This is a genomic window from Citrobacter amalonaticus Y19 (genome assembly GCF_000981805.1).
Taxonomy (GTDB): Bacteria; Pseudomonadota; Gammaproteobacteria; order Enterobacterales; family Enterobacteriaceae; genus Citrobacter_A; species Citrobacter_A amalonaticus_C.
The window spans coordinates 225,811-281,543 of record NZ_CP011133.1 but is presented as its reverse complement, the minus strand read 5'-3'; the positions used below and the strand labels follow the sequence as shown (position 1 = coordinate 281,543).

Sequence of the window (55,733 nt, the reverse complement as noted above, 5' to 3'; positions counted from 1 at the left end):
TGCGCACGACAATTGCAAAAACAAAAGCTATTCCAGAACCTCTGAGGCCAACTTATGACTATGGCGGACATCCCGTTTACCGAAGCAGGTGAGACAAAGCAAAAAACTGAATACGGCTTAAAGACTCCTCCGCAATCGATAGAAGCGGAGCAGTCCGTACTGGGCGGGTTAATGCTTGATAACCAGAGATGGGATGATGTGGCAGAAATCATTAGCGAGCAGGATTTTAGTTCTCGCCCGCACCGCTCAATTTTCTCTGCAATGAGATCACTCGTTGCAAATCAGTTCCCGATTGATTTAATAACCCTCGCTGAACACATCGAGAATGAGGGAGAAGGTAAGCTGGATAGTCTTGGCGGTTTCGCCTATCTGGCAGAACTGTCAAAAAATACCCCCAGCGCGGCGAATATAATTGCCTATGCGCAAATCGTCCGGGAACGTGCCGTAATCCGGGAAATGATAAAGGTCGCCAACGAAATAACTGAGGCTGGTTACAACCCGGAAGGTAGAACCAGTGACGAGTTGCTTGATCTCGCAGAAAGCCGGATTTTCCAGATTGCAGAGCAACGGGGTGATAAGAGCAGCGGGCCAGAGAACATCGGCAGTATCCTGGACAGAACCGTAAACAAGATTGAAGCGTTGTTCCAGCGTCCCCATGATGGAGTCACTGGGGTCGATACCGGCTACGTAGACGTGAATAAGAAGACTGCCGGTCTCCAGCCCTCGGATTTAATTATTATCGCTGCCAGACCCTCGATGGGGAAAACCACATTTGCAATGAACATCTGCGAGAATGTGTCGCTGACAAACGATAAGCCTGTCATGATTTTCAGCCTGGAAATGCCTACTGATCAGCTTATGATGCGCTCCCTTGCATCGCTATCCCGTGTTAACCAGACCAGTATCCGTACAGGGCAGCTCGATGACGAGGACTGGGCCCGGTTATCCGGCACAATGAGTCTGCTGCTGGAAAAAAAGAACATTTACATTGATGACAGTTCCGGCCTGACACCGATGGACGTTCGCACCCGGGCGCGGCGATTGTCCCGCGAACATGGTGGACTTAGCCTCATTATGATCGACTACCTTCAGTTGATGCGTGTTCCGTCGCTGTCTGACAACAGAACGCTGGAAATTGCTGAAATCTCCCGCTCTCTGAAAGCGCTGGCGAAAGAGCTGAATGTACCGGTAATCGCTTTATCGCAACTAAACCGCTCGCTTGAACAACGTGCCGATAAACGTCCGGTAAACTCAGACTTGCGAGAGTCAGGTTCCATTGAGCAGGATGCTGATCTGATCATGTTTATTTACCGTGATGAGGTCTATCACGAAAATAGCGATATGAAAGGCATAGCTGAAATTATCATAGGTAAACAGCGCAACGGGCCTATCGGGACAGTACGTCTTACATTTAATGGTCAATGGTCTCGATTTGATAATTATGGTGGCCCTGAGTATCATGATGACGACTAACCATAAAAACAACTGACCTTATCCATATATTTAATTTAAGGTTATCGACTGATTAACTTCGTCAGCTGGTTAACCCGATAGATAATGGTTCTACGGACAGCAACCTTTTATACAGGTGTAAAATGAGAACGCTACTCTCAGCTTTATTATTCGTTGTTTCATGGAATGCGCTGGCTCAGGATGATGGGAATAGTTCTGATAAAAAACAGACGGCAACGGCAACTATTCAAATATCGATCACAATTTTACCCGAACCGGTTAAACCAAAGATCACCAAAGAACAGGTGAGCGACACGCTAACCGTCATTTCTTATGAATGGTAGCGTCCAGACTACCTACGAATAAGCCAGCGTCGGAGAAGAAAAGTATCTTTCTGAACAGCACTTCGTCAGCCGATTGCCTCGTGATTTAATAAGTAAATAAACCGAACAACATCCACGAGGTGTTTTATGACCAATGAAGTTCAGAACAATGCATCCGCACCTGAAGAGTTAATCACGCGTATATCGCAGGTCATTAAACGCGAAGATGGTTCTGAAGTGAAGATTACAGCTCAGGCAGCGTTCGGTGCAGGATTAACTCGCTCTATCGATGTGTATGTTCTTCGTCGGGATAACCCTGATTCAAACTGGCAAGGTTGCAATAACCGACCTAAAGCTGGATGGCGGGATATGTCTGTAGATGAATATATCCGTGAAGGGCGCTCTGAAATGCTCAAGGCAGTTACACCAGGAGAAATACTTAAGCTTACGAATGCCATTGGTAAACCAATGAGCTTTATTGATGAATTATTTCCGTCCTGATTAATAAAAAAGTTATTAAATAATACCGCTGGTCTTATTCGTCAGCTGGTACACGCATGTTTAAATAAATATACAAATCGAATAAATAAACAGGTGAACCATGCAACAGGTAATCGACTTTGGCACATCGGAACCGACCATTTCCCCAATTCTTACCGGAGATAAATGGGACACGGTCTGGCAAACACTGGCTAACGATGAAGACCTGAATTATGTCGATGCCAGCTCTGGTACGAGCATGGCCAACCTGATCACCACCGGCACAAACGCCATTTATAAAGCGCTTACTGACGGCTGGACAATGAGCCTAGCGTATTCTTCAGGAAAGGACTCTGAGTGCGTTCTTCACCTCTTCCTGATGGCGCTGGTAAGGGCTACCCGCAATGGCACAAACATCAGCCAGCATCACTATGTTATCCATACCGACACGGGCATCGAGAATCCTGCCGTCCGCTGGCTGGCAGACACAAAGCTCGCCGAACTTGAGGCTTTCGTTGAAAAGCACCAGTTACCGCTGAGCATTGTAATTGGTAAGCCAGGACTGACATCTGGCTGGACAGGCCGCATCCTTTCAGGGCGAGGATTGCCAACATTTTCAAACAGTTCCGCCAGGCAGTGTTCGATCGATTTGAAGGTCGACCCTGCACGTCGGGCCCGCGCCGAGTACATGCGAGGACTGCCTAAAGCCGTTCGTCAGCGCGTTTGTCTGCTACTGGGTTCCCGTGATGCAGAGAGTACCACCCGTGCCATGAACATCGAAAAAAAAGGCGGGAGCGCTGAAGCCGTTAAACAGACAAAAGAGGGCGGTGAGCTCTATCCGATCCGTCACTGGCATCAGGGGAACGTATGGGAATTCCTGCTATCGTCCGGGGAAGAGGCTCGTTTTTCGCTGCCAAGTTATCTTCCTAACAATAACGAAACTGCTGAGCTCTACAAAGAGGCTACGGGCGAATGTGTCTGGACGGGTTCTGAAAAAGCAAAAAGCGCCTGTGGTTCACGATTTGGCTGTTACCTTTGCCAGGCTGTAGGGCTCGACCGCTCAATGGAAAACCTGCTGAATGCCGACCCCGAGAAATATGGCTATATGGCTATCCTGAACCGGCTTCAGCGTTTCATTGCCAAACGCCGTTATGCCTGGGAAGACCGCCATCCAGTGGGCCGCACGGTATACGAAGGTGGGTATATTAAGATCCAGCCAGATGTATACTCGCCGAAATTTCTGGAACGTCTGTTGCACATCTGCTGTAGCGCCGACTACGTTGAGCAGCAACGCGCTGATGATGTTGCCGAGAAGCTCGCTTACGGCTTGTTGGAAGATAATGCGCATAACCGTCGCATGTCCCGGCCCCAGTTCCGCATTGTCAGCGAAGAAGCCGTTGTGCATGTCGATTTCATGTGGGCTTTCCATCATTTCAATGACAAGCCTTTTAGGGCGCTGGAGATCTACCACCGCGTCTGGGCCCACGGCGAGCTGGATCTGTTGGCTGATGAACCGGCGATGCCTGTAGTCCCTCAATCCCCAATCCCTAAACCTGTCTGGCTGAAGGTGGGGAAATTTGGCGATGACTCACTGTTTGATGGGCTGGCTGATCCTGTTGCGGAAATGACCTATTTCGACGGCGGAGATGACGAACGCGCCGCACGTGTTATCAAGACAAAAGACGGCCTCCGCCGTGTTGTCAGTTTCAGCGAAGAAAATGAAGTTACCGTGGACGAAGAGTCTGCAAGCTTTGTGTTATGGGTGGAATATCCACGCCTTAAATCTGCAATAGAGAGCGGGGAGTACACCGCTGGGAGCGCGGCGCAGTTCTACCTGCGTTTCGGCACGGTATCTCTATGCAAAGGTAAGTCAGCCTTGTATCACAAAATGATGCAGCGTGGTCAAACCTACCATCGACTCGGCCTGACCGGATTCCAGACGATGGAAGGGATCGCAGCCCGAAAAGACCTTCGCATTCTCTCGACCGAGAAATACCAGCATGTTCTGAAAAGAACGCTGGAGGCCCGGATTATTCGTTTTAAATGGTGGGCTAACCTCGCTTTCACAATCCAGTACCACATGACCCGCATGACAGAATTTGGGTTCTGGCTGCACCGCGTCTTACGTCAGGAAAACCATAACGAGCTTATGGACGAGAAATCTCTGTGCAAAAACAGCCTGGAAACTGTCCTGATCAACCAGACCAATGCCTGGTGTCTTGTGATGAGCGATATGGGCAACAAACCTGATACATCAAATGCTCTGCGCCGCTACTGGAGAAAGGAGCGGGCCCGTGCTTTCGCACACTGTGCTTCAGTACCGGAAGTCCTTAAATCGCTGGTGGCTCGTGAGATGTTCAATATTTATCGACGTGCTCTTTATGAACTCAATAGCCATAAAGAGTTGAGCCTTGGCCTGACACACATACAGGAACTGGCAACTCAGAACGCGGACGCGTTAAGGATCCATATCAAAATAATGATGCGGTTAATCAGGCAGTGGCAATTGTCAGGTTTAACAAGCATTGGTCAGAGTGAATTTTGTGAGGCAGCTTAACTGCCTGTAATAAAGGAAAAATAATGAAAATCATGCTTTCACTCGGTTCTGAGGCTATTACGGCAGTAGCATCCATGTTGTTGCTATGCAGCCAGGCTAATGGCAGTAACGGGGACAGGCCTTTACGGCTCAACGAACCTGTTCAGGTTACTATCGAACAGGTGATGTATCGCATTGCAAATGATAACCAGAATAACGCTATGAAAATGCGTGAAAACCCAGTGCTATTTTCGGGTCATGCCGGAATCAGTGTGGAGCTCAGTGATTTTCCGTCTGGGTCAAAATCTGTGCCCGCACCCGGAACTACCGTAATGCTGCGTACCGCTTTGTCTGGTCAGGCAGAGGTCTGTTATCAGCAGCACTGCTACTCAGCCGAAGTGACCGCGTACAACGAATAGAGGTCTAACTATGGCAGACAGAACTGATGGTATGAAAGTAAGAGCACTGATTAAGCAGTTGTCCGGTATGCCGCACGGCGTTAACCCATTAAACGTTCCTCAGCAGCTTAAGAAAACCGTATGCCTGGCAAAGGGTATAGTGGAAACATGGGATAGTTTTCCATCCGATAACAACTTTGCGATTGGACTGGAAAACGCAGCAGCAATATCACACCTGGCGATAAGCCTCCTGCAAGAAAGGGAAGCACTGTATCGGCAGTTGGCATCTCTTGGATTAGAGCCAGAGAAAATGAAGCATCCTGTCGAAACCATCCCGATGGAAACGCTTTTAAAAAGCCTTCCAGTGAGGAAAAAGTAACTTTCTGGCATTTTTTTCGCTGTAAGAAAACACATTTATTGGCGCTCAATATCAGTGATATTCTAAACATGTAAACCAAACTAATTCATTATTCCTTAAATTTAAGCACATTTTGTCTTCTTTTAAATTTCGTCGCAGGTTTAATGCAGTTAATAATGTTACTCACGGATTAATTGTTAAAACAATACAGAGCCTAATCAGGTTATACGGGTTTTGTAATTGCTATCATTAAAGTCACGAGGCAAACCATGAGTGCATACGTCGAACAGGTATTTAATGATGTTGAAAAAATGCGTGGCAAAGTTCTGGCCGACCGGTTCCGTATGGCATTCAAAAAAATCCAGCTGGTGAAGAACGATGACTCAGACGTGGCCTACAACCTGAAGCAACAGGAAAACCTAGCCGCTGTCACTGAACTTCAGAATGCTGGTGGTTTCATTGCCTGGGACATCAAGGTCACTAAGTATAGCAACACATCCACTCAGGTTGAGCTGCGGCATAAAGCAGATGGTGTACTGGTATGGCGCGATTTTACCTTCGTAAGCGATTTTGTATTCGAACTCGCTAAAAACGTTGTCTATTCAAAAGAGACGATCTGAATTCAATTTTTGCATTAATAACCGGTGGGAAAATGGAGCAACTGACACCTGCAAAACTCGACTCGATGATTGCCGAGACAACAACGGAACTGCGGTATGCGCAGAGGGCACTTATCAGCCCAAGCCGAGCTGATGCGATGGAAAGGAAAGCATCCCGATTACTCAGCATATTATTAGAACTGAAGGCACTGAGAAATAAAAGCCCTCAAAATATCATCCTTCCCCAACCTGCGTGTTGCCTTGCAGATCATAATTATCCTGCTTATTCCAGAGCTCAGGTTGTTGCAATACTAGAGTCTCTTGGTCATAAAATTATTGAAGAGAAAAATTAATGCGCCAGACAAAAATCGTAAATATATTCTATGCCAGTGCTGAAGAGCTTAAGTTAGGCATTAACGAGATGGATTCTGAGATTACGACCGCTTTGCAGAACGGCAATATGGAAGCCGTCAAAAAAGCAACGTTACTTAAAAGCACCATGATTAGCCTGCTGGACAACAAACAGAAGGGCGAACTGGTTCAGGAAACGTGTACGTCAGGCAAAAAGGCCGATTCATCGGTAGAAATAACGGACGCAATGGCCTACGCGTTCCACGCGGCATCTGGTGACGGTGCAATTGGTTCCGATGATGTCGAAGAGATAAAGTGTGGTCTGCGGGCAGTTATCAATGGGAGTGGCCTCTCGAATCATCTCGTCAAAATCCCATCTGGTTTACACGATGCAACCGCTCAGCTTGTGGTTAACTTCGCCTCTGAGATGGCGGGTAAGCTGTACCGGGCTCAGGAGAAGTATGGACGTGGGGCTGATTGGGCAAAATCAGACTGGAAGGATGAATGCCTCAAAGAGCTCCACCGACACCTTTCAAAAGGTGACCCACGCGATGTAGCGGCCTACTGCATGTTTTTGTGGTATCACGGTTGGCTGACCCGTAGCGAACTACCTGCAACAGCGGGGATCAGCGAAAGAGTGCTGTTCGATAGCTTTATGAAAGATGATTACTCTCCTGATTCAAGTGGTTCAGTATCAGAGGAGGAAGAAAGGGTCTTTCTTGAGGTGCTCTTTCACATATGGCAAGGCCGAGCCGCAGTTCAGAATGGATTAACCCAGCAGGAAATGGATATCATAATGAAGCATCGGGAACTGCAATATTCAGTCCCTGCTATTAACCGATTAAGTGAAGGTGAGACGAATTTACCCGATAGCAATGCAAGTGGTAATTTAAAAATAAGTCAGCCAACAGGATTACTTTGCGAGAGCTCGTTAGTTCAGATTCGGATTAACATACCGATTACGAGCGGAAATAGCGAAGCAGAAATCGCCTCCAAACTACACTTTTTGTCATCACGTCTGAAAGATTCGAATCTGGCACTTACGAATAATTCAGTTGTTTGGAGTTTTATTAAGGAAATAGGGGATCCTTATACTCTGAGCTATAGCCATTGTCATACCCGCCCCGGGTTCTTTCCTGCCGACTCCGTCAATGACACGGCAGAGCAGGTGATAAATGCCTCAACGACAATCAGATTTAATTCCCATGAATTTGTATTGTTGGTTCAAGCAGAATTATCAGTCTCTTCAGAGGTTCTGGCCGCATTTATCAGCGCTGCTGCAAATTCTGTTTTATCGGGTGAAACGTCTGGCATGAAAGTCAACAAACTCGATGGCTACGCATTTATGATGTTGCCCAGGCATAATCTGTAGTCAACGCCTCAAATTCTAACGGGTATTCAGAAAGGAGAATATTATGATCGCTCTCAAATACCCTCCATACCCATCGCCCTACTGGTTCCGGGGGGAAAAAGATAAAACGGGTGTGGTTACCGAGGTTGGGACGGTTTATGTAGAAGCGACAAAGGATAACCTGCTGCTGGTGGAGGGTAGACTCCCTCCGGTAGGTACAACCTTGTTTCTTACACCTGACCGGTTCGATATTAAAGCTGAAACTGAGAAAGACAGCCGGGCCCGGCGAGAGGAACAGGCCAGACAACGTCTGGCCCGGCAAGTGGAAGAACAAAAGCAAAAGGCCGCACTCGATATGAAACTGATGCGCCAGGCGCAAGAGCGAAATGCTCGCCTGTATCTTCCGGTACGCTGGACAAGTGGGTTCAAATCAGTGATCTCCGGGCTGACGGTGAACAGTAGCGGCAACGGTATAAACCGCCGAACCGTGATTCACGTGCTTTTACTAGAGGACATACGTGATGGGCGCCTGGTCAGAAATGAAGGTGATTTTCTTTGCACCGCCGCTGGTGGAAGTAACGGCAAGCTTTGGGTTAACCCAGCCACCCATAGTGATGGTGAGCACGGGCCTTACGTATGTGAAATAACGTGTAAGCAGTGTATTAAGGCTGCTCTGCGTTGGCAGGATAAGAGTAAGGCCGTCTCACCGGAATGTGTTCCGTAGGTATCAGACGAACCGATTACCACGCTATAGAGAGAGGGGACAGTGAATATGCAAGTTGCCAAAAACAAATACGCCGTTCTGGACAGTGCGATCATGAAAATACTCGGCAAGGAGCCGGTTCCATTTTCACTGATAATGCTTCCAGACGTAGCTGGTGAGTGTTCCCGGCTCGCAGATGAGGAGAAGAATAAGCCGATACCATTCCGCATTCTTGACCGGCGGCTACAGGCGCTAAGAAAGGCTGGTACAATTCAGTACGTGACCGGCAAAGGCTGGGTAAACCCTCTTTCCTGATCACTCGCAATTCGTACTGCATCTTCCTTTTCGTGAAAGGCAACTCTTCGTTGCCTTTCATCCCCCAGAGCTATTCGTCACCAGCCCCCCCAACGATAAAATCAAAGTATCACAAACAATATGTCCCCCATTAAAGCCATTAGAAACACCATGTCCTAGTACAATAGCGGCAACATGGCTAAAGCCGGGGGAAGGAGAACAGAATGACGGGTATCGTGCGCATTGAACAACCGGTAGAGCGAATTGAACGTTTCCATTCTCTTCAAGGCGGTCAGTACTGGCGGGCAATTGAAGCCATTGCTGAAGAAAACATTGCCGTTTCCGAAGTGCTGCTGATTGAATCGCTGCGTTGGGTCGACAACAAGCTGCATACGGTCATTCTGCGCACCCACCCATCAAAACATGGCCAACACATTCGGTTTGAATATACCGATGATTCTGGCCGCATTTGTGTCACTACCCGTAGCTTTACCCAGCACCGATTTTTGTTTGATGACTTCGTCAACAAATTCGCCTTTGCTGCTGACTCGAAAGAAGTCCGGGAAAGTGAAGTTCAGGCCTGCCAGCAGTTGGCTCAGAAGCTGACCGTTGAACTTTCCGAGGCGATGACAAACCCTGAACGAATGAAAGAGATCATTGCGGAACGCCTTGAAAAAGAGCAGGCAGAAAACAGTGAGAACAAACCCAATACGCTACCCGCGACGATTGACCAGTACACAAACCTCGCCACCGGCCCGTTAGAAAATGCGCTGACATCCGGTGTCAGTGAGGAAAGCATTAAGGGAATGATGGAAGCAGCTCGGCATGGACATAAACTGGCCGTCATACAATCTGAATGGCTACAAGGTAAAAATAACGAAATTACCAATGCCGTTCAGGCCGTCGTACCCTATTACCAGGAAATGGCTGCGGCGCAGCTAGCCGCATTCGAAGAGAGCAGAGAGAACGTTGAATCGCTGATGAAAGGGATTGCGTCTCTGGATCTTTTCATCGGCAAAGATGTTGTCGTCAACACGATAATCAAAGGCAATTCAGCTCCGAGCGACATACCACTGACATTTGTCCAGAAAAAGCTACTGATGGATGAAGAGCTCGCCGTCTATCTGGATCTGGGTGACTGGTTCGATTTCACCAAAGCAGATTTATTCGACCAGGCACTGCAAAAACACCCGGGCCTAATCGAGCAGATTTTTCCAACCCAACGTTGCGTACTGGTTATGGCTGTCACCAGACGGCACGTCAATTATCAGGATCCGTGGGAGGCTGCGGCCAAAGACTTTCAAAACAGATGTGTCTTCCTGCTGGTACGCGACGGCGAAAATATTTACCAGGTATACAGCCCGGTTGAATCTCATCTGGGCGCTCATACGCTGTTCCCTGAACGTAACGAGCAGGACGCGCTTTTTCGCGGTTATGACGGTTCTCGCATCACCTTCCGCGATGTAGCTTACACTGACCGGCTGCGGGCGCATGAGAAGATGGCGCTGCACTATAAACGTTTCCTGATCCTTTGCTGCGGGCTCGACCAGCGTGAACACCTGTTTGGCGAATTCTACGACCGCAGAAGTAACATTAATTTCATCTCGATGGACTTCCAGGAGAAATATTGCCGATTTATTCATGACGCAGATGGAACCGGTCTGTTGAGTGACCCGGAGTCCGAGAAAAGGCCATCGCTGGAGTCCTACATCAAGCAGGCTAACCAGCACCTGCGTTCTGGTTCACGCGTCTTTTGTGAGTGGAGACAGGTCGTTAATCCGGTTACAGCACCCGGGGCGGCTAAGGATGACTCAGGTAATGGCTACCGGGGACATTCATTCACGGTTGATTTCGTTAAAAGCCGTAGTACCAGCGTGGCATACCAGAAGAATGAAGAGATCTACGTTGATGTGCCAGTCGTTCAGCACACCTACAGCCGTAATGCGAAGTCAGACAAACGAGAATTCAATGCCAAGGTATGCCTCTCAAAATTCAGAACCTCTGATCAAATTGGCTATCTTTGCCTGGACACGGTGAAATCCGCCGATCTGGAATATTACATTCACAACCGGCGTATCCGGGTTAACCATCTTTATTACATCCGTCTCTTCAAAGAACTCGCGGCACTGCTGAAACTGGAAGAAGCGCATGAAGAACAATACCGAAGCAAAATGCTGGCGGCTTTAAACGCCGGGAACATCGGTGACAAAAATGACCGGGTTGCGGTTGTAGATAAAACGATTCAGACGTGGCGCTGCGCAAACCGTGGTGCATCCCTCCAAAACGGTCTGGAAGATGAGAAGCAATGGAAAGCGCTCCTTGCCATGATGGATTTAATTGCATGGCGAGGTCTTGCAAGCATTCCGCAAATTGAAAGCTACTGTGAGCAACTTGGAAACTCTCCTCTACGGCTTGTGGTAATGCCAAACGGCAAACTGGGCCTGTATGTAGCCCCACGAGCTGAAGATCGAAACGATGCAGCTGAGAAACACAAATGGGCTGTACGTGTGGTTTTGAGTCTGACGCGTACCGGTGTGAAAGAGGTATCTCGCTCATGGGCTCTGGTTAACGAACTGAGCGTATCTGAATGCACCCTCAAAGAATGGCCGCTGGTGGATGAGTGGAAAGGGTTAAAGTCTGTTTTTGAAAGCTACGACCGGAAACTTAAAGCTCTGGCAGACATTGAACAGGGCCGTGAGACTCTCAAGCGTCTGAATCCCATCAACCAGGAAGGTCTGAGCGAACTGGCAGAATTGTGGATAAATGCTTTTGAAGAAATGAACTTTTACCGACCGACTGGCGGAATAGTTCAAAAGCCAATAATGATGATCCCGATTGGTCTTATTGTTGACCGTGAGGAATGGTCATACTTGTATCTTGGTACGCGCGGTTCTGCGGTAGAGTATATCTATCAGAATCTGAATGATGAGGCACTCAAGGCCCGGGTAGCCCACCGTCTGATTTCAAATTACGAGGTAAAAGAGGGTAAGCTCGATAATCTTGCCAATAAGAAAACAAGTCTGGGTCTTTTTTGCACAAAACAGCGCCCGGACATGGCCCCTTTTAGCGCAGACCGAAACATAGAAACATATGGGCCTGATTTCGGCGTTAACCATGCTGTGCTTACACATATGGTGTCGTTTAAATCGCAGATAGCGCTGATTCAGCAAGAGGCAGATCGCGGCTTACACCGTCGCTTCACGATAGCCAGCAACCTGGTCGGTTCAGCCGGGGAGTTGCTTATCGATCAACTGCTCGGCGATGCGGCGCGTGATGCTGATGAGCCGGTAGATATTCTGGAGGTGGTTATTTACCCAGCTCCAAACGGTGAACCAGGCGCGAAGCTGAAGAAGAATGGTGAGAAATTCTGGCATAAGCACTGGTGTGATTTGTGTAAGCCAGGAACCGATGAAAGCCTGGTACTCTCCCATATTCACGCGCCGGATCACGTCATTACGCGGACTTCGTTCAGTTCCAAAGAAGATGCCATTCTCTTCGTGCTAAATACGATGCCGCAGGCCAGAAAATACGAAAAGGATTTCTTCCGCGACAATGATTTCGATGTACCCGATGGGATTATTGAACGGTGGATTAATCGTTAATCATATGCAGTATGAACAAGACAAAAGCCCGCTTTAGCCGTTGCAAGCGGGCTTTTTACTTCTTCGCGTTACAGCTGTGGCATCACATACAAAACGGAACAGCGTAGTGCCGGGGCGAAGAACGGGATAGGCACGAGGTGGTGATAATATTGCTATTCATATGGGGTATGAATAAGAAACGGCCCACTTGCGAATAGTAAGTGGGCCGTTGAGGATCAGGCATAAGACTCAGACAGAGCAGTAGCGGCTTCAAGCGCCGGTTCAAGCGACAGGCTGTTGTCGCTGATAACATCCCATCCCTCATTGCCGTAAACAAAATGAACGTAGCCTGCACGTTCAGTTTCTTCAGGACGGTAAGCATAGAGGTAGTCTTCATCAGTAGAGAACATTGCTTCAACAATACGTTCTACGTCCGTAGAGCGCTTCAGCACAATCTCTTCTGAGTCGAAAACCGAGATGCTATATCCTGCTTCAATCAACCCGGTTGCTGCTGCCCGGACAATTTCCTGCTCAATACGTTGCCGCTGATCTACGTTCATGCCTGCTGCTCCTCGATGGGAAGTGAAGTCGAATACACGAGAAAGCATGAACTATAGTTCACATATAATCAATTAAAAAGGGAAGTATACTTCACTTATTTTTGAGCTTTTTTAATACTGGTAGTCCTGCAAGTGCATCGTTCCAATGCTGCTCGCGTTCCTCATTACCTGAAATATTACTTATCCACCTTTCGGACTTGCCCCAGCGCTGCGCCAGAGCCAGCCGTGTCCAGCCTTTGCGTTTTATTTCTGCTTTAAATTCATCGCTGGTGGGTTTGTACATAGCATTGTCCACGTGAACTATAATTCACCTGATAGTACGGTATGGCGAGTGAAGTCACAATGGGATATCGACGGGCATCGTCCGTTCCCGCACACGGGCCAGTGCGCCGGGCTATACTGTGTCAAAAATGCGGGGGACACATTATGTTTGAACGTTTAAGCAGGTTTTTCGCTGGTGCAGCAAAACATGAGAGGGCGGAGCCGCCAGTTTCTATATCTAAGCCTGTTACACTTGAGGACGATAACTCCCCATCGGCTATCGAGCATGACAAAAAAATAGTCCATGACAGCAGGGTATTTATACATAGATCACTTAGCATTATACTTATGGCTTACTCACCCGAATTGTTCAAAAAAGCCATCAATCACGACATATCTCTGGGCTATATATATGGTTATATCATAGCGGCAATAAGTGACGACGAAGCGCTTAGTAAAGCATCGGAAAATCGTCAATGGGATGTTATCACTGCCTATTATCGAAGTTTAATTGATCATGCCGCTGAAGGTTACTACGAGAAAACGGTAAATGCGATGGATAATTTCCATTTCAAAAATTCTCAACGAGTTGCTGCTATGGATTATCACAAAAACAAGCTAAATCCAGATGGAGATAATCATCACTTACGATTTTTAATGACCGAAATAATTGAAAATCGAGTTAAATAAAGAAGTACGCTTCGTTAGATGATTGACCTATGGTTTACTAAATATAACGACAACGAACCATAGGTCAGAAAAAATGACACTTCAAAAAGCCAACGAAAAACGTATTGAAAACTTCCTAGCCAAACAGATTCGTCGTAATGGTAAGATTTTATCAATGCGTGAATTTATGGATTCACTGATTGCTGAAGGTTATAGCCCTCGTGCAAAAGCGGAACAAAAAATAGAACAACCCAGCAGCCGTCAAACCTTCCGCTGGAACAACGAGCAGCAAAGGGAGCACCAGATTAAGCGAGCTCTGGGTGGTACAGTTCTGAAACATTCAATGGTGTCATCTGACGGTTCATTTTATGACATTGAAAAAATTGCCTATGATTACGTCATTGAAAAAATGGGCGAGGTTAACGTTAAGCCGGAAACGATGTGTTTTGCGGTATTCAACAGCCCAACATCATTGCGGGGTGGGCAGAGAGAGCGCTGTGTAGCAGTCTATAGTCGCGCAGTGGCAACGGAAGAACAACGGGTCAGGAGCATGTTATCTTCGGACTTCACACATTATGACCTGGTCTGGTTCGGAGAAGCCACTTCTCAGAAGGAAGCGCTGGAACTAGCCGAAGGATAATGCTAGATAGCCACTAAGGAAATAACCGAGGTGGCTTTTTTTTATTTTAAACGGTTAAAAAGAAGCCAAAGCACTTCGTCACAAGCATGATAGTGGTAATATAGACATATAGGCAATCACATTCATCTGGAGGCTAATATGTCAAATTTAATTGCAGTAAGAAATGATGAAGTATCAGCTTCCGAGTTTGAAGATGATATGGTTATCATTGTCATTACAGACGAACAGAGTGAAGATGTTGAGGTTATTTCTGACCTTGATGATCTATTCGTTGAAGCTGAGGTTGTGGTTATTGACGGTGACGATTTAGAAGGCGACGATGATATCGAAGAATATTATTCATCCGAAAACAACTATGAAGTTTCAGTAGACGATATGTTATTTGACAATACCGTAGGTGAGCATCTGATGGATTGTGGGTTCTTCGGCACTCAAGGTTAATAGAAACTCGATATTTATTATCTCGTCCAACGCGATATACAGATGCAGTTATTTATTTACTGAAAAGCCATGTTTAAAATAACAGGCAACTATAATCTTACAGGAGCGGCTATGAAACTCGAAAACATTAACAAAGAGCAGCAGCTCTATATTCTTAAATGTGGTTCTATTCTATCAAGCTACGGATTTGACGTCCTGCATACAAAGGCAACCGCCGTAGCCGACTGGATGGGCATTGAAGCACCCGTAGCTGAACTGGGTACAGAAGAGCATTTTGAACAATGCGCAGAACTTATGCGGCGCGGCCAGGTATATGCTAACGCTTCCCGGAAATGCTGCCCCGGTAATCTTTCCCCCCAACTAATTGGGCTTGAAGGTTGCCGTGTTAGAGTCACTACCGATGACGGTGAGGAACGCTGTTTCTGGGTCGCAAAAACGACCGGCTGGATGCCGGGTCACATCGAAGTACCTCGCTCAAATACGACATATGGCCATCCTGCACAAGCGCATTACAAGTCAGTTCAGACTATTCGATAAGTAACCTGCACTCCGGCATTGTCACCATCCGTATCAACCTGACTCACTACTGTTGTCATCATCCAGAATGACAATGGTAGTGAGTATCTATGGCTTATCCTCGGAAAACAGCCCATCATTCATGTATCCCTCTTCCGGCGTGGCTTAACTCATATGACTTCAGATAAAAATCAAACCGATAAACTCGCCCGCGATATTAAGGACAAGGTTCTCGCCAGGCCAGCTGGCTCATCAGGAGAGCTAGTGGAGTACCGAAGTGTCCATGAATTTATGTCACTAACCCGCACGGGAACCCCTGCTGATGCCCGCCAGTTCCGGCTGGCTGTTAAAGCTAAGGGAATAGCTATCTGGCCCGATGATGACCCACGCGTAGGGCAGCAATTTGCACGTGACGGCATTCGCTGGGAAGTTCGTCTGAAGACCTTCTGGCCTGAGAGTCAGGATCCATTTGACGATGACCTGGATGAGAACGTCTCACCAAAACGCTCTGGATATCGCCGGTACGGTACGATGTCCCGTCCTGATCAGAAGAAATTCAGCGACAGGGTATACTTCAACTGCATGGAGCGGTGTGTCGTCACCGGTGTAAAGACAAAATGCAGGGGAGAAGCAGCACATCTGATTGAGCATCATAAAGCGGGCTCTGACCACTGGAGTAATGGCTTGTGGCTTCGGGCAGACATACATCGGTTATACGACAACGGCCTGTGTGTGATTAATCCCAGCACCCTGACAATCCATTTCCACCCCAGTATCCTGGCTAAGGATGACGATCTCATCGCGTATGAAGCCCGGCCAATTTTATCGACAAGAAAGCCTGTAAACCCGGCCTGGCTTAAATCCCGTTGGGATGCACATACCTGGCTGAAGTAAGCATCGCGTCTGACAACGGCAGTGAGGCCTAATCATTACCGTTGTCGTAGCAAACCATATTCTCGTGATGGCTGCTCTGCATGTCTCATTGTCATTGTCACCAGTCAGTACTGCTCACAACTACTGTCATCGGCACTAATATGCGTCATGTCCATTGAGCTCACATCCATTGTCACTCGATTAATGACTCTGCCGGGGGTGTAACCAATGACAATGGTAGTGATCATCCTCACATAATTAACGAACCGGTATGAGGAGACATGGTCGACAACGGTAATGACATTTAAGAGAAAGTACCTTTCTGGAATGACAACAGTAGTGACTTAATGGTTAACCCTTGTCTGGTTACCGGCAATCAAGTTCAGAACCAATGACAATGGTAGTGAGTCATTACCATTGTCATCACGCATCATGCAATCCCTATACACCGCCAGTAAACGACGTTGCTCACTACTATCGTCAAGGATTGCATGGGTAGGAGAATGATGGATGACAGCAGTAGTGATTCGGGTACTCCGCTATCCGCCTGGTGACAACGGTAATGAGTGATCTCGATCACTATCGTTGTCGCTGCGGTCGGAACGGCGGAAACCGGTATGTTTTACTTCGACAATGGTTGTGAACACACTCACTCGAATAGTCATCGCTGCAACACCTCCCACGCCTCCCCGGAAACGATGACAATGGTTGAGACTTGAAAAAATCACATCCATTGTCATTGACCAATCAGGTTCACTACGACAGCAGCAGGACTCATTTCTATTGTCACCGGCAGGCCATGTACTTATACAGCGACAACGGCAGGCCATGTACTTATACAGCGACAACGGCAGGGAGTGACGCGGTCACTACCACGGTCATTCAGCCCAACCCGATAAGTTCGAGCAGAAAGCCCGAGCGAGTGAATCCTCACCATAGCCACCAGACAGACCTGCTCAACCTGGATTTCATATGACAACGGTAGTGACTTCCAGAACTCATTCCTGTTGTCATTGTGCTGATGGAGCCGTAAGAACCCGGCCTGAAGCATTAATGACAACGGTAGTGAGTATTCCTGGTCACTACCGTTGTCATTAATATGCACCGGGAGTAAATGACAATGGTAGTGAGTTAAAGCACTCATTACCGTTGTCATGGTGTCATTGGAATCAGCGATGCATCCACTCTGAGGATACCGACAATGGTAGTGAGTGGTCTGAGCCCATCCCTGGGAAGCAGGTCTGGAGAGATGCCCATGATGACAATAGCAGTGAGTTGCCTGATCTCACTACCGTTGTCATGAGTAGTGACCCAGCAATGACAACAGTAGTGACCGCGTCACTCATTACCGTTGTCATTGAGCGGAACAGAGTTCTCAGCCAATGTGCAGGGAGGGAGAATTCCAGGCTGTCATCGGACAGCCCGGAGGGAACGTTAGCTGGCGGGATTGTTCTTTTTCTGGCTTCTTAGGCTGCGAATATAGTGAAGTTCTTCAGCGGTTAAGTCATGAATGGTTAACGTTTCATCGCCATCAATTGCCTCAGCTGGTGGACACAATTCACCTTCCAATGGCTCACCATTATTTTTACCCGACGTGCCATTGTTCTCCTCATCACCATCGTCATTACCATCAGGTGGTGGTTGGATGTTGTTCAGATTCAAATCAGGATCGCGTTTGTGGATCTGGAAATAAACCTTCCCATCTTTTTTAACTTCGGTGTACTGAAGGTAACCAATGGATGCCAGCTCCTCCAATGCCTTACGCACTGTGGCATTCTGGCTGTTGGCACGGGTCTTAAGGTTCAAACGGTTCTTAAGTCTCGTTAAAGAGATCGGGATTGGATTCGGAGGAAGTGACTCAATGAACGTGTAAAGCGCCTGTGCGCTCTCTTTTTTCGCCAGTTCCTTGATGGCCTTCAGCTGCATCAAAACCTTGTGGTCGTACTGATACAGCTCGAAAATCTTAGGGTCTATCTGTAGGACTACCTGATCAGAGTCCGGGTCAAGCAACGCAGACTGCACCAGGTGCGTCGTATACACCTTTGACGAGTGAGAGCTGGTGAAGGACAGCGTTACGGATGCCAGCCTGCGTAACGACGCATCGATACGCTTACGGGATGCTGTTGAGGAACGATAATTTTCAGGGGTACATAGCTTCAGAAAATCAGTAAATTTGAGGCTGATTTTATCGTTGTCAATCGGATGGTTAGCAAGCGTTCTGATGATCCCCATCCATGTTTTGAAGTCTACAGACATATCGAGACGCTCACCCACAATCGAGATATTGGTGAAACCCTCGCTCTCCATCAAAGACAGTGTTTGTAGTTCTTTCGTGGCATCAAAGCCTACTGTTTTGTATTCGCGACTCTGACGGCCAACGCTTTTTGGTGATGGCACAAACAACCCAAGGCGCATGAGCGCGATAGACTGAACCGTCCGACTGCTATTAGGACGCAAAATTATTTCTTTACCTGTCTCTCTCTCTGTTACAGAGAAAGCCCTGGTAAACTGGCCTTGCTGCTCAGAATCTTTCTCGTTAGTCATAGTGGTTTATCAACTGTATGAATCAACAGATTATTGAATACTATCGCTCAAAGCCCTCGGTGTCACTTAAGGGATCCTCGCGATGATCTCAGATTGTGCATAACTCCCGGCTAATAAAACGCCAGATCCGAAAAAACAACTCGGTAATCTACATGAATACAAGCACATACGTAGTTTATCAACAAAGGATCTGGTCTTGTGAAAAAGATCCTTAAAAAACTCACTACCATTGTCGTTGCAATCACTCCCGTTGTCAAAAAACTCACTACCACCGTTAAAAAACTCACTACCAATGTCAAAATAGTCACTACCGTTGTCAGTGATCGCCTTCCAGGCCTTGTGCCGTCTGGCTTCCGAGCTGCGGGGATCTCTTGTGATCTATTGGAACTTGTAAGGTACTAATTATTGGAACTACCTTGTGGAAAATGGGGATAAATTCTCTGTTCGAGGTGAATCAACTTCGAATAGAGGAATTGTTGAAAATCTGTACGAGCATGAAAGGAAAATTGCGTATGGAAAACAGTGGATAATATTTTAATAATTTTTGCTCATCATACAGATGATGATGGTATCTATATGAAATATAATAAAAATAATAGCAAAACTCTTTGAATGTTATACCTTCAAACCTCACTAAAAAACTCTCTACCATTGTCACAAATACTCACTACTAACGTCGAAATAGTCACTACCAATGTCATTTTAATCATTACCAATGTCAAATAAGTCATTACCATTGTCATGAAAAGCCCTCCAGACCAGTAACCATGCGGGTTGCAGCGTACAGGGATCTCTTTTGTACTCCGTTGCACCTTTGGGATCTCTTTATTGGAACTGTCCTGTGGAAAAGTATCTTTTTGCCTTCGTCAGCAACTGACTCAGTGCTTTACTAATAATGTAAACAAAACGAAAAGAGGTTCACACATGTACGCAACAGCAAAAGAAATTATCTCAAAGCTGCAAAAAATAAACCCTGACGAAAAGGTGCTAGTCCGCCTCTGGTACAAGTCTGATGTGCAGGAATTAGCATCAGACCGGAACATACCGCAGGTTTCAGCTAGCGAAGCTGAGTCGACTTTAGCTCTGATAGACCGAACCCATGATGGTGATATCGGTATCAACTGGGATGTTATTGAGAGCGGTATTGAGGCAGTTCGTAGTGGCCAAAACTAAGCTACCCAGTCATAAGGACGTGACTCAACTAATCCACATATCCACCGGGTAGATCAACAGATCGATCCAGATTAAGACCAAATAGAACCAGAAAGATCCCCGCCCCCGCAAACCCGCAGCTGGTAAGCTCTGGAGACCTGTACTGGTGGGGTTGAGAGGGAAAAAAGTGTGCTCTGAAGGGCAGTCGGTGGGGTTAGCCTGGTAGCTGGTGGGGTTCAAAGGGAATGACGGTGGGATTGAAAGGGGATAGGCGCTTAATTATCAACATCTGCTGTGTGAAGAAAACATCGAATAAAAACAATATCATGCGTAACAAATTTCTTAAATAGGTGATCGGTATTCAATTGTTGTCCACATTGGCATCAGATCAGAAATTTGATGTCAACGACATTTATCCGATTCGCATCTGAATTAACGTATTGATTTAGTACAAATAAAAACCAATACCCGATAAATGGGGACTAAATGCCCCCTATTTCTCATGATCAATAAAAATCACCGTGATACATTCGCCCGAGCTGGGCATCCCAAGATACCCGGAAAATAACAATAAAACTGGGGGATCCACACGATGAACTCGAACGAGGTTCTTCTTTTCAAGGACGCTATACCCGACTTCAATCAGCCGTCGACTGGAAAGCTGACGGTGACAAAAAATTCATCAGTACAACCTGTATCACTCCTCCGCCTGGGCGTGTTTACTCCCAGTTCCCGAACAGAGGCAACGGTCACGTTAAACGTGACGGAAGCTCTATCGAGTCTGGAAATTGCAAAGCAGGAAGGGTACACGGACATAAAGATCACCGGCCCGATGCTGAATTATTTCCAGGACTTCCGGTGCTGGACAGCGATCGTCCATTCCTTCAGCGTATCGCCTGATGCGCTGAAAGGTAACCGGATTAAAATGCCCTTTAGTGAATTTGCTAAACTCTGCGGCTACCCATCAAAACGCTACAGCACGAAACTGCGCAATGAGATAGCCGATTCGTTGACGAAGATTCGCTCAAAAAGCATTCGATTTGAGAAGAACCCGGGGATAACCAAGTTCAAAGTAGCTGGGTTGCTGAAAGAGGCGGAATTTGATGGTGAAAGTGATTACATCATCCTGGAAGCCGACGAACGGCTCTGGGATTTGTACCGTTCGGATCATCTGACGCTGTTGCGGAAGAAACCCCTGGAGCTACTTACCAGGAATGAAACGGCTCAGGCACTCTATACGTTTTTTGAAGCGCTACCCCAACATCCAGCCCCGATCACCTTTGACAGGCTTCGACAGCGGTTACTACTCAGTGGGCGCATTGCCGAACAGAACCGGAAAATGCGAACCGCTCTCGATGTGCTTGCCAGCATCGGTTACCTGAAATTTTACTACCTGCTGGACACCAGCGTACCTACCATCCAGATCACGGATCGGAATCCCAAACTAACAGGTTCCTGATGTTCGAAACGTCTCTTTGCCCGGTTCCGGGAATGTGCTGTCTCATTCCCACCGGTCAAAAACACTTAGTTGACGTTTCCCTCTCAAACCCACCCGTGGTTTTGTGGCTGCTAAAGGATAAATAGTCGCATTTGCATCCGAAAAGCTGATGGGGCGCGTCAGACCTCTATTGAATACGACTTGTATTACCATGAAAAATAAAGAAAATAGCAATCCTCTTTATAATAACGGCTGTTCGCCTAATCCAAAAAAGATACTTTTTTAATCTGTACTATTTTTATCGCCGGTGGGAACGAGAGGGAAGGAGAAAATATACCCGGTGGGATTGAGAGGGAAGGCCTGTAGAAAACAACCCGTCAATCTTTTGTCGACTGGAATGACCAGGGTAAATTTAGTTCTGGAGGATTGTTATGACTTCGACATTTGGTAAGCAGCTGAAGCTTTACGCAGATCGGCAAACGGGCGCAAAACGTACTGCTCTTGATTTTCAGTATGTGGTTGCGCCTAGTAAGGACGCATTTCCCACGGTGAATATCTCTATTGCTCCGATTCCTGATGGCGCAAAAGAACCCCAATGGGATTCTAAGCGCGTCATCCAGCTGAATCGCTATGAATTAACTCAATGTTGCGCGGTATTGTTCGGGCTGGAAAAGGAGATGAGGGCAAACTTCCACGGAGCCGATAAAAACAAAGGTTTTACGCTCATCAACAATGGTGCATCCGGCTGCGGGATAAATTTTTCTCAGGGAGGGGATATGCTGACGCATATGTTGAACCATGCCCAGCGAATGGAGGTTGGCGCATTTATACTGAAACGGCAGGCGGACGCGTGGGATATGAGTGTCAGTGACGTTCTTGCTCTTTTACGTCAATCCGTGGCTATTAAACGTGGGTAACGGTGTGAGGGTTTATGGTGAGTTCATCTAAAGATGCATCTGTTATGTTTACAGGTAATCCAATTGAAGGAGAGGTAGGTCAGGCGCTTGTGTTGTATAAAATTGCATTAATCAATACTTCATACAGAAATTTCTGGCATCGATTGTCCTGTACACTCGGAATCAAAGAAGCAATTGAGCATGAACGTCTGCTCATTAAACAAGAAATTGAGTGCCGTCGTGTTGTTAATAAATCAAAAGCTCACCAGGAAATGGTGCAAATACTGATAAGTCAGCAACCTTCTTGTATCAGACAAAAGGATAATTTCATCCATTTGCTGAATATTATGGATCGCTGATAGGGCGTTTCCAGGCTGATGTCTTCCGTCAACGTCGTACAAGGAGATTCGATTAATGCTAATTTATGCCGCAGATCTGATAATACCCTTAAAAATTCTGCTGGTGGTATTTGTCGTGACTCTGATAGGCGCTGTCATCGGGTTAAAATTTGTTCGCTCCGAAAATAAGATCGTTTGTATGTGGCTCGTGCCTATAGGCAGTCTTGGGGGCATTTTTGCATTGATAATGTTTCCATCAATCACCACAAATGATTTGTTGATCGGCAAGAGATGGTCGGAAGATTGCCGCGTTGTCGAAAGATTTGAACGCCACGATTTTGAAGCTCCGACGAACCGGCTGATTTGTTCGGGGGTTGATGAACATGTTAATTCAGAAAGTTATGCAGTATTAACGAAAGCATACCGTGAGCGAAGTGAACTGGTTGCTGAAACTGCGAGTGCAGAGAACGATGATTTTTGAGGTTGGCCTTCGTGTAGGGTAGGTGGTTTTCATCCCGATCATAGTTGCTGGATTTCCCGCTGGATGGGGTGGTTGGCAGTTGCAACGAACTTTGGGTTTGTTAGACTGACATGACATACCTTCCCCCATCGCGGGGTACGTTGTCGGCGTATCAAAATATATTTTCCCCCATGCGGGGTTTTACGAGTAAGTAGCGACTGTCCGGGTTAGCGCCTGACCCGCATCAGAGTTCTGAAGGATATTTTGATATTTACCGTCCAGTTGGGCGGTTTTTTTTCGTCTGTGCTTAAACAGGATTGTAAAAATGGGTAGAAAAAAAACATCAAGCCCGAGTGTACCTGCGCCATCTGTTGATGCCGAAAAAATAATTATCGACCCGAAATTGAACATCTTTTTCTTTGCTGCGGTTGATCGCCCTTGGTTTCTTAACCCTCATCAATTTTACTCGGAACAAGCTCAGAAGCGTTTACTGTCGCAGTTCAGTGATGTGGAGATGAGCAGTGAAGCAACGATGAAAGGTCAGTTATTTCTGGAATCAGCCGGTGACTGGTTTAATCCTGATTATCACGACGAAAGTGATGTGTACGAAAATATTGAACAGATTGAGGCTTGCCATTGGGTTTCTCTGCGAGATATGAAGGTCACGGTCACACTATCCCTGACAGCAGGGATGTACCACCAGTTTGACAAGGCTCTAAGAGAGCTGCTTATCCGGGAGGCCAGAAGTTGGCGGTGGCTCGACAGGTCGGTGATGCCAGATTTGATCTGGAACCTCAGTTTTCCGAGGCTTATGGATTTGCTGGAATGGCTGGGTATTGAAGCCCGAAATATGTCGTGTTTCCCGTTAATCAGCGCATGTCATCAGGTGGTCAACGTTTACAAACACGGTGATGGTGATGCTCATCAGAAACTGGTTATTTCACACCCGGAGTACTATTCGGTGTGGCAATTCGAAGGTCATCCGCAAGAGAGAGCTGCCCGCCACGAAGAACTTGAAGTTTCTGAGAAACAGTTTGGTGAATTTGCTGAGGCGATAACGGAGTTCTGGGAGAGCTTGCCTGAAGGAGTGTCGTATTCCGGGATGGGAAAAGAACCTGAGTGGTTTGATAAGGCTTATGGGAAGCTGAAGAACGAAAAAGAGAAACGCGAGCGTAAAACGTAAGAAGAGAAGCAGGGCGCAGTGGCCCTACAGGAACAACAGGGGGCTCAGGCTGAGGGTGACGGTTGCCAGCCTGATTGAGTCTGCATCCATTTTCCTACGGAAATCATGTCGTAACCACCGTTCCCGTAGGCCGATTTCACTTCTTCAATTTCGACGGGAACCGCCAGCTCGATGGGACGGAACCAGCCATCATCACCGACTGTATACCGGCCTTCATGTTCCTTGCGCATTTCGCTGACCCGGCTGGGTGGAAGCCAGAAACCTTCATTCGCCCTTTCGGACGCGATACGAATAGCTTCATCCACGGTAGCAACTTCATGGACGTGCTCGTTACGCGCATTTGACATCTTGATCAGAAATGACTTCATAGAACCATCTTCCTTAGCTTAGGCAGGTAACGTTAATCGCCGGGGCGTTTGGTAATATTCCGGTGATAGTGTCCTCATATTGTACTCTGGCAAGATGCAGAACAGAAATTTGAGAGCGCGGGATTGAGAGGCGAAGTAGTTTGATGATAATCGCTGCGGGTGTACTATCAGCCTGATTCCTGGACTGAAGCCGAACGTCCAGCCGAGGTAAAACTGGTGAACGATGTTAGCCTGGCATCGAAATATCGAGACCGTAACCATCTGACTGAGTAAGGAGCTTTTATGCCGAATGGGAAAGTGATTTTTAACAAAAAAGGCCGATGGGACTGGCTTGATAGAAGTTGTGGTATAGGCGAGGATGAATTAAAGCAGGAAGAGTGGTTTGTTGGCGATATGTTTTATCCGCCAGACTTCGATTACGATCCGTCAATGCATGACCACCAGATTACAGCGTGGTTGTCTAAACCCGAAGAGCTGGTGAGGTATGAGCGGGGCCGATAACTCAATTTGCTTATCTGAACTGGCTACATGATCTTTCAGCGTGGCCATTTCGCTTCTTCACATTTCCCTGACTCCCCCCTGACAGAATCGACCGTCTCATCATGAACCGCGAGAGCGGAAACTGGATGCCATATCGTGTGGCAGAGAGGTTAGCTCCAGTACCCGTCAAAATAGTCCAACATACAAAAACAGGGTGCGCCTGCCCCGGGCTTCACCCGGGCCAGGCTACCCGGAGCCGAACCGGTAACCCGGAGTCGTGGGTGAGAAACGTCTAGTGCCCGCCTGAATTCCGTGCGGCCACCAGCATTGTCCTCACCTTTTTCCGACCAATACCTTCGCGCTGGTTTGCGGCCGCATTTTCGCCGGGCCGGAACACCCTGCATTTTGTGCCATCTAACATTTTGTGCCGGTGGCCATCGCCGGGATTACGATAAAGGGAAGAATGCCGGTGATGGATTCCGGGGTAATCGCCGGTAAAACCCGGGCAGAATCCACGTACCTCACTCATTATTAGTCCAACATACAAATAAGGTTTCACTCTGCCCCTGCGCTTCGCTTGGGGCAGGAAGGGGAGCCGTACCTGAAACCCCCGCGTCGTTTTCTGGATCGGGCCCGTGCCCGGGGTAACCATTCTGCCCGGGCCCACCATTTTAAAAAGAAACCGCCGTGCCCGGCCTGGCCATTTCCCCCGCCTGCGGCAACCGGGCCGTGCCGGTCTTTCCGTCCGGTTCTCGCAAACCCCACATAAGGACTCCCGTCGCTGGATGAGCCACGCGAGAAAATACGAGAAAAAGAGAGAAAAAAAGAGAAAAAAAAGAGGGGCCGGGGGCGCGAGGGTTTCAGCGGGTATAAAGGTCAAGGGCGCTTGGCAGGGTTGACGCGGTGGTGTTGACCCTGATCGCATTTGTATGTTGGACTAATTTTGCATATATGAAGACAAGAAAAGACGCGCTGCCGACAGAGCAGGTATACTCTCGCCATCAAATGTGCGGCCAGCGGCGGGGGATAGGTAACGACCGCAGGCCTCCGCGACCGGTATCAATGATGATGATGCCCTGCCAGGTAAAGACTAGTGACGACGAAAGTGAAGGTGAAGAAAACCCGGGCCGAACGTAAGCAGCATAGCCGGGACATGCAGGCCAAACATGAAGCGGAAAAAAGGGCCGCAAACGAGCGTAAGAGTCTGAAGAGAGACATTCTGGCCACGCTGGGTATCCCTAAAAATCACGGTGGGCGGGCAGCTCTTTCTACATTCATCACCGAGCACTTACTGAAGGGTGAGAGTCTGGTTCAGATTGTTTCCATGCTGACCGGCAGCGAATTGATGAAGCGGGCGCAGCTTGCCGAAATCGAGCGCCTGAAGAAGATCTCGGAACTGGCCAATCAAACCCGCAGAAACGAGATCACCAACCGGGCGTTTGAGCGCCTGGGTATCACGACCCGGCATCCGATGGGCGATTTAGTGCTGAGCATGGTGCGCGAACTGGCAAACCAGAATTTAAACGCCGGTGAGATAGTAGAACGCCTGAATGATAACGAAACCGTACTGGAATCGCGCCGCCTGCACAAAGAGAAGCGAGCGGATCTGGAACGTCAGATTGATGAAGGTATTGCCGAGCGCAAAAAGACCCGTGTTGATATGCGGGAAGTGCTCGCCTACATGGCCAAGAAGAACGGTACAACGTATACGCCTCCCGCAGACGCCTGGCGATCTCCCGAACATACGAATGGCGATTCACCGACCCGTCATAATGGAAAAATCAAAGAGAGCCGCCTGACCGGCGCTGAAAGCACTCAGAAAGAAAACCCACGCCAGTACGGTTTGCCCAACCTTAAAACCAGTAGCGCTTCCATCAACAAGGCCGGAATGAGTGAGGCCATTAAGCTGGTGGGCGGACGTGTGACGGAATTTCGCACCTACCTTTATGAGCATCGCGATACCGAACTACGTGCTGATGTGCTGGCTCGCCGGTTTATGTCGGAAAACGGGCAGGGCAATAAGATAGCTGCGCCTGAGCCGGTCAGCGAACCCGGTAATACCCCGGCTCCCGCAGTAACCAACCCTAAAAGCCGAAAATGGACGAAGGAAGAGAAGCAGGAAGCACGTGATCGTGCGTTGGCCGCAGCGAGCCTGACTGGAAGACCTAAAGAAGCTGAAACCACCGGTGTTACGTCCGAGATAGCGCGAGATTCGCAGCCAGCGCTTCAGCCAGCCAAGATCGCCTTCGAAGCTGAACAATCCCGCATCTCCACGCAGGAACCGCTTGTCGCGCTCCTGGCGCACCCTAAGCGTGAAGGCTCTACAACCAGTGTGGTGACCAGGCCGGATCAGGCTGATTTTGCTGCTGCCGTCCGACGAAACTGTAACGACCGCTGCGTGATTACAGGAGCAAGCTTGCGCCGCAGGACAGAGGCCGCGCACCTGGTGGAGCATAGTGCTGGTGGGCTGGATCACTGGAGTAATGGCTTGCTGCTTCGCATTGATCTGCACCGGCTGTTTGACGACAACGTCCTCGCTATTTGCCCAGAGACTTTGACTGTCCACGTAGACCCCGACGCGCTGGCCGAAGATCACGATTTGCAGCAGTACGATGGTAATCCGATTAACGGACTCCGCCGCCCCATAGACCCGGCGAACCTAGTTATGCGTTGGGAACGTTATCAGCGTCGGTTAGAGAGGAGTAAACTTGCCGAGGGCACTTAATACCTTGTTTCAATGGTGAAAATATCGTTTTGATTGTTCTGATGAACCCTGTCATGATGAAAGGATTCGCCAATGACAATAAATCATTCAGGAGCTGGTAAATGGATCTCCAGAAATTTGTAGATGAACACGCCGCTAACACCAAAAACACCTTATCGGTTGCTGATTACAGCGATATGCAATCGTATTTCAATAAGCTACTGGAGCTTGTAGCAAACCAGCAACTGCCGCAGGAGACCGCAGTAACTGAGCTCTTGAAGATGATTACGGAAGTAAACCAGGGCGATATTCAAGTTTTCCGTCGACGGATCATGTTCCCAGAACAAACCCTCAACGGCGGGAACTGGCCAAGCAAAACCGGTAATCCATCAGGTGGGAACCGTGGGAATGCGCCAACGCGAGGTTGATTCAATGACTATCAGCTGCGCGACGGCCAAAAAAAGGGAGCCTTGTGGCCCCCTCAAAAAACGAGTTTTTATTTGGCTATACGTAAGTACTCTTCAATCTGTGGACGTAAACGCTCAAACTCTGCTCGTAATGCCTTTATCGCTTCGGCCACCCAGTTTTGGAAGTCAGAAGACTCCGAGTGCTGGAATGACATTAGCTCTTTGACAGCATCACGAATTTGATTCAAACGCTGAGCCAATACAGATTTGTTTACGTATTGCGTAACGGATATTTCCGTTGATTTTGGTTTTGAATTTGCCATGTAAATCTCCTTAATATATGGCCGTTCACATCATTGTGAATCAGTTGTAAGATACTCTGTAATGTACGACATTGGTAGCACAAGTTAGTAACGTTAATTGCCCGGGAGTCCCTGCGACTCCCGTATGACAGGATAACCGAATATGATGACGCTACTTTTTTCGATTTACTGTTCCCTGGTCATTATCGCGGGTGCTTTCTTTAGTTGGTTTCACCGCGAAATTATCGCTACCCGCTGCATTCTTTTTGGTGGACTGGTGATAGTAGCAGCAATAAAGCTAACAACGGATTTTACGACGGTCGCTGTTTCCACGGTTCTGATTGAGGGATTGTTGATAACCGCTTTTGTTATTGTTGTCCGTTTTATTCAGTGCATTGTAAACAGGGCAGCATAAACAACCCGGACAGAATGCCCATCTATTTATATCTGGCTAATCTACGTGTGACATTTCAATCGCTGCGCGAGCTTCAATGCCCTTCGATAGCAACAAGTTTGCGATGCGCTCTGCCAGGTCTTGATTGGCGCAATGAAAGCGAATAGGCAACTTTTCATGTTTCTCACTATCGATGTAGAACATTACAGAATTGATAGTGTATAGCGATGCATATGGAGGGCGAGGTTCTATCATCAAATTCAATTCTGGAATAGAAGCTAAAAGCTTAGACATATAATCATCCAGCAGTTCAATACAAACTGGCCGGACAGTTAATAAAGCGGGATTTTCCTCCGAACTAGTCCATTGTCGTGCCTGTAATCTCAAAATATTGAGAAGGTGCAACGATTCATAAGGAATTGTCTTTCCCGTTCGCTCGCCCAGGATAACGGATTCCAATGTGTTAATCCGGGATGATAGTCTTCTTATCTTCCGCAACTGATAGATGCTAAGTGTTAATGTTATCACAAATAAAACACCCAAAATAATTGCCATATTTATATCCCATTCGGTTTATTCGTATTAAGCCGTGAATATCGATACTCCAGCTATAGGTATTCGGGACATCCTCTACGCCGGTAGTATCTGCAAAAACTTGTTATTCCATCATATAGTGCATCTCTGAAAACATCTTTTTCGGATGATACAGCCTTTCATTACTCGGTTCCCCTTTTATGCTGCTACCTGCCTATCAGGTGGTCAATGTGCTTACCAGCCACTTTTTGTTATATTGTCCGTTTTGTTAACTAATTTGTTAATGCTTCCATTTGACAGGTCTGGAAAGATACTATTCTGATTTTACAAGACTGCTACAGAGGTATACCAAAGAGACCAACCATAGGACAGCCATCTGACTTGTACCGCTTCCATTCTGCCACACCTTCCTCAGTTTCAGCATATTCAGCCATAACCTCGGCCATCTTGTCCCAGGCATTCAACGATGTTTCTTCAACGGCCAGCAGTTGGTCGCCTTTTTTATTGAGTAAAACCAGAATTTCCCTGGATGTGTTCTCCCAGGTAGAACGTTTTCTGTCAACCATTACCGTCCAGGCTGGCACATGAAGCTCGATGCCTAAGCGCTGTAATCTGGCATTAGTAATGCTGTACATAAATTTTTTCCTTTCTGGTGTAGCGGTTGTGCTTATTGTATCCCGGGCTACTCACCTGACGAATTGGGCTCGTTTCGTGGGTAATAAAAATTCGTGGATTGTCGGGTCATGATAGGATGTAAAAACATTCAAGCTTTTGTCATATCCGTCCGATTTGTTGTAGGTTTTGATAACTCGTAAGGAATACCGTATGGCCAACGAAGTCCCACCCGAAAGAATGATTGTTATAGACGAGTTTCACAATTACATGGGCGACGATTCACTTCGCGAAAAATTACGTGCTATCGACGGCGTACCAGGAGTGAGCTACCAGGTTCAGGGTGAAAAAGTATTCGTCTTCGAGAAACTTGTACAGCTTGTGAAGCAAAACAACCATAACCTGTCATTAGCTTCAGAACTCGTACCGCAGGCAACGGTAACGGCCTTAGAGGCAATCGAGGACTGGTCAGTATTCCCAGAACCCTATGAGCGCTACAGCGACGACCACGGTCAAAGCTTGTCTATCTATCACCGTTATTTCAACGCCTATATCCCCCGGAAATATCAGAGTAGAGACGAGTGTAATATTGATGCAGCCCGCCTGCTTCTTGGCCATCAAATCGACGGTGAGGGCGATTTTTCTTACCGTGGCCAGCAGATGGTGCTGAAAAAACCTTTTACACTGAACGGTCTCCCTGAACGCGCTGAATGGCTGCATAAGAGCCATGACAATATCTACGCCTACAGTCATCTTTGGAATACCAATTTTGTATCTGGTTTTGCTCCAATATCTGAATCATTATTTAACGACATTAAGTCTATCGAAGTGGAATGGAAAAAAGATACCGCTGCTACGTTTTCTTTCGTAAGTGATCAGGATAATACCGCTGCGCTGTGGGCCCGAGCAGGTGAGCTTGGTTTGGATGCTATTGTTGGCATTTCTGAATGTAGCGGGGAAGAGGATCTATCTCTCCACGCAGACTTTCAGGCATTGTACCCAGAATTATCAATGCTGCCACCAGCAGTAATCCAGGAAGCTTTTGATGATTTTCTTGAGGGCATGTGGGAACTCCCGTACAGGGATGAAACGTTTCTGTTTTACCTCATGGGTCGTGCAGCCAGTGCTCCTGACTGCCCAGCTCAACGACTTGAAAAAAGTACGGAGGCCGCGATCTCCCAACTAATAACAAGTGATTGTGACTTTAATCCAGTTAACACCGGCAAGCTAATTGCCTATTCGTTGCTAATGGGTAATTCAGTGGCTGATGCATACCTTGCAGGTTCAGAGGCCAAAGATTTTGACAATGCTATTTCCACGCTGGCTTACGAAGTTTCTTTGGTAATGAAATATCTTGCCCGGGAAGTTACGGCGAAAGGTATTGAAGGAAATCCAGTCAGTACTCTCGGGGACTCATTCCGTCTGATGCGAAAATCAGGTGTTTCGCTCCTGACAATTAAGCAGACTCGAAACGGTTCCTTATCTTAATCATGGGGCAATACTTTATGAGCACAAAGAATGGGGACGATGAATACCGTCTGGAAGCGGAGCACACTGAAGCGTTGCAGGGAAATGAGCCCTGCATTGCTGTCAACGCTGACATTACAGTGCCGCTGCGGATTATCTCTGATTACATGCTGCGCTTTATGAAAAACAACAAGGATGCAAAGTTGTTCGAAGCTAAACAGCGACTCGAAAAGAAGATCGCTCAGTTTGCAGCTGATGGATACGATGAACAGAATCTACAGAAGGCTCTTTTCCCAGCCACCAGCAGCCACACGCGGGAATCATTCCTCTCCGCCATCCAGCTCTGAACGCAACAATGACTAACTTAATTATCATGTCCTGCTCGGCAACAAAAGGCAGGACAGCAGCCCCGGCAATAAACCTCTATCAAGGGGTTATGTATTCGACTTTTCGCGCTAACGTGCCGACAACATGGCCAGCGGTTGTCATCTTGTCAGCAAGACACGGTTTCATCGATGGTGGACATATTATCGAACCGTATGAGCAACGCATGACAGCTGAGCGAGCCGGGAAAATGATCGCCGAACTAGCTGCTTTCGACTCAAATGAATGGCCATCAGGAGTACGATCTATACTTCTGACCGGAGGGAAAACATATCAGCTGGTGATGCGAGCTGCGATTGAGCGACGTATTAAAATTGGCTTGCTTAATGCCGACATCATTATCGAACACACGACCGGTGGCATCGGCTATCAGCGGGCGCAGTTGGGGTCTTATCTGCGTAATCTGGCTCACGGCTAGCGTTAACTGCACCTCCTAATCACGGTAGCCATTAAAGCAACGCCTGGAGCCGACGATTTTGGCTCAATGGTATGGTAAAATTCGATAATTCATTTTCTCTATTTCTATGGCATGTGTATGAAAAGCTGCTTTTCTGATTTACCCGTTAAAGACGGCAAATCTGGTAACTGGACTCTGGACACTTTCGAAATAACGAAAGACAAAGCCCTGACGCTCGCATTACGTGCTCAACATACAGATAATCCAGACGAGTACATTCCACCTGGTTTTTATCGCCGGTTATCTCATTGCGGGGAGGTGGTCATGTCTAACACCCCAATGGAGATACGTACCTGTGAATCATTCATTGATCAGGCGACTGGACGGGTTCTCATTAATGGCCTTGGGCTTGGCATGGTTCTCCATGTCATCCTTCAGAAAGACGACATTACCCATGTTACCGTCATAGAAAAATCGCAGGATGTCATCAACCTGGTGGGTGGTACGTTCGCCCACGACCCCCGTGTAGAGATTGTTCATGCCGATGCGATGGAATATTGCCCACCAGCCGGAGTAATTTACGACGTTGTGTTTCACGATATCTGGCCAGACTATGCCATCTCTAACCTCGATGGGATGGAAAGGCTGGAGGCAAAGTACCTGAACATCTGTAACTGGCAGGATTCATGGGGAAAACCGCAATGCGAGCAACAGCTAATTAAGCAACTGGCATTAGAGAGCCAGCTCTCGCAATACTAAGGGGTAGTGCTCCACCAGCTTAGGCAGAGTAAAGAGGGCGCTATTCAGCGCCCTTTGTCATAAGTTACTTCGTCCCTGACAGCAGGGCATTCACGAGCGAAAGCGGTCGGAATGTAACGCTATCTACGTGCTCAGCAATATCGAAGTCGAACTGAATCGCAACCTCAGAACCGGCAACGTCGAGTTTGTAGACTTCGCAGCGCCCAAATGCCCGGCGCATAATCACTTTCGGCTGCTGGGTATAGATTGGATCGCTGAAGTGAGAATGTACCCAGTCGACATCCATCTGCGGTAACAGACCGAACGGAAGCTCACTCGGGAAAACCCAGTTTTTGGCCTTGCCATTCTGGATCGCCAGGGTGATAACCTGGAATATCCGGCCCTGACGTTTGAAGGTCAGGAATAACCCCTCTTTGGCCATCTCCAGATTTAGATCTGGTTCCCCGGAAGAAGCAGTCGGAGGAGTTTTATAGGTTATGAGCCCCAGGGAGACCAGCTCGTCATATGACTTCCCAAAGCTGCGGATCAGCGCCTCTAATTTTACCGTCATTTGTAAAGTCCCACTTCAGTGTTGAGTTTGTGCATTCTTGCCCTGGCTGCTTCCAGCTGCGCTTCAGTTGCACCTTCTTTTTTCAGTTCAGGTTTCACTGCATCAAAGTTTCTGTCCAGTGCGGCTCGTAGATCACGTGAGTCACGTTCTATCTGCTCGGGCGTATTCCTCCCGCCAAACGTCTCGCTGACGTTATGGTGGATAGCTATAGGCACAATCAGGGCCGCAACGTCTTTGCTTAATCTGTCCAGCTCTCGTGGGCTTAACAACGGATATTCACGCGACAACGCAAGCTTAACCGCTGCTGCTGATGGCATATGATCAGCTTCATAAAGTTTCTGACGCGAGCGACGTTCAAAGTCACTATAGAGCTCTACATCGAGAAATTGTACCGGTGGCTTACTGAGATAGATGTAGATTGGTTCAAATGCGCCTTCCGGGTGAACCAGGATGTAGTCGCGGAACGTTTTCTCTTCAGGGCCAGGACTGACCGTCGACCCAAGACGGGGGATCTCATCCTGCGGATGGACAAGAACCGAGCTCGGCAAATAGGGAGTATCGGTATTGCCGGTATTCGTAGGGAGCGTGAATCCGGGGTTATCCGGTGTCCAGACCAGGGTCGGTCGTTTTTCGCCATCTTCCACAAATTCATATGCGCCGGTGCGCCAGTTTTTCTGGAGCATTCGAACCGGCACTTTATCCAGCCCGCTCCCCTGAGCAACATTAAAACCAACAGGCTCAAGACGGCCACCATTATCGCGCCACATAAAACGGACGCGCGTGTCGGCCTCCCCCCGGGATTCCGCAAGCTGACGTAACCGCATCGAGTCGATGAAGTCCTGTTCACCCGAATTCAGCTTCGTTGACCACAACGCCCCGACAACACCAGCGCCTATCGGAGAGGTTTCCACCAGCCATGTTCCTGCCGTACTGGCTGCACCGCCCAGCAACCGTAACAACGCAAGCCCGCTTCCTTCGGCAAGTGCCAGCTGTAATGGGGTGCGTGTAATCGTCATTGCTGCTGCCGCAGCTGCCGGAGCACTATCAGTAGCAGATTCCTTTCTTCCGCCGAACATGCGCGAGAACCAGGAACCTTTATCATCAGCTGAAGCTGGCTTTTTCTTTTTAGCCGTCTGAGCGTGTTGAGTAACTGTCTGGTCGGTGGCCGGTGCATCATTGATTCTGGCTTCGGGCGTGGCCATGTAATACGCCATTGCCCCAAAATCACGGTGAGATGCCTCGCACGTCAGGGCTTCTGTATTGCCCGGGCCGCACTGGCTGGATTTGGCAAACACCGGCATCGCACGTATGGCCCGGTCTTTGTCCTCCTGTACTTTCCTGGCTGCTGCTGCTTCCGCTGCCGCAGCAACTCGTTTTTCAGCCGCAATCTGTTCAGGCGATTTTCCCTGTCCCAGCCACTGGCCTGCTGGCGCGATGATCCGGTTTGAACCTGGTGGACAACCGCAACTGACAAGTGAGCCATCTAGGGGTCAGTTTGGATATCGAAAATTATTGTACGTTAAGCTCATTTTTTAATCATTTCTGGTTTTTTTGGAAACGTAATATTCTGGATGTTAAGACGGTCATGCGGGGACATTGAACACAGATAATCATGTCCAGGTACGAACGTCCCATATAGAGTGTGAGCATTGATCGTGCTGTATTTTCGTTTATAGTAGATAGATTCTGTATCATACAGAGCACGTGGTCAGCACTAAAGTACATTACGCTGACTTATTCTGTTCACTGAGGGCTGAGTACCTGCTTTCAAGGATTTATCTGCTGATCATGCGCATTACGCCACCCTGAGTTTTCCCTTCCTCCGCCGTACTGAGCGAGCCTCAGAACGCACGTAATAACATCCCGTCTGCGGATGTGTTTTATCGTATTTGAAACTTATGTCCTCCGGGGCTAACTACATCTAAAAACTGAGAAATTACTATGTTGCTGTCCTCGACGCGTAAGGACTGGCTGGGTAACGTCCGTGGTGACGTGCTGGCTGGTATTGTTGTCGCGCTCGCACTCATTCCAGAAGCGATCGCCTTTTCCATTATTGCCGGTGTTGACCCTCAGGTGGGGCTTTACTCCGCTTTCTGTATCCCGCTGATTATGGCCTTCTTTGGTGGTCGCCCGGCGATGATATCTTCATCAACGGGGGCAATGGCGCTCCTGATGGTGACCCTGGTGAAGGATCATGGACTACAGTACTTACTGGCTGCCTCCGTACTGACCGGCGTATTCCAGCTGATAGCCGGTTATCTTAAACTCGGCGGGCTCATGCGCTACGTCTCACGCTCCGTGGTGACCGGATTCGTTAATGCACTCGCGATCCTGATTTTCATGGCGCAGTTACCTGAGCTCACCAATGTGACCTGGCATGTTTATGCTATGACGGCAGTAGGGCTCGCCATTATCTACCTCTTCCCGTATCTGAATAAAACAATCCCCTCACCCCTTGTCTGTATCGTGGTGCTTACGGCGATTGCCATATGGCTGCATCTGGACGTGCGTACGGTCGGGGATATGGGCAAACTGCCTGACAGTCTGCCGGTCTTCCTGGTGCCGGATATCCCGCTGAATCTTGATACGCTCCTGATTATTCTCCCTTACTCCGCAGGCCTCGCCATTGTAGGGTTACTGGAATCAATGATGACAGCCACGATTGTGGACGATATGACGGATACCCCCAGTGATAAAAACAGGGAATGCAAGGCTCAGGGCATCGCTAATATCTGCACCTCATTTGTCGGGGGAATGGCGGGCTGTGCAATGATTGGTCAGTCTGTTATCAACGTGAAATCCGGCGGTCGGGGCCGTCTGTCCACCCTCACTGCCGGTGTGGTCCTGCTGTGTATGGTAGTCTTTCTCAGGGACCTGGTCTCGCAAATCCCTATGGCCGCGCTTGTCGCCGTAATGATCATGGTTTCGATTGGTACCTTTTCATGGCGTTCAGTTACCGACCTTAAAAGCCATCCCATTTCTACCAGCGTGGTGATGCTGGCAACAGTGGTGGTGGTGGTGGCCACTCATAATCTGGCATTCGGGGTACTGACCGGTGTGCTTATCGCTTCCCTGAATTTTGCCACTAAAGTGGCGCGTTTTCTGGCTGTCTCTTCAGAACTCAGGGAAGAGTCCCGGCTCTATAAGGTCACCGGGCAGGTGTTCTTTGCCTCCGCCGACCGCTTTATGGCGTATTTTGATTTTCGCGAAGCTGCAGAGAAAGTTGTCATTGATGTTACGCATGCCCATTTCTGGGATATCACGTCGGTCAGCGCACTGGATAAGGTGGTTATTAAATTCCGCAGAGAAGGAACAGACGTTGAGATCCGCGGGATGAACGAAGCAACCCGTACTATCGTTGATCGCTTTGGTGTTCACGATAAACCCGAAGAAATCGAAAAACTGATGGGAGGTCATTAATGTCAGGAATTAATGCTATGGACAACACCGTTATTGCCTGCGTGGATGGATCGTCATCAACACGCGCCGTGTGTGAGTATGCAGCCTGGATTGCCGGGAAGCTTGACGTTCCTCTTGCCCTGCTGCATGTGCTTGAAAAAAATGAACAACCGGCAGTTTCTGACCTTACGGGGGCTATCGGTATTGACAGCCGGGAGCAACTGACGCAGGACCTTGTCCGAATAGAAGGGGAGCGTAACCGCCTGCTGATGACTCAGGGACGCGCCATTCTTGCCGGATGCGCGGAACTGCTCAGCCAGATCGGTATCCCGGATGTTCAGCAACTTCAGAAACATGGCGCACTGGATATCATCCTGGCTGACCTGAAGGGTATTCGTATGATAGTGCTCGGTCGCCGGGGAGCACAGAACCCGGTTGGCAGCAATCTGGAGAGCATTATCCGCCTGCAGAAAAAGCCGGTAATGATTGTACCTGAAACTTTTTCTGTACCTTCAAGAGTCATGTTTGCGTTTGATGGCAGTGAGGAAAGCCGGAGAAACCTGCGTCGACTGACGCTCAGCCCTCTGCTGCAGAGCCTGGAATGTCATATCGTAATGGTTAACGGCGATGCTCATACCCTCGAAGAGGCAAAGCGTAGTCTGCAGTGCGCTGGCATCAGTGCGATATCCCGGTTAGCTGAAGGACGCTCGGTAACGGAGGCGCTTTGTCGTTACGCCGCAGAAAACGGCGTGGATTTGATTGTCATGGGGGCATATGGGCACTCTTCCCTGCGACGTTTTTTCATCGGCAGTAACACAACTGCGATGCTCGAACAGACCAGAGTCCCGCTGTTAATGCTCAGATAAGTCGGAACCCGGAGGAAACTCCGGGAAAACTTAATTCCAGACTGGCATTAAAACCCTGAGTCGGGAAGAAAAGGCGACATTATGAAGAAAATCCTTATGATTGATGAAGTTCTTGCGCTTGCCCGGCTTAGCCAGGTTGCATTTGATAAACCCATAAAATATATGGATGACACGGATGCTGAACTCATCGCTCGTTTTAAAAAAACCATCACACCAGAACTTATTGAGCAGATGTGTCTCAGAATACTTGAGCTTGAAGCGAAGTTTCAGACTTTAAACGAATAAGCGTCAGGAATATGATAACTAAAGGCTGAACAGGGACTGCAGTAAGACGGCCAGCGGTCAGAGAGCAAAAAACGGACCTGAACTGACTGTGATAAGTGAGATATCAGAGTGTAAACTTTACCTGCTGTGGCGGAGCTCCGCGACAGAGATGAAGGTATACCTTCATCTCTGGGTCTGAACTTTTCATTAAAAAAGGGGCTGCCGGGAGTCCTCTACAGAGATCAGAGCTTGATATTTCAGGCAATGAACGAACAGGAATTATTTCCCTGCCTGCAGGTCAGAGCCAGCTTTCGATAATGTCTCTTGATGGTATTCCTCCAGTATGTACAACGATGTTATCAACGACAACCGCCGGGGTCGCCATCACTTTGTGTTTCATTATTTCAGACAGTGACTCCACTTTTTCAAGCTGAATAGCGACGCCTCTCTCATCAGCCACCTGCTGGATAAGGCGGATGGTTGTTTTACAACCGGAACAGCCTGTACCCAGTACTTTTACATGCTTCATTTTATAATCCTCTTCAGGGAATTAACGGGAATACAACGTTAAAAATCCAGCCAACCAGTGTGAAAGAGGTCAACAACAGCAACAGCAGGGTGCACAGTAATTGCCACTTCATCACCTGTTTGAGCAGAATGAACTCAGGAAAGCTGGCAGCCACAGTGCTCATGCAAAAAGCCAGAGTTGTCCCCACTGGCAGGCCGTTCGTGATCAGACTCTCCATCACAGGGATCACACCGGTAGCATTGGAATAGAGAGGTATGCCAACCAGCACAGCTACAGGGACAGTCCACCACTGACCGGCACCGAGATGCGACGCGATCCATCCGTCGGGCACAAATCCATGCAATGCCGCACCAAGTCCTACTCCGAGAATGACCCAGAGCCAGACACGCTTAAAAATGGTGAGAGTTTCCTCTTTAGCAAAGGCATGTCGCTTTGAGGGAGGCATATGCGGTGCCATGGTAGATTGTCGGATCTCATCAGTTTGATGTTGCTGCCCGTCTCTGAGGGCATCGGCGGCAAAATCGGCTAACCAGCGTTCGGCCTTAATCCGATCAAGAAAAGCACCGCCAGCCATACCAACAGCCATTCCGACAGCAATATAAATGAGCGTGAACTTCCATCCGAGCAGGCTGACCAGAAGCAGGACGGCGACTTCATTGATAAGGGGGGATGTGATGAGAAAGGCCATGGTAATCCCGAGGGGGATACCAGCCGAAGTAAACCCCAGAAATACCGGGATACTTGAGCAGGAACAGAACGGAGTAACGGCGCCAAAGCAGGAGCCCAGTAAATACCCCATTCCACGGTGCTTACCTGCAAGATAGTTTCTTACCCTCTCAATATCCAGCGAGGCCCGTAGTATGGCCACAAAGTAGATCATGACCAGCAAGAGAACGAAAATTTTGCTCACGTCTTCGACAAAAAAGTGGATCGCCTCCCCGAGTTTGGTTGCAGGACTCAGACTAAGGCATTCATAGACCAGCCAGGTGGCAAAATCAGTGAAAATCTGGAACATAACGGACAGGCCTCACGACGGTTGTTTTTCGGGAAGACGCTGTTTGACAGAAAAGGATGCAGTTTTTTTCGATTTATTTCATTTGCTGAGAAATGTTATTGAACAGGATTTCACTGCAATAGCTTATCGGTAACCCCAGAAGGGGAAACAGATTCTTCACTTGGGAGTGAAACAACATACCCGACCATACTCATCCAGTCTGATCTGGCAATTGCTGGAAAGTTTCCTATGCAGCCTATCCCTCGCCCGGGATAAACGCGATTTGGTTGCCGCAAGTGTCAGACCATTTCGGTCTGCAAAATCAGCCTGTTTCATCCCCTCAAGATCACAGAGCGTAAGGATAATCCGATCAGACTCTGCCATTTTATCCAGGATGCGGAGCAGACAACCAGCCAGTGAGTCGACAGTTTCAGGCGTATTATCCGGCAATGATAAATCATCGTGGAGAGGCATAAATGGACGCTGCTGGCGGCTTTTATCAATAAGCAGATGCCGGGCAACCTCAAACAGCCAGGCTCTGGCATTCACGATGGCACAGAATTTCCCATGTTGTCGTATTGCCCGGAGAAAGGTTTCCTGTATCAGATCATCAGCATCAGCCTCATTACCCACTTGTCTGAGTAACCAGCAAAGAAGTTCGTGTTCATGCTTCTTCCACGCCTTCATAAGGCAAGGCGGCGTGCCGTTCAGTTGCTCCATTTATGACTCTCTCGTTAAATACACCGCATAGCGGGAGGATATTGGTTCTGATGCTGTCGGGGATGGGGTCCGGGAACTGTCGGTGCCATGATGATGTGATGGACTGATAGCATCCGATCAGTTATCCACCTTTCGGAAACCTCTTCCTGCAACAGGGTATGCTGTCTTGTGTTCAGTATCATGCAGTAAACCGTCATGCGCAATACCATCAATTTCCGCGCATTCGGTTCCGGATAAAACGTCAAAAAAGCGGTCCGGAATCTGCCTGATAAGCCAGCTAGGGGACGTCTCAGAAAACGGAAAATAAAGCACGTTAAGCCCATTGCAGACTCTAGATATTGACGAGTACGTCGGGTTTTCTCTTGTTTGAGTTGCCTCTTGTGGTAAGATAGTAATTAATTACTATCTTACAAGGAGTGCTCGTGGACACCCATCCAAAGCATCTGCCGGCCGATGAACGTCGTGCCGTAACTGTCGAGTCCGTCGTGGCGCTTGCCGGTTCACAAAACCCAAGCGAGATAACCACTGCGGCTATCGCTAAACACATGAACTTGACCCAGGGTGCGCTGTTTCGGCACTTCCCGAACAAGGAAGCCATTTGGCAGGCGGTCATGGAGTGGGTAGCAGAGCGCCTATTAGCCAGAATCGATCGATCCGCACAAGGAATCGAGTCGCCCTTGGCAGCCATGGAGGCGATGTTCATGAGTCATATCGAATTCGTAGCTGAGCACCCAGGCGTGCCAAGAATGATGTTTGGTGAGCTTCAGCGTGCCGAATCGACACCGGCCAAGCGCATGGTGCAAACCTTGATTCAGCGCTACGGCGAACGTTTGCATCGTCTCATCGAGAAAGGCAAGGCCAGCGGCGAGTTGTCTCCCTCGCTTGACAACGAGGCGGCGGCAACGCTGTTCATTGGCACGATCCAGGGCTTGGTCATGCAATCGCTGTTGGCGGGTGATGTGGGACGTATGCACCGCGATGCGCCGCGCGTCTTTGCAATTTATCGGCGTGGCATAAGGAGTGCGCAATGAAAAAGTTACCCTTGCAAGGCCGCACCCTGGCACTGCTTGCCGTCATCATTCCTTTGCTGGTGCTTTTTATTTATGTCGGTCTGCGATCAGGGCCGCTCGCCCCGGTCGCTGTGACGGTGGCAAGCGTGGAATCACGGGCTATCACACCGGCGCTGTTCGGCATCGGCACGGTGGAGGCGCGCTACACCTACAAGATCGGGCCGACGTTTGCCGGGCGCGTCAAACGCCTGGAGGTGCATGTAGGCGACCAGGTCAAGGCCGGACAGGTGCTCGGCGAGATGGAGCCGGTCGACCTTGATGATCGGGTGCGCTCACAGGAGTCTGTATTCAAGCGGGCGGAAGCGGCTTTGCGCGAGGCAGAAGCCCGGCAAGCCTACGCGCAAACCCAGGCGCGCCGCTATGAGCAATTGTTTGCGGTGCGCTCGACCAGCGAGGAAATCGTCACCACCAAGCGGCAGGAACTGCAGATCGCCGATGCCGCCCTATCCGCCGCTCGGGAAGATATTGCCCGGGCACGCTCCGACCGCGAAGCACTCGTCGCGCAGCGGAGCAATCTGCGCCTGATCGCGCCGGTCGACGGTGTAGTCGCCGTGCGCGATGCCGATCCCGGCACGACCATCGTCGCGGGCCAGGCCGTGGTGGAAGTGATCGACCCCAAGAGTTTGTGGATCAATGTGCGCTTCGACCAGATCAGCGCATCGGGGCTGGCTGGGGGGCTGCCGGCTCATATCGTCCTGCGTTCGCGTGGTGGCCAGACCTTGAAAGGTCGCGTGCTGCGGGTGGAACCCAAGGCCGACGCGGTAACCGAGGAAACGCTTGCCAAGGTGACATTCGATAACAAACCAGAACCTTTGCCACCAGTGGGTGAACTGGCCGAAGTCACGGTTGACTTGCCGGCGCTCCCGGCCGCTCCACTGATCCCCAACGCTGCCGTCCAGCGTGAAGGCGATAAAGTTGGTGTCTGGCAAATCGTGGATGGTGATCTGCATTTCTCCCCGGTCAAGCTCGGCACTTCCGACCTCAATGGTTACGTGCAGGTGCGCGAAGGGCTCAAGAATGGGGACCAGGTTGTGACCTATAGCGAAAAGGCACTGACGGCGCGCAGCCGCATCCATGTGGTCGAGCATATCCCGGGAGTTTCACGATGATCAGCCTGGCCGGCCGCGACATTCTCCATGCCTGGGGGAAATTCGTCTTCACCGGCATCGGTCTGGGTCTGCTGATCGGCGTCACCCTAGTCATGGCTGGGGTGTACCGAGGCATGGTGGACGACGGCAAGGCGTTGCTCGACAACAGTGGCGCTGACCTTTGGGTGGTGCAAAAGGATACTCTGGGTCCTTATGCGGAGTCGTCCAGCCTCAACGATGACGTGTATCGCGCCATTCTCGCCATGCCGGGAGTCTCACAGGCAGCGAACGCGACCTACCTGACCATGCAGGTACGCAAGGGCGAGAGTGATGTACGCACCATGGTGGTCGGCATCGCGCCCGGTGCGTTGGGGGCTACACCCGGATGGCCTCCTTATCTCGTCGCTGGACGCCAGATCACGCGCGGTCACTACGAGGCTGTGGCCGACATCGCCACCGGCTTCAAACTGGGAGATCGTCTTGCCATTCGCCGCAATCATTACACCGTCGTGGGGCTGACACGGCGCATGGTGTCGTCCAGCGGCGACCCGATGGTATTCATTCCGCTCAAAGATGCCCAGGAGGCCCAGTTCCTCAAGGACAACGATGCCATCTGGCAAAGCCGGCGTCGCACCGAAGCCAACCCGGTCTTCAATCGACCCGGTGATCCAGGTTTGCTGGATGCCGTGATTGCTTCACAGAGCAGCAACGCGTTCGTCAATGCCGTGCTGGTCACTCTGAAACCTGGTCATGCGCCGGACGAGGTTGCCGAATCCATCCAGCGCTGGAAGCGTTTGACGGTCTACACCCGGGCACAGATGGAAGACATCCTCGTCGGCAAGCTGATCGCCACCTCGGCCAAGCAGATCGGCATGTTCCTTGTGATTCTGGCCATCGTTAGCGCGGCCATCGTTGCCTTCATCATCTATTCGCTGACGATGGACAAAATCCGTGAGATCGCGGTGTTGAAGCTCATCGGCACACGCAACCGAACCATCGCCGCGATGATCATGCAGCAGGCGCTCGCCCTGGGCGTGATTGGCTTCGTGGTCGGCAAGATCACAGCCACCTTTTCAGCACCGGCTTTTCCAAAATATGTCCTGCTCACGCCAATGGATTCTGTCGCCGGTTTTTTTGCCGTGCTCGTGATCTGCGTTCTAGCTAGCCTCGTCGCCATTCGCATGGCACTCAAGGTCGATCCGGCCGAAGCCATTGGAGGTTGAGATGAGTGGCAAAGGGATACACATCGAAAGTTTAAGCAAGCGGTATGGCGATGGTGACACCGCTGTCTTTGCCTTGAGAGACGTGAATATGCATGTTGCGCCTGGTGAAGTGGTGGGACTGATCGGCCCTTCCGGGTCCGGCAAGAGCACGCTGCTCAAGTGTCTGGGTGCGGTGATCGAACCGACCGCCGGTCGCATGACGCTGGGCGATGAAGTGATCTACGCCGATGGCTGGAAAGTCCGCGACCTGCGCGCCTTACGGCGTGACAAGATCGGTTTCGTTTTCCAGGCGCCGTACCTGATTCCGTTTCTCGATGTCACCGACAACGTGGCGCTGCTGCCGATGCTTGCAGGCGTCGCGAATGGAGAGTCGCGCGCGAAGGCACTGGAATTGCTCACAGCGGTTGATGTGCAACACCGAGCTCGCGCAATGCCCTCGCAACTCTCCGGTGGCGAGCAGCAACGGGTCGCCATCGCGCGCGGACTGGTCAATCGTCCGCCGGTGATCCTGGCCGATGAACCCACTGCGCCGCTGGATTCCGAGCGCGCCATGGCTGTAATCCGCATCCTCAACGACATGGCCCGGAAGTTCGAGACCGCCATCATCGTCGTCACCCATGACGAAAAGATCATCCCCACATTCAAGCGCATCTACCACATCCGCGACGGCGTGACCCATGAGGAAGCTGGCGAAGGGCGGGAGTTCGAATGAGAGAACGATTGAATTACAGGAGAATTTCATGACCCACCGCAAACACAGCCACGCATTTGGAACTATCACCCTGACCGTTACGGCCTGCCTGCTTTTATGGGGTTTTCAGTTGCCAGCTTGGGCTGGTGACGCTACCCAGGTTGAGCCACTGGCGCTACGCAAGATCATGCAGGAACTCGGGCGCAACATGCAGGCTATTACCGGTGCGATTTCGCAGGAGGAATGGGTTCAGGTCGTTCAGCTCGCCCCAAAAGTTGCTGCACACCCCGAGCCACCGCTTACTGAAAAAATGCGCATCCTTGCTTACCTCGGCGCTGATGCGACCAAGTTCAGAAACTTTGACGCGCAGACTCACGAGGCGGCGCTGGCCATGAAGCTGGCTGCTGCGAGCAGCGACGGCAAGGCGGTGATCCAATCATTCGCCCACGTGCAGGAAAGCTGCTTGGGCTGCCACCAAGCTTTCCGTAAACCTTTCGTGGAGCATTTTTATGGAGCACGCTAAAACATGCCAGCGCCCCATCAGCCTCGAAAGACGGCTTGCGGCAACTTACCTGGTAGCTGGTCTGGTCACCGCCGGTCTGGCCGGCTGCGCCGCCGGCCCTGATTTTCAGCGTCCCACCGCACCCGATGTGGCTCGCTACACTGCAACACCGGTAGCTGATAGAACCGTGTCCGCTCCCACGCAGTTCGGCGAAACACAACGTCTAGTCGAAGGGCTTCCGATCGAAACGCAATGGTGGCAAAGCTTGGGTTCATCCGCACTCGACGGACTGATAAACGAAGCTTTCCATGTCAGCCCGACGCTGGCGAGCATCAGCGCCAATTTGCGACAGGCGCAGGAGCTTCTTGCCGCACAGGCGGGCTCGACGCAATATCCACAGGTAGATGTCGCACTGGGATCTCAGCGCCAGCAAATGAGTCCCAGTAGCCAAGGGTTGAGCGGAGACGCACGTCAATTCAGCCTCTACAACGCCAGCGTTGGCGTGCATTACAACCTCGATCTGGCTGGCGGCAACCGGCGCGCACTCGAAGCCTTGGCTGCTCGCGCCGACTACCGTCGCTTCGAACTGAATGCTGCGCGCCTGGCCCTTGCCGGCAACATGGCAACCGCTGCCATTACCCGAGCACGCCTCGCCGCGCAACTAGAAACCACTACTGCCATTTTGCGCGTGCAGGATGAGCAACTGCGCCTAGCCCATGAACGCGTGCGTATCGGTCAGGCCTCACCTGATGAAGCGTTGAGCCTACAAGCTCAGGCGGAGCAAACGCGGGCAGAACTGCCTGCGCTGCGTAAACAACTGCAACAAACCGAACATCTACTGGCGGTGCTAGCCGGTCGTGCCCCAGGCACGGGTGGCATCCCGGCCTTCACTCTGGTCGATTTCACTCTACCCGTCGAGATGCCGCTCGTCGTGCCCTCAGAACTGGTGCGCCGCCGACCGGATATCCAGGCGTCAGAGGCGCTGTTGCATGCGGCCAATGCAGACTATGGTGTGGCTGTCGCCAAGCTCTACCCACAGATCAACCTGAGCGCCAACCTTGGTTCTCAGGCGCTGACCACCGGTGCCCTGTTCGGTGGTGGCTCGGCAGTGTGGGGCCTGGTTGCGCAGCTCACCCAGCCTCTTTTTAATCCAGGGCTACCCGCTGAAAAAAGAGCGGCGCTCGCCGCTTTTGATGCCGCCGTAGCCAATTACCAGAGCGTCGTATTGGAGTCTTTGCGTAACGTCGCCGACACCCTGCGCGCGGTAGAAAGCGATGCACAAACTTTGACTGCCCTCGCTGCCGCTGATATGGCTGCACAGGCCTCCTTGCAGTCGGTCGAGCGGCAATACCGGCTGGGCGCGACCAGCTACCTGCAACTGCTCATCGCGCAGCAACAGGCACAGTCAATCCGGATCAATATGGTTGCGGTCCAGGCACAACGCCTAGTCGATAGTGTTGCTTTATATCAGGCCCTGGGAGGTGGTGTCAGTTAAGACTATACCCTAACCTGATGTCAGATGTTGAGCACAAACAACGTCAGAGTAGGGTATTAATTTATATTTATTGACATATTCAGCCAAGGGTAATAGATTTCATCCTGACATTTTTACCTTTGGAGGCATCTTGCAAGGTCAACGTATCGGCTACGTTCGCGTCAGCAGCTTCGACCAGAATCCTGATCGACAACTGGAACAAATAGAAGTCGGCAAGGTATTCACCGATAAGGCTTCAGGCAAGGACACACAACGTCCCGAACTTGAAAGGCTGCTGGCCTTCGTCCGCGAGGGCGACACCGTGGTGGTGCATAGCATGGACAGGTTGGCACGCAACCTTGATGACCTGCGCCGCATCGTCCAAGGGCTGACACAACGGGGCGTGCGCATGGAGTTCGTCAAAGAAGGGCTAACGTTCACCGGCGAGGACTCACCGATGGCCAATCTGATGCTGTCGGTCATGGGAGCCTTTGCTGAGTTCGAGCGCGCTCTGATCCGCGAACGTCAGCGCGAGGGAATCGTGCTGGCTAAGCAGCGCGGGGCCTACCGGGGACGAAAGAAATCGCTGAACAGCGAACAAATTGCCGAGTTGAAACGGCGAGTTGCGGCAGGCGAGCAGAAAACCTTGGTGGCCCGTGACTTCGGCATCAGCCGCGAAACCTTGTACCAGTACCTGCGGGAAGACTGACCATGCCACGCCGCTCAATCCTGTCCGCCACCTAGCGCGAAAGTCTGCTGACACTGCCAGATGCCAAAGACGAACTGATACGGCACTACACGTTCAACGAAACCGACCTGTCGGTGATCCGTCAGCGTCGCGGCGCCGCGAATCGATTGGGCTTCGCCGTGCAGCTTTGCTACTTGCGATTCCCTGGCATCTTCTTGGGCGTCGATGATCCTCCATTTCTGCCCCTGCTGCGCATGGTGGCCGCACAACTCAAGGTGCCGGTGGGAAGCTGGAACCATTACGGCCAGCACGAGCAGACACGGCGGGAGCACTTGGTCGAGCTGCAAACGGTGTTTGGATTCAAGCCCTTCACCATGAGTCATTACCGGCAAGCCGTGCATACATTGACCGAAATGGCCTTGCAAACAGACAAAGGCATTGTGCTGGCCAGCACCCTTATTGAAAACCTGCGGCGGCAGAGCATCATCCTACCCGCCATGAATGCCATCGAGCGCGCAAGCGCCGAGGCCATTACCCGTGCCAACCGAAGCATCCATGCGGCATTGGCCGATTCCTTGATACCTGTCCATCGCCAGTGCCTGGACGAACTGCTCAAGCGCAAGGATGGTAGCAAAATGACGTGGCTAGCGTGGCTGCGCCAATCGCCCGCCAAGCCAAACTCGCGCCACATGCTTGAACACATCGAACGCCTCAAAGCCTGGCAGGCGCTTGACCTACCTGCTGGCATCGAACGGCAGGTACACCAAAACCGCTTGCTCAAGATCGCCCGCGAAGGCGGCCAGATGACGCCCGCCGACCTGGCCAAGTTCGAGTCGCAGCGGCGTTACGCCACCTTGGTAGCACTGGCCATCGAGGGCATGGCCACCGTCACTGATGAAATCATCGACCTTCACGACCGTATCATCGGCAAGCTGTTCAATGCGGCCAAGAACAAGCATCAACAGCAGTTCCAGGCTTCCGGCAAGGCGATCAACGACAAGGTGCGGATGTATGGGCGCATCGAGCGCACGCTGTTCATTCTGGATTGGCTGCAAAGCGTGGAGCTGCGCCGCCGCGTCCATGCGGGGCTGAATAAGGGCGAGGCGCTGGACGACACGTTGCTGCAATATCTGTCCCCGCTGGGGTGGGAGCATATCAACCTGACCGGCGATTACCTATGGCGCAGCAGTGCCAAGGTCGGTGCGGGGAAGTTCAGGCCATTGCGACCGCTGCCACCGGCTTAGCGTGCTTTATTTTCCGTTTTCTGAGACGACCCCCTTATGGCAGCACTTTAAATTGAGTCTCATACAGTATCTGTTTTCTTTCTCTTCATCTCTCATGACCTGCTGCCCACTTACAGACTCCAGGGTAAAGCAAAAAATTCTCCACCGGTGAGCAGAGTATATTGCATATGCCAGTTTATGAGTGTATATATAGCATATGCCAATAAGGAGCCTTCATGCCAAGACCCAGAATTCCCCGTAACATCTGTGGCCGCCCTGCGGATACCTGTTTTAAGCCCAATGCGCGACCGATGAGCCAGCTTGAACATGTTCATTTAAAAGAAGATGAGTTTGAAGCGTTACGGCTGGTCGATTTACTGGGCATGCAACAGCAGGAAGCGGCTGTTGCAATGGGGGTTTCAAGGCAGACACTGGCCAATGTCCTGAAAGCAGCCCGTTTTAAGGTTGTGGACTGTCTCACTCAGGGCAAGGCCTTAATAATGCACTCTGAAAGGGAAGGAGTTACACAAGATGATCACAGCCATTCCAGTGAATGACGACCGGGTAGCAAATCATTTTACCAAAGCGAGTCACCTTGTCCTGGTGGATGAGCGCGGTGTGGAGCTCAGCCGGACAGAAAATCCCGCGCTGGGCGCAGATTGTTCAGGTAAACGGAAGCTGGTTGACCTGCTGGTTCAACAGCAAGTCAGCCGCGTTGTGGTCCGTAACATCGGGGAACGGATGCTGGGTAAATTACTGGGGCATCAGATCGCGGTGTACCAGACTGACTGTGGTCGTCGTTTGTTCACTGAACTGTGTGATCCGGATACCCGTGTTCTGACTGAACTGAATAAGCCGGAGCAGGGACGCCAGTCCTTTCATCATGAGGCGAAAGGGAAAAAATGCTGTCACTCTGACGGGAACACAGCAGAAAATGCGTGCCAGGGTGGGCGTCAGCATCATCACGGAAACGGGCGCTGTTGCCATTCATGAGTTTATTTCATCACGGGCGGTGATTTTTATCAGACCCGTATTGTGTATAAACCAGGAGCCGGAATGTGTGGAGGAGGCAGTAATGATGCCGGGGGAGCCCCTCAGCTGACTGAATTCCGGATGCCTCCCGTCAGTACAACCGGACGCTGAGCAGAAACAGATGAATTGTTATCTTGATGCCAGAAAGGCCCATACCTGTTGTATGGTCTGTAGTTCCCGCGACAACAACCCTGATACGGTGAACTTAATGTTTTCAGAGCACCCGGATGGCTCTGTATGTGCGGACTACACGGCCAATCACAGGCATCAGGGGTATACGGGTCTTTTACATGGCGGAATGACGAGTACCCTGCTGGATGCAGCAATGACTCATTGTTTGTTCATGCAGGGTGTGCAAGCCCTGACGGCTGAACTGACGGTAAGATTCATTTCACCCGTTTGTACCGGAGACAAACTGATGGTATGTGCCAGACTGCTTGGGCAACGCAGGGGGATTTACCTGCTTGAAGCATGGCTGACAAAAGGACAGCAGACAGTGGCACGTGCCACGGCGAAATTCATTGTTCCGTCGCAGGATATTGCTCTGGCGCATCGCTAGTGTGACAGACGACAGGTGTACCTGGTTATTATAAAAATTTGAGGCGTGTTTTGCTCAGACCGGAAAGAATAATCGCATATCGTATATTCCACTGAAACCGTGTAAGAGGTAGTTATGAGTAAACAAATCATTGATATTGGTATTGCTGAATCATCCCGGGTGGAGATTGCAGACGGCCTGTCCCGGCTTCTTGCTGACACCTATACCCTGTATATAAAAACACATTACTATCACTGGAATGTAACTGGCCCCATGTTTAACAGCTTACATTTAATGTTTGAAAATCAATACAATGAGCTGGCCACTGCCGTTGATGATATCGCTGAACGTATACGCTCGCTCGGATGCTTCGCGCCCGGCACATATCATGAATTTTCACGTTTAACAGCGGTTAATGAAGATAAGGATATTCCGGCAGCAAAAAACATGATTGAAAATCTTGTCCAGGGCCAGGAGACCGTGGTTAAAACTGCACGCTCCCTGTTCCCGCTCGTTAATAATGCGAATGATGAAGCCACAGCAGATCTGCTTACACAACGTATCCAGTTACATGAGAAAACTGCCTGGATGTTGCGTAGCCTGCTTGAATAATGTCACCACGTGGCAGCAGAAAAAACGGTTTGTCAGCCACAGGCTATTACTGACAGTGCAGAATCATCCGTGTTCCTGTGGCTGTTTTTTCTGACCGTCACAGTATTAAACACCATTGAATCAGTGGGTTAATCAGTGAATGCGTGAACGAGAAATACAGTCCGTGACGGGCATCATCGGCTGGTATATCCGGACCACTGTTGTTTTCCCGTTAAGGTCTCGCAGGTTCCGGTCTGGCATTTCACAGCCTGAACAGGGTTAATGATGCACGGATAAAACGGTTTACGGGGAAAGCAGGATCATATTATTCGTTGTTATGGCTTCCTTTACCGGTGCCTGCCTGCGGGCAGTAGAGATCATATAAGGTATTTAACAACGTCATGATACGGTTATCCTCAATACGGTAATATACCATTTTACCTGCCCGTCGGGTCTCGACCAGCTTCAGGCGGCGCATTACACCCAGCTGCTGGGACAGGGTCGGCTGAGTGATACCGACCGCCGCTTCCAGCCCGGCCACATTCGCTTCCCCCAGGCTTAACTGACACATCAACAGCAACCGGTCGCTGTTGGCCAGTCCCCGTAAGACATCTGCTGCCCTCAGGGCCGCATTCTTCATATCTGTCTGACGTTTTGTGTCTTCATTCATGAGCATTGCTGATTTCTCATACTATGTGTTTTTATATAATATAATTTAGTATACTGACGGTATCGTAATTTTGCCATCGTGTTCGTCAGGTCTGCAGCGTCCTGCCGGCCCGGGGAAACGATTATATCTGGCAGGCATTTTTGCCCCGGGTGAACAGAGAGGATGTAATGAAAATAGTGATTGTTGGTGGTGTTGCCGGCGGGGCATCCGCTGCAGCCAGAGCTCGTCGGTTATCAGAGGATGTCAGTATTGTTGTGTTTGAACGGGGAAGCGATGTCTCTTTCGCCAACTGTGGATTACCTTATCATATAGGCGGAAAAATTCCTTTAAGGCAGTCACTGATTCTGAAAACCCCGGAGGATTTTAAATCCCGCTTTAACATAGACGTCCGTATCTGTCATGAAGTGACGTCAGTGGATCCGGTTAATAAAACGGTGACGGTTAAAAATCTGACCTCAGGGGAGGTCTATAGCGAAGAATGGGATCGTCTGCTCCTCAGTACCGGCGCCGCTCCGGTTGTCCCTCCTTTGCCCGGGCTACAGGAAGAGGGTGTCTTTACGCTGCGAAATCTTACTGACATGGATGCTATCCTGGGGTGGATTGAGCAACATCACGTAGCTCACACCACGCTTGTCGGGGGGGGATTTATCGGACTTGAAGTGATGGAGGCTCTGAGCGAACGGGGGATCAGTGTGACCCTGCTGGAGATGGGGGAACAGGTTATGGCTCCGGTTGATCCTGAAATGGCATCTGCCCTGCATCAGGAAATCCGGAGTCATGGCGTGGATCTGCGTCTCAGAACGGCGCTCACCGAGGTACTGCGGACAGAGACGGGATTCCGCGTTGCACTGTCTGAGGGTGGGTTTCTGCAGACCGACATGGTTATTCTCGCCATCGGGGTAAAACCTGAGAACAGCCTTGCCACAGGAGCCGGGCTCGCAGTGGGTAAACGGGGAGGCATAAGCGTCAATGCCTGTATGCAGACCAGTATCCCTGACATCTACGCCGTGGGGGATGCCGTTGAAACCCCAGACTTTGTCTTTCAGGAACCCGCTAATTTTCCTCTGGCAGGGCCCGCCAACCGCCAGGGACGCATTGCTGCTGATAACATGCTAGATCGTCACAGCCTTTACCATGGCAGTCAGGGGACATCCATTTGTAAGGTATTTTCGCTGAGTATTGGCAGCGTCGGTGCGAATGAAAAGCAGCTGAAAGTTCATGGCACCCGATACGAGAAGGTTTACGTCCATGCCGCTGATCATGCCGGTTACTACCCGGGGGCAACGATGATCAGTCTGAAACTGCTGTTCAGCCCCGATACCGGTAAAATTCTCGGGGCTCAGGCATCAGGGAAAAAAGGGGTTGATAAACGCATCGATGTCCTGTCTGTCGCACAGCGCGCGGGGCTTACCGTCAACGATCTCGAACATCTTGAGCTGACTTATGCTCCACCTTTTAACAGTGCAAGGGACGTCGTTAACCAGGCTGGTATGGTGGCGACAAATGTAATGAAAGGAGATACGGCCATATGTCATGTCAGCGATGTGTTACAACGGGAACCGGGCAGTTATTGTTTACTTGATATTCGCTCTCCTGCCGAACTGAAACAATTTGGCGAATATCCTGACGCGCTATCCATTCCACTGGATTCCCTGCGGGAGAATCTTGAAAAAGTGCCTAAAGATAAAGAGATTTTTATAGGGTGCCAGAGTGGCCTGCGCGGGCATGTGGCATACCGTATTCTTCAGGCCCACGGCTTCAGGACATATAATCTGAGTGGTGGCTTTATAACCTGGCAGGCGGTAACGGAGTCAATAAGTAAATAAGAGATGAGGTGCCATACACATGGCACCCTGAATCGCCACAGGTTTAACAGTGAAGTGGTCTGCTGAATTTGTTCACCTGAACAGAGGTGTGGACTGACCCCGCACCGTTATAAGGACAGTTATGAAAAAAATAACTTTTCAGATCAGGCATATAATGTCAGATTCATGGTCACTATAGGAATGGCAAGGACTGGATTTTCATTTTGCAGCCATCAGGCTGCTTAGTTCAGAGATAGGTCTGTGTAATGCGTAACTTCGTGACTCGATTGAGAGTATGGTTTCCGCCCCCACTCATCTTATTGCTGTTTTTCGTCACTGATGTGTTGACTGCAATCCCGCGTTTTACCTTCGACATCGTGAATATAGTGCTAAGCGTGTTGCTGACCGGTATTTGTATTACCATGATACTGCACACCGCTTGGCAGATGAGCACGAACGGCACGACGCTTAATCCGCTTCATCCGGATAGAACCACCAAGCTGGTAACTGTCGGTTGTTACGCATGGAGTCGAAACCCTATTTACCTTGGAATGAGCGGGCTCCAGTTATCCGTTGCTCTCTGCTTTGGCAGCCTGGTGGGGATACTTGCTGTACCGTTGTTTATGTTTGTAGTAGCCAGATTACATATCCATGTTGAAGAGGTACAGCTTCGAAAACGTTTCGGGTTGGAATGGGAACGCTATACCCAACGGGTTCGTCGCTGGTTATAGCAACCCCGTGGTGTTGCAGGAGACAAATAACGTCGAAATCATAAAGAAAAGAATTCATCATCCTTGAGCTTTTATATCGTAATCGTAAACCAGGTGCCGTATGTAGCCATTGAGCCAGTGCTGGTACCTTAGGGAAGGTGCGAATAAGCAGGTCATTTCTTCCCAAGCTGACTCGCTGATTAAAATTTCGCGGATCTGGGCCGATTTTTTTCCCGCAAACACATCGAATCAGCCTATTTAGGCTATTTTTTCCACCATTTAAGGCGTTATCCCCAGTTTTTAGTGAGATCTCTCCCACTGACGTATCATTTGGTCCGCCCGAAACAGGTTGGCCAGCGTGAATAACATCGCCAGTTGGTTATCGTTTTTCAGCAACCCCTTGTATCTGGCTTTCACGAAGCCGAACTGTCGCTTGATGATGCGAAATGGGTGCTCCACCTTCGCCCGGATGCTGGCTTTCATGTATTCGATGTTGATGGCCGTTTTGTTCTTGCGTGGATGCTGTTTCAAGGTTTTTACCCTGCCGGGACGCTCGGCGATCAGCCAGTCCACATCCACCTCGGCCAGCTCCTCGCGCTGTGGCGCTCCTTGGTAGCCGGCATCGGCTGAGACAAATTGCTCCTCTCCATGAAGCAGATTACCCAGCTGATTGAGGTCATGCTCGTTGGCCGCGGTGGTGACCAGGCTGTGGGTCAGGCCACTCTTGGCATCGACACCAATGTGGGCCTTCATGCCAAAGTGCCACTGATTGCCTTTCTTGGTCTGATGCATCTCCGGATCGCGTTGCTGCTCATTGTTCTTGGTAGAGCTGGGTGCCTCAATGATGGTGGCATCCACCAAAGTGCCTTGGGTCATCATGACGCCTGCTTCGGCCAGCCAGCGATTGATGGTCTTGAACAATTGACGGGCCAGTTGATGCTGCTCGAGCAGGTGGCGGAAATTCATGATGGTGGTGCGATCCGGCAGGGCGCTATCCAGGGATAATCGGGCAAACAGGCGCATGGAGGCGATTTCGTACAGGGCATCTTCCATGGCACCGTCGCTCAGGTTGTACCAATGCTGCATGCAGTGAATACGCAGCATGGTCTCCAGCGGATAGGGCCGTCGGCCATTGCCCGCCTTGGGATAAAACGGCTCGATGACAGCGGTCATATTCTGCCATGGCAGAATCTGCTCCATGCGGGAGAGGAAAATCTCTTTTCGGGTCTGACGGCGCTTAGTGCTGAATTCACTATCGGCGAAGGTGAGTTGATGGCTCATGATGTCCCTCTGGGATGCGCTCCGGATGAATATGATGATCTCATATCAGGAACTTGTTCGCACCTTCCCTAGACGAAGGTCGCTCAGCTCCCCGTAATTTTTTATATACTCACCACGGGGACATTAGATCTGCTTTTGCCAAAAAAACGGCTAGTTTTTTCTGGATTTACCCAAACCAAAGGCACCGGCATTCACTATAAACGAGGCCTTTCTGATCGGCGTATCGATATCAAATATGGGGTTTTCAGCACGCCTTCTTTCAAAGTACTTATTTCTCTCCGATTCATTTTTAAAAGCGCTACCTGTCCTTGCAATCCTCTCCTGAATAAGCATCTTTTCATGCTCAGCCTTTTTGGTTGAGTTGGCCTTAGCGAGATTCTTTTCAAGGGATTTCGTATGCTTTTTTATATGCTTTCTCAACCTAGCTTTATGGCCAAATGAGAGTTTACATATCGGACAAGTGAATAATTCTTCCATAAGCTTCATGAGTGTAAGGGGAAGGTTATATTTACCATAGCATTCCTTGTCGGCTAAATTTGCCCATCCCCTCGAAAAGGTAAAATTAGTTGGTATGTGTCCAATTGCATGATCTAGCACTGCTTTAAACTCGAAGGATTATT

General features: G+C 49.8%; 64 protein-coding genes and 1 pseudogene (1 of these 65 running past the window's edge). 50 read left to right on the top strand and 15 right to left on the bottom strand.

Features of this window, described 5'->3' with window-relative positions:
- The 13 genes from F384_RS27695 to F384_RS27635 form a co-directional block, all read left to right on the top strand.
- A protein-coding gene (locus tag F384_RS27695) for a hypothetical protein (RefSeq protein ID WP_046499435.1) crosses the window boundary here: on the top strand, window positions 1–45 show its 3' end. 324 nt of this gene lie to the left of the window's left edge; only the last 45 of its 369 coding nucleotides appear in the window; the start codon falls outside the window, past its left edge; its stop codon occupies window positions 43–45.
- Window positions 46–54: 9 nt separating this feature from the next.
- Window positions 55–1,473: a replicative DNA helicase gene (dnaB, locus tag F384_RS27690; RefSeq protein ID WP_046499424.1), complete on the top strand. Its 1,419-nt coding sequence runs from the start codon at window positions 55–57 to the stop codon at window positions 1,471–1,473.
- A gap of 122 nt (window positions 1,474–1,595) precedes the next feature.
- Complete coding sequence (locus F384_RS27685) at window positions 1,596–1,796, top strand: hypothetical protein (protein WP_046499421.1); 201 nt, start codon at window positions 1,596–1,598, stop codon at window positions 1,794–1,796.
- A 126-nt stretch (window positions 1,797–1,922) separates the two neighbouring features.
- Window positions 1,923–2,276, top strand: coding sequence for a hypothetical protein (locus F384_RS27680; RefSeq protein WP_046499419.1), 354 nt, complete (start codon window positions 1,923–1,925; stop codon window positions 2,274–2,276).
- Between the two features lie 100 nt (window positions 2,277–2,376).
- Entirely contained in the window at window positions 2,377–4,812 is a 2,436-nt protein-coding gene (locus tag F384_RS27675; RefSeq protein ID WP_046499416.1) for a phosphoadenosine phosphosulfate reductase family protein, read from the top strand.
- A gap of 23 nt (window positions 4,813–4,835) precedes the next feature.
- Window positions 4,836–5,210: a hypothetical protein gene (locus F384_RS27670; RefSeq protein WP_046499413.1), complete on the top strand. Its 375-nt coding sequence runs from the start codon at window positions 4,836–4,838 to the stop codon at window positions 5,208–5,210.
- Between the two features lie 10 nt (window positions 5,211–5,220).
- Window positions 5,221–5,568, top strand: a complete 348-nt coding sequence (locus tag F384_RS27665; protein WP_046499411.1) for a hypothetical protein — start codon at window positions 5,221–5,223, stop codon at window positions 5,566–5,568.
- Between the two features lie 248 nt (window positions 5,569–5,816).
- Window positions 5,817–6,167: a hypothetical protein gene (locus F384_RS27660; RefSeq protein WP_046499408.1), complete on the top strand. Its 351-nt coding sequence runs from the start codon at window positions 5,817–5,819 to the stop codon at window positions 6,165–6,167.
- A 32-nt stretch (window positions 6,168–6,199) separates the two neighbouring features.
- Complete coding sequence (locus F384_RS27655; RefSeq protein ID WP_046499407.1) at window positions 6,200–6,499, top strand: hypothetical protein; 300 nt, start codon at window positions 6,200–6,202, stop codon at window positions 6,497–6,499.
- On the top strand, window positions 6,499–7,869 hold the full coding sequence (locus F384_RS30595) for a hypothetical protein (RefSeq protein ID WP_226991685.1): 1,371 nt from the start codon (window positions 6,499–6,501) through the stop codon (window positions 7,867–7,869). Before F384_RS27655 ends, F384_RS30595 begins: the two co-directional genes overlap by 1 nt.
- Window positions 7,870–7,912: 43 nt before the next feature.
- Entirely contained in the window at window positions 7,913–8,572 is a 660-nt protein-coding gene (locus F384_RS27645; protein ID WP_046499406.1) for a hypothetical protein, read from the top strand.
- 48 nt (window positions 8,573–8,620) lie between these two features.
- Window positions 8,621–8,866 (top strand): hypothetical protein, encoded by a 246-nt coding sequence (locus F384_RS27640; protein WP_046499405.1) that lies wholly within the window; start codon window positions 8,621–8,623, stop codon window positions 8,864–8,866.
- Window positions 8,867–9,069: 203 nt separating this feature from the next.
- Complete coding sequence (locus F384_RS27635; RefSeq protein ID WP_046499402.1) at window positions 9,070–12,447, top strand: hypothetical protein; 3,378 nt, start codon at window positions 9,070–9,072, stop codon at window positions 12,445–12,447.
- Window positions 12,448–12,662: 215 nt separating this feature from the next.
- Here F384_RS27635 and F384_RS27630 read toward each other — a convergent pair whose 3' ends face one another.
- Both F384_RS27630 and F384_RS27625 read right to left on the bottom strand, forming a co-directional pair.
- Complete coding sequence (locus F384_RS27630) at window positions 12,663–12,986, bottom strand: hypothetical protein (RefSeq protein ID WP_046499401.1); 324 nt, start codon at window positions 12,984–12,986, stop codon at window positions 12,663–12,665.
- A gap of 91 nt (window positions 12,987–13,077) precedes the next feature.
- Window positions 13,078–13,269 (bottom strand): hypothetical protein, encoded by a 192-nt coding sequence (locus F384_RS27625; protein WP_046499400.1) that lies wholly within the window; start codon window positions 13,267–13,269, stop codon window positions 13,078–13,080.
- 143 nt (window positions 13,270–13,412) lie between these two features.
- On the opposite strand from F384_RS27625, the gene F384_RS27620 reads away from it, so the two are divergent.
- The 5 genes from F384_RS27620 to F384_RS27600 all read left to right on the top strand — a co-directional run bounded on the left by F384_RS27620 (window position 13,413) and on the right by F384_RS27600 (window position 16,407).
- Window positions 13,413–13,937 carry a hypothetical protein gene (locus F384_RS27620; RefSeq protein ID WP_046499398.1) on the top strand — a complete coding sequence of 175 codons (525 nt, stop codon included), beginning with the start codon at window positions 13,413–13,415 and terminating at the stop codon, window positions 13,935–13,937.
- 73 nt (window positions 13,938–14,010) lie between these two features.
- Complete coding sequence (locus F384_RS27615) at window positions 14,011–14,556, top strand: hypothetical protein (RefSeq protein WP_046499397.1); 546 nt, start codon at window positions 14,011–14,013, stop codon at window positions 14,554–14,556.
- A 138-nt stretch (window positions 14,557–14,694) separates the two neighbouring features.
- Window positions 14,695–14,997, top strand: a complete 303-nt coding sequence (locus F384_RS27610; protein WP_046499396.1) for a hypothetical protein — start codon at window positions 14,695–14,697, stop codon at window positions 14,995–14,997.
- 111 nt (window positions 14,998–15,108) lie between these two features.
- A complete protein-coding gene (locus F384_RS27605) occupies window positions 15,109–15,534 on the top strand; it encodes a hypothetical protein (protein WP_052747022.1) in 426 nt (141 codons plus the stop codon).
- 153 nt (window positions 15,535–15,687) lie between these two features.
- A complete protein-coding gene (locus F384_RS27600) occupies window positions 15,688–16,407 on the top strand; it encodes an HNH endonuclease signature motif containing protein (RefSeq protein WP_046499392.1) in 720 nt (239 codons plus the stop codon).
- Between the two features lie 1,413 nt (window positions 16,408–17,820).
- Here the strand turns inward: F384_RS27600 and F384_RS27595 are convergent.
- A complete protein-coding gene (locus F384_RS27595) occupies window positions 17,821–18,930 on the bottom strand; it encodes a RepB family plasmid replication initiator protein (protein WP_046499391.1) in 1,110 nt (369 codons plus the stop codon).
- Between the two features lie 924 nt (window positions 18,931–19,854).
- On the opposite strand from F384_RS27595, the gene F384_RS27585 reads away from it, so the two are divergent.
- The 6 genes from F384_RS27585 (at window position 19,855) to F384_RS27560 (ending at window position 24,397) form a co-directional block, all read left to right on the top strand.
- On the top strand, window positions 19,855–20,103 hold the full coding sequence (locus F384_RS27585; protein ID WP_046499387.1) for a hypothetical protein: 249 nt from the start codon (window positions 19,855–19,857) through the stop codon (window positions 20,101–20,103).
- Between the two features lie 571 nt (window positions 20,104–20,674).
- On the top strand, window positions 20,675–21,541 hold the full coding sequence (locus F384_RS27580) for a RepB family plasmid replication initiator protein (protein WP_046499386.1): 867 nt from the start codon (window positions 20,675–20,677) through the stop codon (window positions 21,539–21,541).
- A gap of 410 nt (window positions 21,542–21,951) precedes the next feature.
- On the top strand, window positions 21,952–22,437 hold the full coding sequence (locus F384_RS27575; protein WP_046499385.1) for a hypothetical protein: 486 nt from the start codon (window positions 21,952–21,954) through the stop codon (window positions 22,435–22,437).
- 14 nt (window positions 22,438–22,451) lie between these two features.
- The gene (locus F384_RS27570; RefSeq protein ID WP_155404067.1) at window positions 22,452–22,775 is read left to right on the top strand and encodes a hypothetical protein; all 324 of its coding nucleotides are present in this window, start codon (window positions 22,452–22,454) and stop codon (window positions 22,773–22,775) included.
- Window positions 22,776–22,830: 55 nt separating this feature from the next.
- A complete protein-coding gene (locus F384_RS27565; protein ID WP_046499382.1) occupies window positions 22,831–23,235 on the top strand; it encodes a hypothetical protein in 405 nt (134 codons plus the stop codon).
- A gap of 304 nt (window positions 23,236–23,539) precedes the next feature.
- Entirely contained in the window at window positions 23,540–24,397 is an 858-nt protein-coding gene (locus F384_RS27560) for a hypothetical protein (RefSeq protein WP_226991684.1), read from the top strand.
- 44 nt (window positions 24,398–24,441) lie between these two features.
- Here F384_RS27560 and F384_RS27555 read toward each other — a convergent pair whose 3' ends face one another.
- Entirely contained in the window at window positions 24,442–24,765 is a 324-nt protein-coding gene (locus F384_RS27555) for a hypothetical protein (protein WP_046499381.1), read from the bottom strand.
- Between the two features lie 282 nt (window positions 24,766–25,047).
- On the opposite strand from F384_RS27555, the gene F384_RS27550 reads away from it, so the two are divergent.
- From F384_RS27550 to F384_RS27540, 3 genes are all read left to right on the top strand, one after another.
- Complete coding sequence (locus tag F384_RS27550) at window positions 25,048–25,266, top strand: hypothetical protein (protein ID WP_046499380.1); 219 nt, start codon at window positions 25,048–25,050, stop codon at window positions 25,264–25,266.
- 1,072 nt (window positions 25,267–26,338) lie between these two features.
- Window positions 26,339–27,970: an HNH endonuclease signature motif containing protein gene (locus F384_RS27545; protein ID WP_046499378.1), complete on the top strand. Its 1,632-nt coding sequence runs from the start codon at window positions 26,339–26,341 to the stop codon at window positions 27,968–27,970.
- Window positions 27,971–28,071: 101 nt separating this feature from the next.
- Window positions 28,072–28,377 (top strand): hypothetical protein, encoded by a 306-nt coding sequence (locus F384_RS27540; RefSeq protein ID WP_046499377.1) that lies wholly within the window; start codon window positions 28,072–28,074, stop codon window positions 28,375–28,377.
- Between the two features lie 68 nt (window positions 28,378–28,445).
- On the opposite strand, the gene F384_RS27535 is transcribed toward F384_RS27540, so the two are convergent.
- Window positions 28,446–28,679 (bottom strand): hypothetical protein, encoded by a 234-nt coding sequence (locus tag F384_RS27535; protein ID WP_046499376.1) that lies wholly within the window; start codon window positions 28,677–28,679, stop codon window positions 28,446–28,448.
- Between the two features lie 142 nt (window positions 28,680–28,821).
- Between F384_RS27535 and F384_RS27530 the strand changes: the two genes are divergently transcribed.
- Window positions 28,822–29,073 carry a hypothetical protein gene (locus tag F384_RS27530; RefSeq protein WP_046499374.1) on the top strand — a complete coding sequence of 84 codons (252 nt, stop codon included), beginning with the start codon at window positions 28,822–28,824 and terminating at the stop codon, window positions 29,071–29,073.
- A gap of 36 nt (window positions 29,074–29,109) precedes the next feature.
- On the opposite strand, the gene F384_RS27525 is transcribed toward F384_RS27530, so the two are convergent.
- Together F384_RS27525 and F384_RS27520 are read right to left on the bottom strand one after the other, a co-directional pair.
- Window positions 29,110–29,607 carry a hypothetical protein gene (locus tag F384_RS27525; RefSeq protein ID WP_046499373.1) on the bottom strand — a complete coding sequence of 166 codons (498 nt, stop codon included), beginning with the start codon at window positions 29,605–29,607 and terminating at the stop codon, window positions 29,110–29,112.
- A 314-nt stretch (window positions 29,608–29,921) separates the two neighbouring features.
- A complete protein-coding gene (locus F384_RS27520; protein ID WP_046499372.1) occupies window positions 29,922–30,221 on the bottom strand; it encodes a hypothetical protein in 300 nt (99 codons plus the stop codon).
- Window positions 30,222–30,411: 190 nt separating this feature from the next.
- On the opposite strand from F384_RS27520, the gene F384_RS27515 reads away from it, so the two are divergent.
- From F384_RS27515 to F384_RS27500, 4 genes are all read left to right on the top strand, one after another.
- The gene (locus F384_RS27515) at window positions 30,412–31,686 is read left to right on the top strand and encodes a hypothetical protein (RefSeq protein ID WP_046499371.1); all 1,275 of its coding nucleotides are present in this window, start codon (window positions 30,412–30,414) and stop codon (window positions 31,684–31,686) included.
- Window positions 31,687–31,703: 17 nt separating this feature from the next.
- Window positions 31,704–32,012, top strand: coding sequence for a hypothetical protein (locus F384_RS30710; RefSeq protein ID WP_319424434.1), 309 nt, complete (start codon window positions 31,704–31,706; stop codon window positions 32,010–32,012).
- Between the two features lie 8 nt (window positions 32,013–32,020).
- On the top strand, window positions 32,021–32,467 hold the full coding sequence (locus F384_RS27505; RefSeq protein WP_052747021.1) for a DUF6884 domain-containing protein: 447 nt from the start codon (window positions 32,021–32,023) through the stop codon (window positions 32,465–32,467).
- 117 nt (window positions 32,468–32,584) lie between these two features.
- On the top strand, window positions 32,585–33,205 hold the full coding sequence (locus tag F384_RS27500; RefSeq protein WP_046499370.1) for a hypothetical protein: 621 nt from the start codon (window positions 32,585–32,587) through the stop codon (window positions 33,203–33,205).
- A gap of 64 nt (window positions 33,206–33,269) precedes the next feature.
- Here the strand turns inward: F384_RS27500 and F384_RS27495 are convergent, their stop codons facing one another.
- Together F384_RS27495 and F384_RS27490 are read right to left on the bottom strand one after the other, a co-directional pair.
- Window positions 33,270–33,755, bottom strand: a complete 486-nt coding sequence (locus F384_RS27495) for a DUF6392 family protein (RefSeq protein WP_046499368.1) — start codon at window positions 33,753–33,755, stop codon at window positions 33,270–33,272.
- Window positions 33,752–34,957, bottom strand: a complete 1,206-nt coding sequence (locus tag F384_RS27490; RefSeq protein ID WP_226991683.1) for an S-type pyocin domain-containing protein — start codon at window positions 34,955–34,957, stop codon at window positions 33,752–33,754. Before F384_RS27490 ends, F384_RS27495 begins: the two co-directional genes overlap by 4 nt.
- A 739-nt stretch (window positions 34,958–35,696) precedes the next feature.
- Between F384_RS27490 and F384_RS27485 the strand changes: the two genes are divergently transcribed.
- The 3 genes from F384_RS27485 (at window position 35,697) to F384_RS27475 (ending at window position 38,305) form a co-directional block, all read left to right on the top strand.
- On the top strand, window positions 35,697–37,175 hold the full coding sequence (locus F384_RS27485) for a SulP family inorganic anion transporter (protein ID WP_046499366.1): 1,479 nt from the start codon (window positions 35,697–35,699) through the stop codon (window positions 37,173–37,175).
- A 17-nt stretch (window positions 37,176–37,192) separates the two neighbouring features.
- The gene (locus tag F384_RS27480; protein WP_046499365.1) at window positions 37,193–38,020 is read left to right on the top strand and encodes a universal stress protein; all 828 of its coding nucleotides are present in this window, start codon (window positions 37,193–37,195) and stop codon (window positions 38,018–38,020) included.
- 81 nt (window positions 38,021–38,101) lie between these two features.
- A complete protein-coding gene (locus tag F384_RS27475) occupies window positions 38,102–38,305 on the top strand; it encodes a hypothetical protein (protein WP_021314636.1) in 204 nt (67 codons plus the stop codon).
- Window positions 38,306–38,582: 277 nt separating this feature from the next.
- Here F384_RS27475 and F384_RS27470 read toward each other — a convergent pair whose 3' ends face one another.
- From F384_RS27470 to F384_RS27460, 3 genes are all read right to left on the bottom strand, one after another.
- Window positions 38,583–38,813, bottom strand: coding sequence for a thioredoxin family protein (locus F384_RS27470; RefSeq protein WP_021314637.1), 231 nt, complete (start codon window positions 38,811–38,813; stop codon window positions 38,583–38,585).
- A gap of 13 nt (window positions 38,814–38,826) precedes the next feature.
- Window positions 38,827–39,828, bottom strand: a complete 1,002-nt coding sequence (locus F384_RS27465) for a permease (RefSeq protein WP_046499355.1) — start codon at window positions 39,826–39,828, stop codon at window positions 38,827–38,829.
- Window positions 39,829–39,984: 156 nt separating this feature from the next.
- Complete coding sequence (locus tag F384_RS27460; RefSeq protein WP_046499350.1) at window positions 39,985–40,527, bottom strand: sigma-70 family RNA polymerase sigma factor; 543 nt, start codon at window positions 40,525–40,527, stop codon at window positions 39,985–39,987.
- Between the two features lie 422 nt (window positions 40,528–40,949).
- On the opposite strand from F384_RS27460, the gene F384_RS27455 reads away from it, so the two are divergent.
- The 13 genes and pseudogenes from F384_RS27455 (at window position 40,950) to F384_RS27400 (ending at window position 50,668) form a co-directional block, all read left to right on the top strand.
- The gene (locus F384_RS27455) at window positions 40,950–41,558 is read left to right on the top strand and encodes a TetR/AcrR family transcriptional regulator (RefSeq protein WP_004393990.1); all 609 of its coding nucleotides are present in this window, start codon (window positions 40,950–40,952) and stop codon (window positions 41,556–41,558) included.
- On the top strand, window positions 41,555–42,706 hold the full coding sequence (locus F384_RS27450) for an efflux RND transporter periplasmic adaptor subunit (RefSeq protein ID WP_016236501.1): 1,152 nt from the start codon (window positions 41,555–41,557) through the stop codon (window positions 42,704–42,706). The genes F384_RS27455 and F384_RS27450 overlap by 4 nt, the downstream gene beginning before the upstream one ends.
- The gene (locus F384_RS27445; RefSeq protein WP_004393995.1) at window positions 42,703–43,908 is read left to right on the top strand and encodes an ABC transporter permease; all 1,206 of its coding nucleotides are present in this window, start codon (window positions 42,703–42,705) and stop codon (window positions 43,906–43,908) included. The genes F384_RS27450 and F384_RS27445 overlap by 4 nt, the downstream gene beginning before the upstream one ends.
- A 1-nt stretch (window position 43,909) precedes the next feature.
- Complete coding sequence (locus F384_RS27440; RefSeq protein WP_046499345.1) at window positions 43,910–44,620, top strand: ABC transporter ATP-binding protein; 711 nt, start codon at window positions 43,910–43,912, stop codon at window positions 44,618–44,620.
- A 28-nt stretch (window positions 44,621–44,648) separates the two neighbouring features.
- Complete coding sequence (locus tag F384_RS27435; protein ID WP_003056106.1) at window positions 44,649–45,122, top strand: cytochrome c; 474 nt, start codon at window positions 44,649–44,651, stop codon at window positions 45,120–45,122.
- Complete coding sequence (locus F384_RS27430) at window positions 45,109–46,596, top strand: efflux transporter outer membrane subunit (RefSeq protein WP_046499336.1); 1,488 nt, start codon at window positions 45,109–45,111, stop codon at window positions 46,594–46,596. The genes F384_RS27435 and F384_RS27430 overlap by 14 nt, the downstream gene beginning before the upstream one ends.
- Before the next feature lie 130 nt (window positions 46,597–46,726).
- On the top strand, window positions 46,727–47,284 hold the full coding sequence (locus F384_RS27425; RefSeq protein WP_016236504.1) for a recombinase family protein: 558 nt from the start codon (window positions 46,727–46,729) through the stop codon (window positions 47,282–47,284).
- 44 nt (window positions 47,285–47,328) lie between these two features.
- Window positions 47,329–48,297, top strand: a pseudogene (locus tag F384_RS27420) (DUF4158 domain-containing protein); the annotation flags it as partial.
- Window positions 48,271–48,507, top strand: coding sequence for a Tn3 family transposase (locus F384_RS30665; protein WP_176392666.1), 237 nt, complete (start codon window positions 48,271–48,273; stop codon window positions 48,505–48,507). The pseudogene F384_RS27420 and the gene F384_RS30665, both read left to right, overlap by 27 nt.
- A gap of 215 nt (window positions 48,508–48,722) precedes the next feature.
- Window positions 48,723–49,043 carry a DUF134 domain-containing protein gene (locus F384_RS27415; protein ID WP_001137910.1) on the top strand — a complete coding sequence of 107 codons (321 nt, stop codon included), beginning with the start codon at window positions 48,723–48,725 and terminating at the stop codon, window positions 49,041–49,043.
- Window positions 49,018–49,479 (top strand): NifB/NifX family molybdenum-iron cluster-binding protein, encoded by a 462-nt coding sequence (locus F384_RS27410; RefSeq protein WP_000626969.1) that lies wholly within the window; start codon window positions 49,018–49,020, stop codon window positions 49,477–49,479. The genes F384_RS27415 and F384_RS27410 overlap by 26 nt, the downstream gene beginning before the upstream one ends.
- 160 nt (window positions 49,480–49,639) lie before the next feature.
- Window positions 49,640–50,077 (top strand): PaaI family thioesterase, encoded by a 438-nt coding sequence (locus tag F384_RS27405; RefSeq protein WP_016241611.1) that lies wholly within the window; start codon window positions 49,640–49,642, stop codon window positions 50,075–50,077.
- A gap of 114 nt (window positions 50,078–50,191) precedes the next feature.
- On the top strand, window positions 50,192–50,668 hold the full coding sequence (locus F384_RS27400) for a Dps family protein (RefSeq protein WP_000043177.1): 477 nt from the start codon (window positions 50,192–50,194) through the stop codon (window positions 50,666–50,668).
- Between the two features lie 304 nt (window positions 50,669–50,972).
- On the opposite strand, the gene F384_RS27395 is transcribed toward F384_RS27400, so the two are convergent.
- Window positions 50,973–51,323 (bottom strand): ArsR/SmtB family transcription factor, encoded by a 351-nt coding sequence (locus F384_RS27395; RefSeq protein WP_000928911.1) that lies wholly within the window; start codon window positions 51,321–51,323, stop codon window positions 50,973–50,975.
- 161 nt (window positions 51,324–51,484) lie between these two features.
- On the opposite strand from F384_RS27395, the gene F384_RS27390 reads away from it, so the two are divergent.
- The gene (locus F384_RS27390; RefSeq protein WP_046499323.1) at window positions 51,485–53,143 is read left to right on the top strand and encodes an FAD-dependent oxidoreductase; all 1,659 of its coding nucleotides are present in this window, start codon (window positions 51,485–51,487) and stop codon (window positions 53,141–53,143) included.
- Window positions 53,144–53,388: 245 nt separating this feature from the next.
- A complete protein-coding gene (locus F384_RS27385; RefSeq protein WP_046499312.1) occupies window positions 53,389–53,853 on the top strand; it encodes a methyltransferase family protein in 465 nt (154 codons plus the stop codon).
- A 279-nt stretch (window positions 53,854–54,132) separates the two neighbouring features.
- Here F384_RS27385 and F384_RS27380 read toward each other — a convergent pair whose 3' ends face one another.
- Both F384_RS27380 and F384_RS27375 read right to left on the bottom strand, forming a co-directional pair.
- Window positions 54,133–55,113, bottom strand: coding sequence for an IS5-like element ISKpn26 family transposase (locus F384_RS27380; RefSeq protein WP_046499309.1), 981 nt, complete (start codon window positions 55,111–55,113; stop codon window positions 54,133–54,135).
- Window positions 55,114–55,263: 150 nt separating this feature from the next.
- Window positions 55,264–55,590, bottom strand: a complete 327-nt coding sequence (locus tag F384_RS27375) for a C2H2-type zinc finger protein (protein WP_004201125.1) — start codon at window positions 55,588–55,590, stop codon at window positions 55,264–55,266.
- Between the last annotated feature and the right edge of the window lie 143 nt (window positions 55,591–55,733).

Bases quoted from the DNA above. Each gene is read 5' to 3' on its own strand.
- dnaB (WP_046499424.1), top strand. From the start codon at position 55: ATGACTATGGCGGACATCCCGTTTACCGAAGCAGGTGAGACAAAGCAA.
- F384_RS27685 (WP_046499421.1), top strand. From the start codon at position 1,596: ATGAGAACGCTACTCTCAGCTTTATTATTCGTTGTTTCATGGAATGCG.
- F384_RS27680 (WP_046499419.1), top strand. From the start codon at position 1,923: ATGACCAATGAAGTTCAGAACAATGCATCCGCACCTGAAGAGTTAATC.
- F384_RS27675 (WP_046499416.1), top strand. From the start codon at position 2,377: ATGCAACAGGTAATCGACTTTGGCACATCGGAACCGACCATTTCCCCA.
- F384_RS27670 (WP_046499413.1), top strand. From the start codon at position 4,836: ATGAAAATCATGCTTTCACTCGGTTCTGAGGCTATTACGGCAGTAGCA.
- F384_RS27665 (WP_046499411.1), top strand. From the start codon at position 5,221: ATGGCAGACAGAACTGATGGTATGAAAGTAAGAGCACTGATTAAGCAG.
- F384_RS27660 (WP_046499408.1), top strand. From the start codon at position 5,817: ATGAGTGCATACGTCGAACAGGTATTTAATGATGTTGAAAAAATGCGT.
- F384_RS27655 (WP_046499407.1), top strand. From the start codon at position 6,200: ATGGAGCAACTGACACCTGCAAAACTCGACTCGATGATTGCCGAGACA.
- F384_RS30595 (WP_226991685.1), top strand. From the start codon at position 6,499: ATGCGCCAGACAAAAATCGTAAATATATTCTATGCCAGTGCTGAAGAG.
- F384_RS27645 (WP_046499406.1), top strand. From the start codon at position 7,913: ATGATCGCTCTCAAATACCCTCCATACCCATCGCCCTACTGGTTCCGG.
- F384_RS27640 (WP_046499405.1), top strand. From the start codon at position 8,621: ATGCAAGTTGCCAAAAACAAATACGCCGTTCTGGACAGTGCGATCATG.
- F384_RS27635 (WP_046499402.1), top strand. From the start codon at position 9,070: ATGACGGGTATCGTGCGCATTGAACAACCGGTAGAGCGAATTGAACGT.
- F384_RS27630 (WP_046499401.1), bottom strand. From the start codon at position 12,986: ATGAACGTAGATCAGCGGCAACGTATTGAGCAGGAAATTGTCCGGGCA.
- F384_RS27625 (WP_046499400.1), bottom strand. From the start codon at position 13,269: ATGTACAAACCCACCAGCGATGAATTTAAAGCAGAAATAAAACGCAAA.
- F384_RS27620 (WP_046499398.1), top strand. From the start codon at position 13,413: ATGTTTGAACGTTTAAGCAGGTTTTTCGCTGGTGCAGCAAAACATGAG.
- F384_RS27615 (WP_046499397.1), top strand. From the start codon at position 14,011: ATGACACTTCAAAAAGCCAACGAAAAACGTATTGAAAACTTCCTAGCC.
- F384_RS27610 (WP_046499396.1), top strand. From the start codon at position 14,695: ATGTCAAATTTAATTGCAGTAAGAAATGATGAAGTATCAGCTTCCGAG.
- F384_RS27605 (WP_052747022.1), top strand. From the start codon at position 15,109: ATGAAACTCGAAAACATTAACAAAGAGCAGCAGCTCTATATTCTTAAA.
- F384_RS27600 (WP_046499392.1), top strand. From the start codon at position 15,688: ATGACTTCAGATAAAAATCAAACCGATAAACTCGCCCGCGATATTAAG.
- F384_RS27595 (WP_046499391.1), bottom strand. From the start codon at position 18,930: ATGACTAACGAGAAAGATTCTGAGCAGCAAGGCCAGTTTACCAGGGCT.
- F384_RS27585 (WP_046499387.1), top strand. From the start codon at position 19,855: ATGTACGCAACAGCAAAAGAAATTATCTCAAAGCTGCAAAAAATAAAC.
- F384_RS27580 (WP_046499386.1), top strand. From the start codon at position 20,675: ATGAACTCGAACGAGGTTCTTCTTTTCAAGGACGCTATACCCGACTTC.
- F384_RS27575 (WP_046499385.1), top strand. From the start codon at position 21,952: ATGACTTCGACATTTGGTAAGCAGCTGAAGCTTTACGCAGATCGGCAA.
- F384_RS27570 (WP_155404067.1), top strand. From the start codon at position 22,452: ATGGTGAGTTCATCTAAAGATGCATCTGTTATGTTTACAGGTAATCCA.
- F384_RS27565 (WP_046499382.1), top strand. From the start codon at position 22,831: ATGCTAATTTATGCCGCAGATCTGATAATACCCTTAAAAATTCTGCTG.
- F384_RS27560 (WP_226991684.1), top strand. From the start codon at position 23,540: ATGGGTAGAAAAAAAACATCAAGCCCGAGTGTACCTGCGCCATCTGTT.
- F384_RS27555 (WP_046499381.1), bottom strand. From the start codon at position 24,765: ATGAAGTCATTTCTGATCAAGATGTCAAATGCGCGTAACGAGCACGTC.
- F384_RS27550 (WP_046499380.1), top strand. From the start codon at position 25,048: ATGCCGAATGGGAAAGTGATTTTTAACAAAAAAGGCCGATGGGACTGG.
- F384_RS27540 (WP_046499377.1), top strand. From the start codon at position 28,072: ATGGATCTCCAGAAATTTGTAGATGAACACGCCGCTAACACCAAAAAC.
- F384_RS27535 (WP_046499376.1), bottom strand. From the start codon at position 28,679: ATGGCAAATTCAAAACCAAAATCAACGGAAATATCCGTTACGCAATAC.
- F384_RS27530 (WP_046499374.1), top strand. From the start codon at position 28,822: ATGATGACGCTACTTTTTTCGATTTACTGTTCCCTGGTCATTATCGCG.
- F384_RS27525 (WP_046499373.1), bottom strand. From the start codon at position 29,607: ATGGCAATTATTTTGGGTGTTTTATTTGTGATAACATTAACACTTAGC.
- F384_RS27520 (WP_046499372.1), bottom strand. From the start codon at position 30,221: ATGTACAGCATTACTAATGCCAGATTACAGCGCTTAGGCATCGAGCTT.
- F384_RS27515 (WP_046499371.1), top strand. From the start codon at position 30,412: ATGGCCAACGAAGTCCCACCCGAAAGAATGATTGTTATAGACGAGTTT.
- F384_RS30710 (WP_319424434.1), top strand. From the start codon at position 31,704: ATGAGCACAAAGAATGGGGACGATGAATACCGTCTGGAAGCGGAGCAC.
- F384_RS27505 (WP_052747021.1), top strand. From the start codon at position 32,021: ATGACTAACTTAATTATCATGTCCTGCTCGGCAACAAAAGGCAGGACA.
- F384_RS27500 (WP_046499370.1), top strand. From the start codon at position 32,585: ATGAAAAGCTGCTTTTCTGATTTACCCGTTAAAGACGGCAAATCTGGT.
- F384_RS27495 (WP_046499368.1), bottom strand. From the start codon at position 33,755: ATGACGGTAAAATTAGAGGCGCTGATCCGCAGCTTTGGGAAGTCATAT.
- F384_RS27490 (WP_226991683.1), bottom strand. From the start codon at position 34,957: ATGGCCACGCCCGAAGCCAGAATCAATGATGCACCGGCCACCGACCAG.
- F384_RS27485 (WP_046499366.1), top strand. From the start codon at position 35,697: ATGTTGCTGTCCTCGACGCGTAAGGACTGGCTGGGTAACGTCCGTGGT.
- F384_RS27480 (WP_046499365.1), top strand. From the start codon at position 37,193: ATGGACAACACCGTTATTGCCTGCGTGGATGGATCGTCATCAACACGC.
- F384_RS27475 (WP_021314636.1), top strand. From the start codon at position 38,102: ATGAAGAAAATCCTTATGATTGATGAAGTTCTTGCGCTTGCCCGGCTT.
- F384_RS27470 (WP_021314637.1), bottom strand. From the start codon at position 38,813: ATGAAGCATGTAAAAGTACTGGGTACAGGCTGTTCCGGTTGTAAAACA.
- F384_RS27465 (WP_046499355.1), bottom strand. From the start codon at position 39,828: ATGTTCCAGATTTTCACTGATTTTGCCACCTGGCTGGTCTATGAATGC.
- F384_RS27460 (WP_046499350.1), bottom strand. From the start codon at position 40,527: ATGGAGCAACTGAACGGCACGCCGCCTTGCCTTATGAAGGCGTGGAAG.
- F384_RS27450 (WP_016236501.1), top strand. From the start codon at position 41,555: ATGAAAAAGTTACCCTTGCAAGGCCGCACCCTGGCACTGCTTGCCGTC.
- F384_RS27445 (WP_004393995.1), top strand. From the start codon at position 42,703: ATGATCAGCCTGGCCGGCCGCGACATTCTCCATGCCTGGGGGAAATTC.
- F384_RS27440 (WP_046499345.1), top strand. From the start codon at position 43,910: ATGAGTGGCAAAGGGATACACATCGAAAGTTTAAGCAAGCGGTATGGC.
- F384_RS27435 (WP_003056106.1), top strand. From the start codon at position 44,649: ATGACCCACCGCAAACACAGCCACGCATTTGGAACTATCACCCTGACC.
- F384_RS27430 (WP_046499336.1), top strand. From the start codon at position 45,109: ATGGAGCACGCTAAAACATGCCAGCGCCCCATCAGCCTCGAAAGACGG.
- F384_RS30665 (WP_176392666.1), top strand. From the start codon at position 48,271: ATGTATGGGCGCATCGAGCGCACGCTGTTCATTCTGGATTGGCTGCAA.
- F384_RS27415 (WP_001137910.1), top strand. From the start codon at position 48,723: ATGCCAAGACCCAGAATTCCCCGTAACATCTGTGGCCGCCCTGCGGAT.
- F384_RS27410 (WP_000626969.1), top strand. From the start codon at position 49,018: ATGATCACAGCCATTCCAGTGAATGACGACCGGGTAGCAAATCATTTT.
- F384_RS27405 (WP_016241611.1), top strand. From the start codon at position 49,640: ATGAATTGTTATCTTGATGCCAGAAAGGCCCATACCTGTTGTATGGTC.
- F384_RS27400 (WP_000043177.1), top strand. From the start codon at position 50,192: ATGAGTAAACAAATCATTGATATTGGTATTGCTGAATCATCCCGGGTG.
- F384_RS27395 (WP_000928911.1), bottom strand. From the start codon at position 51,323: ATGCTCATGAATGAAGACACAAAACGTCAGACAGATATGAAGAATGCG.
- F384_RS27390 (WP_046499323.1), top strand. From the start codon at position 51,485: ATGAAAATAGTGATTGTTGGTGGTGTTGCCGGCGGGGCATCCGCTGCA.
- F384_RS27385 (WP_046499312.1), top strand. From the start codon at position 53,389: ATGCGTAACTTCGTGACTCGATTGAGAGTATGGTTTCCGCCCCCACTC.
- F384_RS27380 (WP_046499309.1), bottom strand. From the start codon at position 55,113: ATGAGCCATCAACTCACCTTCGCCGATAGTGAATTCAGCACTAAGCGC.
- F384_RS27375 (WP_004201125.1), bottom strand. From the start codon at position 55,590: ATGGAAGAATTATTCACTTGTCCGATATGTAAACTCTCATTTGGCCAT.